The organism is Mesorhizobium sp. M0292, assembly GCF_040321695.1.
Taxonomy (GTDB): domain Bacteria; phylum Pseudomonadota; class Alphaproteobacteria; order Rhizobiales; family Rhizobiaceae; genus Mesorhizobium.
The window spans coordinates 341,198-392,518 of record NZ_JAMYSB010000005.1; the positions used below are offsets into that span (position 1 = coordinate 341,198).

Here is a 51,321-nt window from a genome sequence, read left to right on the forward strand (position 1 = left end):
GCGCGACATCGGCGCACCGAAAATCCTTGAGGTTCTGCGAGCCGTGGAAGCCCGTGGAGCGCTCGACGTAACCAAGCGCATCCGCCAGTCGATCGGCGCCGTGTTCCGCCTGGGCATAGCCACCGGGCGGGCCGACAACAACCCGGCAGCCGATCTGGTCGACGCGCTCAAGGTGCGGCCGAGAGTCAAACACATGGCCGCGCTCGATGCTGACGACATCGGCGAATTCCTGGGCAAGCTGAAGGGCTACGACGGCGAGCGGCAGACGCGTCTGAGCATTGAACTGATCATGCACACGATGCTGCGGACAAACGAGTTGCGTTTCGGCACCTGGTCCGAGATCAAGGGCGACCATTGGTTGATAAGTGGAGAGCGGATGAAGATGTCCCGCGACCACAAGGTTCCGCTCACCAAGCAGAGCCTGCGCCTTCTCGCCGAGTTGAAGACGATCGCGGGAGATTCGGAATGGATCGTGCCCGGCGTCGGCGGCGACAAGCCGATCAGTCAGAACACCATGATCTTCGCGCTCTATCGCCTCGGCTACCACAGCCGCCTGACGATCCACGGTTTCCGCTCTACGGCGTCGACCATCCTGAACGAGTCTGGACTGTGGACGGCCGATGCAATCGAGCGGCAGCTTGCCCACGTCCACGGCGACAAGGTTCGCTCGGCCTACAATAGGTCTGAATATTGGGCCGAGCGAGTGAGAATGATGACCTGGTGGAGCGACTACCTGACGGAACGAGAGTCGAACGACCTGTCGACGCTGCTTGGCTAAAGTCCGAGCTTGCTTCGGATGTCCGTTACAGCCTCTCCGCAAAGGACGTGATCGCCTTGAAGTGTGCAGTGTCGGCGAGGCGAACCTCGTAGGCACCGGGCTTTCGAGAGCCCACCTTCTCAATGGTCGCCCAATCCAGTTCATAAATCGAAACCTGAAAGTTAGGCAGCGGGATGACGCCAAGCACGATCGCGTTAGCGCTCGCCTCATGCGGCACAACAAAGTAGCCGCCGCGCTCGCCGATGAGGGCGCTTACATGAAAGCGGTAGTGGGCGCCGCGAATGATCGCGTAAAGGTTGATCTTGCTCGCCTTCGCCAGTTCGTCGCCATCTTCGGGGAAGGAGGGATGCCCACCGCCGATCTGGATGAAGCCGGCGACGACATTCACCGCGCCGCCCGCCACGACGTTATGGTTTTTGCGCTGAGTTTCAGAGAACTCGGGCGACTTGCCCGTGACCAGCCAGCCTTCATCGACCTTGAGTATCTGAGCCAGTGCGTGCTGCGGCTGCCGGCGCGGCAAGGTCTCGCCAGCGAACCATTTGCGGACGGTCTCATTTGCAACATGGACATCGTGCATCGCCAGTTGCTCGACAAACCAACCTAGTCGGCCGAAGTTCAGCGGCGGCACGTCAGGGTGTCCGTCACAAGCCTGCTCCAGGCGTCGTCCAAACTCAGGGTGCGCTATTTCTTTCAATGGTTTCTCCTTCTTCAAATGTGCTCTTTCGGTCCTCGCTCCCAAAAGTCTCTGTCCGCCGACATCTGAGTCGAGAAATGTGCACATTTAAAGTGAAAGTCAAGTGCGCAGCGTGAAATTCCTGATAATCCGATCCTGAGTCGCGTCTCTCTCGTTTAGAATAGTTAACGCTCGCTCATCGTAAGTGCCCTCGGCAATGATAGGATAAATGAGAACTTGCTCAGTTTGTCCTGGTCGCGGCAAGCGCATGTTGGCCTGCAACCAAAGCTCAAGTGAGAATGTGAGCCCATACCAAGCCGCGAGATGGCCACCGTACTGTAGATTGGTGCCATGTCCAATCGATGCCGGATGCGCTAGACCTAGCCGAATTCTGTTTTTATTCCAATCGGTTACGAAATCCTTCGACTCGTTCGCCACGACGGCGTGAGGATAACGTTTTCTAATAGCGTCCTTGTCGAACTTGAAACCGTAGAAAACTAGAAGGTTTTCACCCTGCGACGACTCAATTAGCTCGTCTAGTGCGTCCATTTTCGCGTCGTGGATGTGCACGACGGATCGGTCTTCTTTGTACATATGACCGTTGGCGAACTGCAGGAGCTTGTTCGCCAGCACGCCGTTTGACACCGCTTCGACATCGTGAGGTTCACTGTAAAGTGTTTTTTCAAATTCACGATAATCTCGCATTGCCCGTTCAGGCAGACGCACTTTCATGGGGACGAATTGCGCGTCGTCGCAGATTTTCTCCTGCGGGATCGTGACCAAGATGTCGCGCAGCAGGTCGAGGATTTCTTCCTCGGCGTTGGCCTTGGGCTCGATCGTCTTGCTGTATTCGTTCCTGTCGAACCACTTCGCTTCGAAGGCACTCTTGTCGCGGCCGAGCCGCTGCCCCTGATCGAGCAGATACGCCTGGCCCCACAGGTCGATAAGTCCCTTCGGAGCCGGCGTGCCGGTCAACTCGATGACGCGGCTAATCTTTCGCCGGGCAGTCGTCATGATTCCGAAGCGAGTCTGATTTCCGCCTGCCCGCACCTTGTAGACAATCTTGCCTTCCGCCGTGACGGTCTTCACCTTGGTCGGCTTGGTGCGCGCCTCACCGCTTTTCATGCGTGAGGATTCGTCGATCACGACGCAATCCCAATACCAGTTGTTGACCGTGCGGATGTGCTGCGCGAGCCAGGGCAGGTTCTCAAAATTGATGGTGGTGATTTCGGCCCGACGTTTGATCGCGGCGGCGCGTTCTTCCGGCTCGCCCACAGCCACGGCGTAGGAGAGCGCGCGTGTGTGCTGCCATGCTTCGATCTCGTCGGGCCACGTGTTGGCCGCGACAAAGCGGGGAGCGATCACGAGGACGTGGTGGACCTCGAAGCGGCTCAGCAGGTCGTAGAGCCCGTCCAGCGTGGCGCCGGTCTTGCCGCTACCCATGCCGCTGATGATGAGCTTTGCGGGATCGCCCTTGACGATCCGAGAGATGATGCGCTGCGCGTTGCGCAGATCGGAGCGAGGGCGAACGATGGCGTTCATACGAGCGGCATCTGGTCTTTCAGGAAGGCGATCGTGTCCTCGGCCGTGTAGAAGACATGCACCTTCACGCCGACTTCGGCGTAGCGCTCAAATTCTTCCTTTTGGCCCGCCGATAGCTTGCCGTCGCGCGAGGGCGTCTTGCCCTTACGCTTCATCTCGATCAGGAACAGGTGGCCGTAGCCTGCGAACAGGCGATCGGGGCAACTTTTACGGCCGATGTACTGCATTTTGCGGACCATCCAGCCATGGTTTTCGGCCCAGGCCACGGCGTCCAGTTCTTCGTTCTGCTCGATGCGGCGCGGCGTGAAGTCGAAGTCGTCCAGTACCCTCATGCTGTCGCCTCACGGCCGGCGATCACCGCTTCCATATGGCGGATACGAATTCTGCACCCGTTCAGCTTGTGGTGCCAGAAATCCGGGCCGTAGCGGTTCATCCTGTCGGCAAGAGTCGCTTCCCATTTGCGCAGGGATGCAATTCGCCGCCGCAGTTCATCAGTAGGCTGGTATTTGGCGTCGCTCATGCCGCCGTGCTCCACAGTGCGTAGAAAATGAATCGGTTGGCCTTGGTGATGCGGATCGGCTTTCGCGGTGCCACCTTCGGGCCATAGTAGCCAAGGTCGCTCAAGATGCTCTCGGTCTCGGCGATGTAGCGGGCGTAATCCACGTCCTCTGGAAACTCATCCGGCAGCCTCATGCACTCAACAGCGCCGTCAGATTTCGGGATTTTCTTGAAATTGCCCGTCGAGGCGTGCGCCTCGGCTTCCAGAATGGGCTCACCATCCACGCCCCAATAATAGCGAACGGTTTTGCCCAAATAGTCGCCCCGCCAGGTCGCACCCTTGGCGGCCTTGATCACGGTGACAAACTGCGTCATGTCGCGGCAGGCACGGATCGTTTCTTCAACTGGTGTGCCATCCTTGATGAGCGCCAGCGCCGCGTCAGAGCAGATCGTCATTTGCGGGTTTTTCATCAACTGCCCGCGCACCGGATCAAAGTCCGATTTGTGCGTATTCCAAGGATTGCCGATCGGCCCTTTTCGCTTGTGCCCGCCATCCGGCTTGATGGCGAAATAGGCGTTCACCGACGCGTTGTAGATCGATTTGTATTCGCCGAACTCAAGGTCGAATCCGGTGTCGATTTCCCACTGCGCACAGACTTCTTGGAGCCGGCTCGGGTTGAGGCGGTCCTTCGCGATGCCGGCGAACATCTCGCGCGGGCAGCGGAACAGCACACCATCGGTGTTGCCACTGACGACGGCGATGTCTGCTTCCAAGGCGCGTTCGATCAGCATGAGGACTGCCAACTGGCAGGTGAGCGTTACGGATAGCAGCAGGTGTGGCGCATAGAGGATGCTGTAGCGGCTGCCGAGCTTCCCATAGACGCCGTTCAACTGAATCTTGCCGCCCTTGTCTCTGACCTGACATTCGAGCAATTCCTTTTCCAGTGCCGCTTTGCGGTCTGGATCGTTGACGCCTTTCAACTCATCGGTGATCGCCTTGGCGCGCTTCTTGGCAACAATGCGATCGTCTCGAATCGCTCGATAGGCGGTCAGAAACTCAGGGCCGAGCGCGGGCGGGTAGAGGCCCAACATGAGGATCGCGGCGGGATACTGTGAGGCAACGTCGGCGTCGATGAGCACGTTCGACTCATCGGAATGGGTCGCTCGGTTGCTCTCGGTGCTGTGAATGCCGCCGATGCCGAAGCTGTATGTCTCGCTGCCGAGCTTGATCGTGGCGCCGTCGCCATCCATCCACGCCGGGGCGATCGTCTTGCCTTCCGGGCCAACGGTGAACACGCTCTCGCGCACGCGGGCGAGCAGGTCTTGGAGGGCTGGCGTTTTGAACTGCACCCACGCCGGCACGGGATATTGGAACGTGGTGCCAGGCTTCGTCGGGTTCTTGAAGACCTTGCTGCCACTGATCTGCTCGACGCGCTTCTTGACGATCGCCTCACCGATCTGAGCGTCAGACTTCGACATAAAGTTCGTGTCGTGCCGAGCACTCAGGGCGCGCCGCAATTCAAGCGGCTCGGCCAGTGTTTTCCAGAGGTTTTCGGTAGCGTCGAGATCGGTGTGCAGACAATAGTTTCCGACAATCTCCATCTGCTCGGGCGTCAACACCAGGTCGGGCGGAAAAGGCAAGTCCTGCAACTGCTTGCCATGCATCCGGCCGTTCAGCGTCTTGAGGCTGGCAACGGCGTTCGGCTGCGGCTCGATCAGGTCGATGTGCTTCTGCTTGAGATCGTAAGGGATGCGGATGCCGAGAAGGTCTTCAACCTCCCACCACGGCACCCTGCCCTTGATGATGCTGTCCGACGCCGCTTTCAACTTCTCGTTGGTCACTTCCTCGCCGAGCGAATACCAGAGCATCGGCAAGTCGTATGAGAGGCTGTTGAAGCCCACGGTCGTGTGCCGCAGGAGCACGTTGCGCACGTAGTCGCGGTCGTAGGTTGGCTTGCGGCTGCTGTACTCGACGCCGACGCGCTTGCCGTCTTCCTGCCGCTTAAAACCGACGTAGAAGAAGCCGTGGTAGCACTCGATATCGGTAAAGATCGTGCTCAAACCAGCAAGTCCTTATCCTGGGTCGGTGGCACGACTTCCCAACGATAACCTGCCCTTGTCGGCCCCCACCCGAGCCCTGAGTTGAGGATCGTGAGCACGTCGTCTTCTGTGAGGATACCTGCCTCGGCGAGGCGGCCGACCATCAGCCGCAAGGCGACGGCCTGTGCCTGCGGATGCTCGACATCGAGCGCGTTGCGCAACGCATCCGCGAGCGTCATGCCGGGATCGATGGTGTAGTCGTCGTCGGGGCAAGTGCGATATTTCGTGCTCATCTGCGGATCACACCAGCAACTCATCGAAGGACGGCGGCTGAGCGCATTCCTGCTTTGCGATGTCGCCGTAGAGGACCGCCTGAAACAGCGCGATCCGGTCATCCTTGACCATGAGATTTAGACGCTTGCAGACGTGCGTAGCGGCGCGGTGCCGGCGCGCGAAATCAGAGTTGGCGGTCACGATCAGGTTGATGTCATCACGGCGCCACGACATGAATTCGTTCGCGGCCATCTGATAGTGCTCGGTGCCTTCCCACCGAAAGCCAGCTTCTGCGAGCAGGCTGACGATGCGCGACACGCTGTCTTCCCGGCCGCTTGGCATTTCCACCAAGTAGTCTTCGTCCGTGTCGGTTGGCGCAGGATTGCAGGTCACGCGGGAGCCGCAGGGCTCGACCAGGCAAGAGGCCGCAAGAAGATCGTCATAGAGCACCGTGTCGGCGAATGGGCATCGTTTCATGAGAGTTTCCCGTTAAACGTGAAAGAGACGGCGGCCGAAGCCGCCGCCAGTTGCCGGGATCAGGTCAACAGATCGTCGTCGTCGGACTTGGACGACTTCGAGCTAGAGCCTGTGTTGGACGGGCCGTCATCGAAGCTGTCGTCAGCTTCCAGCGTGTCGAAGTCGTCGTCATCCACGTAGATGCCGCCGCCGCCGAGCCGTTCACCCACCTGCCGCGAGCGGATAGATTCCACCGAGCAGGTGATGCGCGGCGTGCCGCCGTTTTCGGTGCCGTACCAGGAAATGATCACATCGGAGTAGGTTCCGTTGTAGACCACATCCAGGATTTCGCTGACTTCGATGATGCGCTTGTTCCTGTCACGCATCTGCGGACGCTTCAAGCCGCCGCCCGGCCCCTTGGCGCTAACGACGAGGTTGCCCGCGTAGCCTTTGTAGATTTCGCCGGCTTCATTCTTGAACCGATCGCCCTTCTTAAACGACAGGTTGTCGGGCTTGTCGTCCCACAGCGTCTTCCACCAGTCCTCGGAACGCTTGAATTCACGCCCGGCAGCCTTCATCGCGGAGATGCAGGCGGCCTTGTTGCTGGCGAAATCCGGCGAGTCGGTTTCCAGGATGAAGTTGGCACCGTGCTTCGGCTTCGCGTTCGGGTCTTTGTTCTTCTTCGGCAGAGACGCGGTATGCAGCGACTCGGCAAAAGAAGTCCGAACGTTTGTCAGCGTGACCGTTCGGCCCGTCTTGTCTTTCTCATTTACTTTGCCCATGGCACTCAGTTCCTTCGGTATCTCGGTTGCTTGGTTTCTCAGGGGTCTAGGTCGTCGAAATCATCTTCCCACCGGACCAGTGCCGGGCGTTGATGATCTTCTGGCACCAGTTTTGGCTTGCCTGGTGGACGGTCCAGAATCTTTTGCAGGTCGGCCCATGTGTCGGGGTGCCCTGCCTTTTTCCTGCCCGGCTTGACGAGCCTTTCGATCTCGCCAATGCCGATGAGTTCGCGCGGCTTGTAAGCCTTGTCGCCGAGGGCGGCTGTCAGAAGCGCCTCGGCCTTTTTCGTGTCCTTGAAGCGCCGGTCGCCCAAGTCGCCTTCGACTGCCTTGGAGCCCGGATCGGGCTTGCCGTTGAGCGCCGCGAGCAAAGACTCTTCGTGCAATTCGGCCAGGCGTGCGCGGATATCGGATGCATTTTGCACGACGAGCCAACGGCGAGCGCCGACGAGATTTTGCCCTTCGTAGCCGGGAAGTTTGAATGTCGGGCAGGCGTCGGCGGCCATCTCCATCAGCCAGCGGTCGCGCGGTGCACAGCCGCCTGGTGCTTGTCGCACTTCGCACCAGCGGCAGGCTTTGTGGCTCGGCTTGAACTCGACATCGCCGGCAACGATTTTGGCGTAGACAGCCTTCATTTCCTCGCCGAATGCGAGCAATTCGTCGAGCGTGATGTCCCAATATTTCATGCCGCCAGCGCGCGGCTGGTCGATGTTGAGTACGATCCTCTCGACGCGCGGGCGGCCGAGGAAGTGCCACATTCCGAGCCCGTAAAGGCGCAACTGTTTGTTGCCTATTGCGTCGACAGAGACGCCGGCCCCGTATTTCAAATCGGAAATGTAGAGGGTATCGAGTTCGATGATGTCGATGCTCAGCCAGCCGGTGTCGCAGGTGCCGAACTGGTCGGGTAGCCACGGCGTCAGATCGACCTTGATCTCGACATGAGGGTTGCTGGTGTGCTCGCGGACCCAATCGATGCCGGGCTGCAAGTGGCCGGCCATCTCGTCGTCAACGACATAGGTGAAGCCGTCAGCGCTGATCGTGGCGCCGACGAAGCTCTGCGGATCGAGACCGAACGCCAGACACATCTCGCGGACTTCATGCGCAACGGTGCCTTCGGCGGACCACTCCGAAGCGTCACGGTCGACGATCTCGCCGTCACCGCGCAGCTTGTCGATCAGAGCCACCGACGCAGTGCAGGTGCTCCAACGATCGCAGCCAGACGGCGAGAGACGGGCATGTGCGGTCACGCGAAAACTTCCATCACGATCTCCCACAGGTCCGCGTCGCTCATGACGGCGTGGCGCACGAAATCGTTGTCTGGCTTCCGGCCGATCGGGCAGAGGACGCGGACGGGAATGTTGCGATGCTCGCCCTTCAGCATCAGCGTCGCGGTGGGCTGGTTCACGAAGGTCTCGTGGATCATCCCGGCAGGCAGCCGGTAGCTTTCGCCTGCCGGCACCACTTGCGCGTGATAGGGCGTCAGTCGCACCGGATCGCCGAGCGGAACTAGAACGGTGTCCTGGCCCTCGCGCGCCTGTGGCGTATAAACGTCATGCGTTACAGGCTGCGCCTTCGCCGGATATGCCTGGTAGGTCGCGTTGACCATCGCTCCGCGCAGCACGAAGCTGTAGAAATCGAAGCGATGGTCGTGAAGCTGCGTGGCCACATTCTGGCGCGGGATCGCGGTATGACCCCACACATTGACCCGCTTGTTGTCAGGCAGGTCGATCTGAATGAAGCCGTTACCGTGGACCCGGATGCCCGAGCCCTGCGCACGCAGTTCATCGAAGGTGATCATCACAACGCTTTCCAAATGAGCGACAACCAGATCGGCATGGCCAAGGCAATGATCAGCCACGGCGCCACCCGATCAATCCACGCGCGCGGGTCGGGAATGTGATCCGAGCCGACCGTTGGCTTGTAGTAGCTCGGCCGCCTCACGGCCGATTCTCCATGTCGCCATCGGCCGTAAACGGCCCGACGAAGCTGACTTCGGGGTGGCCCCACTGCCTGCCGGTGGCCTTGTCAAAAAGACCGTTCGGCGTCGAGAACTGATGGGGCGTCTCGACCAGTATCTCGGTCGTGAATTTGCCCGCATCGTTTTTGACGATCAGGTGGCGGTAGGGTGGGAAGCCGGCGAGCATCACCGACCTGCCAGGGCGCCGAACTGATATTTCAACTGATCGAACGGGATGCCCGAGAGATCAGCCTTCTTGCTGCAGACGAGCTTCTGCCGATCGGATTCGGCCGTAGCACAGGCGGCACGGATCAGCCGCTTGCGCTGACCTCGTGTCATGCCATTCGAGTAGACGCGAGGCTTTCTCGCAGGTGTGCGAAAGCCACGACCACCGCGCATCAGTGCCAAGGCGGCCTTGCGAGCCATGAAGGCGCCGCTACCCTGGCCGAGCGGATTGCCCAAGCTCTCGCCAATCTCGCGAGCCATGATCTTTCCGAAGATCGACTTGCCAAAAATGGATTTGTCGAAAACCACCGATTTTCCGAAAACGTTCACTGCTGTCTCCTTCTGTTTGAGGCGCTTGAGAAGCGAGCGGGAGGCCGCAGGGGGTCGGCCATCATCCGAGGGCTTGGGAGGGATTGCCTCGGAGCCCGCTCGCTACTGAAGCGCCTCCCGGCAGCGCGCCGGGAGGGCCTGCAACAGGCGGCTGGATCAGAGGTCCAGGTCGTCGTCAGCCTTCTTCGCTGCCGGCTCGGTCAGAGCGCCCTTCGCCTTGAGGCCGGCGAGGTTTTTCTTGAACAGGTCGATCGCGTCTTCCTTGATGTTGGCGACATCCGGCTTGGCGTCGGCGGGCAGATCGGCCCTCTTGATCTTCTCGTGGTTCAGCAGCGCGACGACCTTCACCTTGCGCGCGTCGCGTTCCTCGGGCCGGTCGATCTCGCTGAGATATTCCGCGATCGAGTCCTTGATGCCCTCGTAGGGGTTCGTGCGATTTTCAGGGTCGGTCGAAATCTGACCCTTGCCGGCGTCGGCACCCTTCGCTTCGTCCTTCTTGGCCTCATCCTTCTTCGGCTCACTGGCCTTGCCCTTGCCGCTGGCGGCGACGGCGGCCGTAACCTTCTCGACGGCATCGGTGCGGAGGGAGAGCAGGTCTTTGGTAGCGCCCAACAGGGCTTCGGTCATTGCGGTGTTGGCTTTCAGGGCCGCCGTGTGTTCGGCGAGTGCAGCTTCAAGGCTCATGGTGTCTCCTAGACGGGTTGAATATCACGCTAAACGTGAATGCACCCACTTAAAGCACGTCCAAAATCACGTTTCAAGCCCTATGTGCAATAATTTCACGTTTAACTTGATTTTGGATCGCTGCACGTCTAAGGTCGATGAAATCCAACCAATAGGGGACACGATGGAACTCCACACCATTAACCCGGAGCCCAACAAGATCGGGCGCCCGAACAAGTGCGACACCGACCTTCTCTACGATACGCCGCTCTACAAGGTCCTGGTGGCCAAGTTGCCCACCGAGTTCCTGAAAGGTGGGCGAATCGACACCCTGGCGCTCTGTAAAGGCACAGGCAACGCGCGCTTCACCGTCTATCGCTGGTTCAAGGAACAGCGCCTGTCGCCAAAGGCCGCGAAAAGCCTGCGTGGTTTGTCGGATGCGACGAAGGAGCCCGAGAAGAAGGGCGCACTCACCAAAGACGACCTGATTCCCTTCCTCGACATCTGATTCCCGCAGGGGAAGGCGTAAAATGGCAAGTGCTCCCACGCTCGACAGCGTGCTTGATTCCGTCCGTCCGCTTATTGAGGCCGGCGCGTCGCTCCATTGGCTAGTGCCGTTCGAGAAACGGCCTATCGAAACGGCCTGGACCAAAGCTCCCGTGCAAACGGAAGCCTCGCTGCGCGCGAGCTACCGCAACAACGCCAACATCGGTATCCGGCTCGGTGAGCCGTCGAAGACCGAGGCAGGCTACCTTCACGTTCTCGACCTGGACATTCGCAAACCGGAATTCGCTGCCGAGGCATGGGGCGTCGTCCTATCGCTTTGGCCTGGCGCGCGCTCGCTGCCATCGGTCATCAGCGGTTCGGGCGGCGAGAGCCGTCACCTGTACTTCCTTACCGATCAGCCTTTGCGCAAGAAGACCCTCGCTCAGTCGACGGGCTTCGAGAAGCTGTGGGACGATCGGCAGCAGAAGTTCGTCGTCAAGCGCGACTGGATGATCGACCTGTTCGGCACTGGCGTCCAAGTCGTGCTGCCGCCCTCGATCCACCCTGACACCAAACTGCCCTATCGTTGGGAACGGCCGCTCGATCTCGACATGATCGGTTTCGGTGTCGGCCCGATCATCCCCGCCGCGACCATCGAGACCTGGAACGTTCAAAGCTCCGTCGTTGAGGCAGGCGACGAGGAAGACGAGCTATTCGATCTTTTCCGCTCGGAACCGATGGACCTGGACGCCGCGCAGATCAGCGACATCCTCAAGCACATCCCCAATGACGGCGGCGGCGCCCACTACGACGACTATGTTCAGGTCGGCATGGCGCTGCACCACCAGTTCCAAGGCACCAACCAGGGCTTCGAGCGGTGGTGCGATTGGGCGAGGCAGTCCGAGAAATTCGATGCGAAGAACGCGGCCGTTCGCTGGCGATCGTTCAGTCAGGACTCGAAGAATCCCGTCCGCATGGCGACGCTGATCCAGATATCGCAAACCAACAAGCTCAAGGCCGACTTCGACTTCGATATCGACGATGGCTTCAGCGCGCCGGCCCTCATCCCTGCCAAGGGTGACACCGATCTCTCCGATTTGCTCAGCGTCAGTGCGACCGATCTTTCTGATTTGCTCGGTGATGCTCCCGCCCGCCCTGCCGCGAAAGCGGCAATAAACGACACTGTTGATCCTGACTGGCTGAGCAAATTGCATCGCAACGAGGAAGGCGAGCTAAAGAGCACCCTGCCCAACGTTGCGCTGATCGTCGACAACGATTCTCGGGTGCGTTCAAGCGCCGCCTACAACGAATTTGCTCAGGAAGTGGTGCTTAAGCTGCCGCCGAGGCGCATCAAAAAGAGGCGCGAGTCCTCGCACGATCCGGTCAACCTTGTGGGCCGCCTGTGGGAGGTCAACGACACTCTGAACGGCGACAACTGGACGGACGACCACGATGCCGCTATCCGCTCGCTGATTGAGAGCAAAACGCAGTTGACGGGGTATGGCATCAAGGTCTCCGACCGCGATCTCAAGGCCGCCATCGGCATGTCGGCGCAGAAGCGCCGCTTTCACCCGATCAAAGACCTGCTCTCGTCCGTGACATGGGATGGCATCTGCAGAGCGGAAACCCTGTTCATTGACTACCTCGGCTGCATCGACAACGACTACAACCGCCAGGCGTCCCTGATGATGCTGGTAGGCGCCGTGGCTCGAGTCTTCCGGCCCGGCCACAAGTTCGATTTCGTGCCCATCCTCGAAGGCGTCCAAGGCAAGGGCAAATCCACCTTCATCGAAATCCTTGCCTTGCACTGGTATAACGAACTCACAGGCGACATCAGCGACCCGAAGCAGATGGTCGAACTGATGCAGGGCTCATGGATACTCGAACTCGGTGAGCTTTCTTCCATGGCGCGTGCCGAGGTCAACGACCTAAAGGCGTTCGTCAGCCGCAAGGAAGACAAGGTGCGCTTGGCATGGGAGAAGCGAGCCAGGGACTTCCCTCGGCAGTGCATCTTCATCGGCTCGACGAACGACCGAGAGTACCTGCGAGATATGACGGGCGGCCGGCGCTTTTGGCCAATCGTTTGTATGCTTGAAGGCCAGATCGACAACCCGAAACTGCGCCGCGAGGTCATGCAGATTTGGGCCGAAGCCGTTGCCATCTACCACGCCATGTCAGCCAAGCACGGGACCGCAGAACTCCCGCTGCATCTGACCGACGCCGCCGCAGCCACGGCCGTAGTGATGCAGGAGAGCCGCCGCGTTGAGACCAGTGAGGAAATGCTTGCCGGGCAAATCCACGCCTGGTTGGAGCAGCCGATCGGCACCAGCGACGACTTCGACGACCTGGACCCGGATGCTCCTAAGAGCTACCGCGATGAGACCTGTATTGCGCAGATTTGGCAGGAAATGTTGGGCCGCGACGGCTCCGTTCCTCACACCGAAGCCATGAAGATCGGGAAGGCCATGCTGATCGTCGGCTGGCCTCGCACCGAAGGCCCCGTGACCGCGCGAAAAATCAACGACAAATACGGCAAATGCCGCGTCTACATCAGACCCGGAGTTGCGTTCTAATAGATCATCGTTTCCTGAGTAACTGACCCGCTTCGGCGGGTTTTTCTTTGAAGATCGACAGGGAACGATGATCGCCTGTATTCAACTTGAGAAAGTGCGACGTATCTCATTTCCCCGCCGCGCTCACCCTTCTCACACCCTCCCACCCTGTTTCCATATAGTTTAAACTGGCGGCACCACCACGGTGGCTAGGCGGATGCCGGGTTTCTGCTGTTACCTTCTTCTTATAACTATTCTATTTTAGGGTGAGAAGGGTGAGAAGGTGAGAGAGTATTGATTTCATTGGACTTTTTTGCTCACCTAGCCTTCGAACAGGGTGAGACCAGGTGAGAAGCTGTTTCACTGCGCCAAAATCAACCACAATCGGGTTAATCATGAGCAATGCTCACATTCAAACTCGTTTCGTTGTGCAGAATTTCAAATCTCGCGTGAATCGCGCTCAGTGCCTCCCGCCACCCGGCGACCCGTCGAGGAAGGACCCAAAGCCATCATGTCATTGATTTCATTGCGTTTTTCGGTCTAGCGGCAACGCGGACACAATCGATCATGCATCCTATCGCATGTGCTAACCAATTGAATTCATTATGCAAATGTGTTCAATCGCCTTCCATGCGTCATGCATAGGGCAGCGCTGCAGCGTGTCAACGTGATGAATTCATTAGATAAAGACCGATTGAACCTATCGCATTTGCTACATGCGACCATGCCACGGTCAGCCCGGCCTAGCTGCCACGGGCAAAGGCGCTGCAGTGGATAGGACCTAGACCGGCGACGGGCTGCCCGAGACCTGCAGCACGGCAGCGCCTGGCAACATCGACCACGGCAGCGCCTGGCAGCACATCGAGCACGGCAGCCCCTGGCAGCACATCGAGCACGGCAGCGCCTTTGAATGCGTCCTGTTAATCAGCAGGGCGGCAGCACGGCAGCGCCTGGTAGCACATCGAGCACGGCAGCACGGCAGCGCCTGGTAGCACATCGAGCATGGCAGCACGGCAGCGCCTGGTAGCATCGAGCACGGCAGCGCCTAGCACGCTGGCAAGCCCGAGCGGCGACGGCATGGCCATGGAAGGAATCCCGCGTGCGCACGTGAGACCGGCAGCGCCTGCCGCAAAATAGCGTTTGACTCGTTGGCTAGTTTCACGTTTAATGTGAAAGTCACTAGGAAACGGGATTAGAGCAAATGGCACGCAAGGCACGTCGCACCATCGAACGGAACCGGCAGCGGCGCCTTGCCATGCTCGGCAATGTCGCCATTGGCGCCGCAATGCTGATAGGCGCGGCAGGCTTCATGGCATGGGCGGCAGCCTTCGGCGCCATGCTCTAATCGACTTCACAAGCAAACAGGACAAATCGCTATGGCCACTCCTATCAACACGACAAACGACATAGACGCGGCGCGCGAGTTCACGGGCTCAATGCGCGAGATGGTAGACCTTGCCGCCGCGTTGCTCGCAGACGGCAGCATTGAAAGCTATTCCTTCAACAGCAATTCGAAGCGTGTCCGCGTCATGGGAGTCCGCCTGCCCGGTGGCGCATGGGGCTATCTGGCGCCGGAAGCGCCTTTGCAATTCGATGCTGCCCGCAAGCCGCACCGCGACGGGCTGCCCGCTACCATAGTCGAGAAAATGAACGCGGTTTTCTACGCACGCCGCACCGCTGGTTTGAACGTGCAGTTTGTTCGCTCGACTGACGGGCAGATTGATGAATGGTCTTTTGCAAACGCGGAACAGCGCGACTCGTTCGTTGCCTCGCTCATTCGCCAGAATATTCGCTTCGCCATTTCCCACTAGGAGTCGAGATCATGAGCACAATTCAGGAAAAAATTAAGCTTGCGCGCGAATTCGGCAGCATGATGCAAGCTGAGCTTTCGCCGCGCCAATTCCGCGCCATGTGCGACGCAAACAAAGCCGAGCCGGAAGACTCTGGCATTTGCCATTCGCACGACTATGTCGACGCAAACATGGTTATGCTTGCCGCGTTTCAAGAAACATTCGGCCGCGAGCCGTTCTTTCTGAACAATCCAAAAGACACGATTGATTTAGAAGTTTGGAACGACGCGTGGGCGATTGCCAAAGCGGCCGATTTCTTCGCTTAGATCATAGTTTCACTTTCAACGGGAGATTCACCAATGCTTGCAAAGCTAGCCGCTGCCATGGTTGCCACGTTCGCGGGCAGCGTGGCGCTTGCCTATTCTATCCCTGCCGAGCCCGAGACGGCGCCGCGCTTCGAAGTGCGAGTCGCGACATATGACGGGCAGCTTTTCATTGCGGGCAGCGGCGACGATTGCCGCTCAGCTTGGCAAGGCGCGAAAGTGCCAAAAGGCTGGCAATCGATCGAATGCGTCGACGCCACGGCGCCGCGCGGCTTCACCTTCAAATTTCACTTTTAACGGGACAATCACCATGGAACGCGAACACGCGAAAAACCTTGTCGCACTGGCACGCCACGCATGGCTAAACGGCTTTGTGATAACGGCCGATGTTTACATGCGGCAGGCGCTACGTTGCGCAAACCGGCTGCAGGATAGCAGCGCCAAAGCGCAGATTTTCACCATTCGAAACAAGATGCGGCCGCACGTCGCGGCAGCGCTCAGCCCGTCGCCGGCAGGAGTCTAGACCATGTTTTCACTCTACCAGTTGAAGCGCGAAAGCGTGCTTTTCGGCTTCCGTCTCAAGATCGGCCTTTATGTCGATTGCGAAAGGAAAGAGGCACATTTCAGCATGTCGGTCGACGGCCGCATTGCGCCTAAAACCTGGAATGATCCGCGCTGGTTTGAAGTCGATAGCCCGAGCAAAGCCGAAACCTGGTTTCGCGGAATCGACATGGATTCCATTGCTGAGCGGCTTTGGCTTGAAAAGCGCGCCGCTGCCGCTGCCGCCTAAATCCCGAGATCACACAAGGAGTCATGAAAATGGAAAATATGCTTTTGAACGGTTTTCGCTTCTATCGCCAAAGCACGCGACTCGGCGCCGCTGCCGCACTGGCAAAAGCCCGGCAATGTGTCGCCGCGTATCATGACGCAATCGCGCAAGGCTATAGCGAAGCAAAGGCGGCAAGGTCTCACTTGCGGCATCCGGTTGAGTCATATCCTGCCGTCTATTGGCAGCCGCGCGACCTGGACTCGCGTTCCTATGCGCGACGGGCTGAGCGGCTGGCATTCGTCCAGGATATCAGCGGCGCCGGCTTGCGCCACATTGGCAACGTTGAAGCCGATACGCCACGCGGCCGCATTTGGTCAAACCGCGAGTCGTGCGGCTGGTATACCGACGTCGACCAAAGCGCGACCATTTACGGAGTCGTCTATCAATTGCCCGGCCGCGACGGCACGGCGCGATTTGTTGCCGGCTATGCCAGCGCGGACGATTGCGACTCGCGGCCGACTCTCGACTTCGGCACGATCTATTCCGAAGATATGCGCGGCGACCGATACAACGAAAGCGCGGTCGACCTGGACGCTGCCCGAGACGCTGCCCGCGCGGCCGATAGCCTGGCGCAACACGCGGCCGAAGCTGAGCGGGAATATAACGCGGCATGGCAAGCCGGCAGCCAATTTGCCGAGCGTGCCGAGACCATAGCAGCCAATCGCAAAGCAGCGCTTGAATTGTTAGCCGAGCGGCGCCGCGCTGCCGTGGCAGGCAAAGGCGAAGCATTCAAGGCGATTTGCGGCGCCATTCGCGACAAGGTGGCGGCTTGCGTTGCCGAGATCGCTGAAGCCCGAGCCGAGCGCGACAAGCTCAAGGCCGGCGACGGTTTGGACGAATGGCTGCCCGGCTTCTCGACATATGACAAGCGGCTTCAATCGGCATTCAACGAAGGCGCTAACCATAACGTTTTTTCCATTTGACTCCCCGCCTAGTTTCACGTTTAATGTGAAAGTCACTTATGAAGGGGTCCAGGAAATGAGCCGTCACAACCGCAAGCCGAGCCGGGCAGCCATTCGCAAGCGTCGCGAGACGCTGCAGAAGATTGCGCTTTATCTCGGCGTAGCGGTTGTGCTGCCCGCTTCCGCCTTTCTCGCCTTCATTGTTGGCAGTGTGTTCTAGTTTCACGTTTTGCGTTCAAATCAACAAAAGGAGTCATAGCATGAAATACGAATCCCCCTTCCGGCGCGGCGACTTCGCGAACACGCCACGCGGCCGAATCCGTCGCGACACGCGGCGCAATGCAATCGCTGCCAAGCGCTATTGGCTGGAGTCTTGATCATGCGTACCCCTGACCAAATCGTTTCGGCCGAAGTTCACTATTGCGTGTCGTTTCTTATCTCGACACTTGCCGGTAGCGGCCATCGGCCAGCCGTTAGGCCTGACCTTGCCGACCTATGCGAGCAAGCCGCCGAGCTTTGCTATCCGATTCCTGATTGGGAAGAAGCAGCAACGCAGGCCGGCTGGACCGAAACGGCTACTCTCGGCGCCTTTGCTCACACGGACGGAAGCGCGTTTTCAATCGGCGGGAAAACTGACACGAAATGGGAATTGTTGTGCGCAACCTGCGAGATCGAGCCCTATGACCGCGAAGTGTTCGAGCATTGGATCGTGTCAGACTGGCTTGCCGACAAGCTGGAGGCGAAAGGCGAAAAGGTCGACCGTGATATCGGCGGCATGATCGTTTGGGCTCGCACGACTAGCGGGCAAGGCATAGCCAGCGACTCCGTGATTGAGACAATTGCAGCCGAGTTGAACGCTCAACACAGTTAACCGCTTTTTGGTTAATCATAGTTTCACTTTTAAAGGGGAAGTCACGCCATGCCAAACTATCAGGACAATGCGCCGCAAGGTTACATGGGCGATTGGTCACGCGGCGCGCCGCTTGGCCGCGCGTCACACAAGCCCGAGACCGAAACGGCCGAAGCTTTGGAAGGCAGCGCGCAACTAATGGAAGCTTACGCAAACCGGGCTGAGCGCAGGAAAGAGGATCGGCCGGCAGACGGTTTCAAGGCCTCATGTTGGCAGGCTGCGGCGGCCGATTTTCGAAATCGCGCGGCTGAGTATCGCGCGCGAATTCCAGCGGCAAAGGCAATGAAGGCATATGCGCCGAAGGTAACGCTGCAACGCGTGCGCCTGGACTCAGGCGGCTATGATCACTGCGGCACCTATTGGGGAATTGGTTCGCCGCTCTATTGGGCAGCGACCGACGACGGGCAGCTCGATGAAACCTTCCGGGCTGCCACGCGTGACGCTGCAAAAGCGCATGTCCGCGAAACCATTCCGGCCGCAACGTTCTATGGAGATTCCCCAATGATTCACACATTCAAGCGCGCGGACCTGGACGCGTTCAAGTCGACTTGGCCATGCCACGGGCTGCCCGACTCGCTCAATTCGCTAACGTTCGAATTCGGCAGCAATGGCGATTTGATCGATATTGAAGCCAAAGCCCGAAACGGCCGCTTGCTCGACTCGGCTGAATTCGACGGCGCCGCGATGGTCGCGCTTGCCGAAGATGCGGGCAAGCTTGCGGCGATTGCGCAAGAAGGCTTTTCAGCCGCTGAAAACGGCCGCAAATGGTGGCACAATCCCTATCTTTCCGGCAGTAAGGAATCCTATTCGTGGGATACTGGGCACGGCTATAGCCGTAAAAGCGTGCGCCGCGCATGACGATTCTAGCAATCGGCAGCGGCGCCGGAATCCCGCATCAATATCTAACTCGGCACGTTGGCATTTTCGGCGCCACGGGCTCGGGCAAGTCGACCACGCTAGGCGCTATAGCTGAGCGGGCGCCTTGCCCGGTTTTGATCCTGGACGCGAAAGGCGATTTGGCTTCACTCGGGCAGCATCTCATGCGGCCGGCAATGCGCGTCGACGCCATGGGCGCCGATTTGATCGCACGCGCGCTAGACCTGAGCGAAGCGCAAGCCGGCGCCTTGCAAATCGCCTTTGCATGGGCGGAAGATTCCGGCCGAGCCGTCGCCACGTTGGCAGATTTGCGCGCCTTGCTTAACCAGGCGCTGCAGCACGATCTAACGGCCGCTTATGGCTTGATTTCTCCCGTTTCCGTCGCGGCCGTCCAGCGCGCGCTATTGCGCCTAGAACGCGGCGCGCCATGGGTCTTTCAAGACTCGCGCCATGATCCGCGCGACACGCAAGGAATCACGGTTTACGCGGCTGCCGAGCTAACGCGGCTGCCCGGCCTTTATGGCGCCTTTGTAGCTCATACGCTGGAAACGCTATATTCCGGGCTCGGCGAAGTCGGCGACGTGGCAGCGCCTGGACTCATGGTCCTAATCGACGAGTCGCACCTTGTGTTTGACGGCGCCACGGCTGCCGTAACGCGTCGCATCGAGCAAATCACGCGACTCATTCGATCGAAAGGAGTCGGGCTGATCTATGTCACGCAATCCCCTTCGGACCTGCCACACATTATCGCCGGGCAGCTTGCCACGCGGATTCAGCACGCATTGCGCGCGTCGACGCCATATCACCACAAAGCCTTGAAAGCGGCAGCCGAGACAATGCCCGGCAATATCAGCCCGGCAAGCATTCTCGGGCTGGCAACCGGGCAAGCCATTGTAAGCGTGCCGGATGCAAGCGGCGCGCCGCTACCAGGTCGAGTCGTTGCCGTCACGCGCGGCCGGCTGCCGATGCATTCGGTCGACTTGCCAGCGCCTAGCCTGCCACGGCAGCGCCTGGACGCGGGCAGCACGGCAGCGCCTAAACCTAAGCCCGAGCCCGTGGCGCGGCCGTGGTGGCATTGGCCGGCCGTTCTAGGCGCCGTCCTATGGGGACTCGTGGCGCTAGGATATGTGCCACATTAAGCTTTGAAGCCCGGCCGCCAGCCGGGCTTTTCTTTTGTCCGCGCGGCATGGCGTCAAATATAAATGCCGAGCGCTAAACACATGTCGCGAATCTCATTCGGATTTTCGATGCTAACGTTTTCAAATGAGAATGCCGCGCCGCGTTTCAATAGCAGTCCGCTAAATGGCGTCGCGCCGTTATAGCCTCCGAAGCCATTTTTCGCGTTGACCCTGCCGCAAACAAACTCCCCTGAACCTTTCTGGATTGAAAACACTAGTTCGAACCTGGCGCTTTCAGGGTCTTTTAATCTGCCGCGCACGCTGCTTTGAACCGCTTCCAGCCTATCCCCTGTAACGGGCAGCGCGGCCGGCTTGGCGCCTGCCGAGACGCAAAGCGAAATGCTTACGGCCGCGCCGAGTGTCGCCATGGTTGGCCATGTTTTGCGCATGGTTGCTAATCTCCCGTGCCGTTCCCATTGCCTGGCAATCTACGGCCGCACGTTCAACGGCACAAGTCGACCGCTGCCGAGCCGGTTAACGGCTGAGCGGCAGCGCCTGGACGGCTGAAAACGCGGCCGGCTGCTCAGTGTAATGTTATAACAAAACAGCTAGGAATTTCGTCCTGATCGACGATTCTACCGCGCGATTCACCCCTCGCCGGCCGGCGACCTGGCACCGCACCCCTCGCCCGGCCGGCAACTGTCGCCGCACCCCTCGGAGAAATAGACCTCGGAGAAATAGACCGACTCGGCCCCGGAGAAATACACACGGAATCCCCTCGGAGAAATCAGTCTGAGCGCTTCAGGATCGGAACAGTTTTTGACTCGCAATCGTAGCCGCCAGTGGTCGCGGTCTCGATGATCCGGCCGCCTTCGCGCAGCACGACATTCGACCAGGTGCGCTGCGTCAGCGCGGCCTCGAACGCGGCCTTAGCCACCACGAAGTTGTTCATCTCCCCTATCCGCTCGATCGTCTCGCCAGTCGCGGCGAGGGTTTCAATCAGGTAGCTGTAGTCGTAGATTTTCCGCGTGCCCATGACGATCCTCGATCGGAGTTTCGCCCCACCTGGATTTACACAAGCATGTTCCGCATTCGTTCTCAACCACCCTCGGAGAATTAGGGCACAGAGAAAATCGAAGCGCCTGATTATTTCACTTGACCGGCAGCACACATTCACGTTAAAAGTGAAATAGAACCAAGAGACGGAGATAGGCCATGGGCCAGTGGGGACAACCAATCGCATGCGAAGGCGTGACCTTCCTACCGCACCACAATACCGGCACCAACGCTTTCACGCCGATCGGCCCCGGCTCGAAAGTCGATCATGTGCAGGTGGTAGGCACTCGGTGCCCGAAGTGTGACATCCCTATTGACTTCGATTGGATCGAGTATGTAACGCGCGAAATCGCGGATCCTCTGCCGCGTCGCGAGCAGACCGGCGAAGTCATCGTCACTCTCACCTGCCACGGTGAGACCTGGCGCGTGTCAAACAAGCGTGGAAGGCTTCCCAAGGCATGACAACGGTTCTCACATTGTTGTCCGTCGCTGCGATCGGCCTGTACGCCTACATCGGCTTCGTGACCATCAGTCGCGTGCCACAAGCCAGCCCAATCGAAGACATCGCGGTCTTGATCCAGCGGCTGCTATACGAGTCCGAGAAGACGCGGAGAGCATTATGAACCGATACATCGTATGGAACGAAGATGAGACGGAAGGCTTCGTCACCCTCGACCAGCAATTGGCCAATGAGTCGCGCAAGGGAATCGATGCCAACTGTCGTCGCCCCGATGGAAGTCTGTCCCATATCGCGACATCATTTGCAGTGCTCACGGAAGATCAAATCTGCACCATCGAAGTCGTCCCGACCTACGCCGATACCGTGGCGCCCTACGCTGCCGCCCTGCGTATGATCCGTGAGGCAGTAGAAGAACTATTTGGGCCTGCCGCCAACCTGGAAAGCGAGGAAGCGGTTTTGCTTCGCGGCCCTGAGCCGCATCACGACGCCGAGGCGATCATTGCAGCGTTGCAGAACGTGGCCGATGTAGCGTGGATAAAACGGTGACAAAGCCACAACGCCCACTGCAGGAGCGCATCAACGACGCGGAAGATCGCGGCAGCCGCCACCTGGCCGACGCCAACGAGGCCGCTGAAAAGGGGCAGAAGGAGAAGGCTGAAAAGCTCTACGACAAGGGGCAGTTTTGGCTGGATCGAGCGAACAAGTTGCGAGGGTGGAACTGATGACCGATCGAAAGCGGCCTGACCGTCTCAAGCCGATCGTCGCAGTGGGCACCAACCTGAAGAAGGTGCCGCCACATCTCCTGCTGACACGGCTCTACCGCTTCACCCATGGCGGCGAGACCCATGTGTTGACCAACGACCGTGCCACCGTGCAGTTCATCAGGCGGCTTCAGGCCGCAGCGTATAGCTTTGATGGCAACGAGGAAAATATCCCGACCATTGAAGTCGAAATTCTAAGTATCCAAAAGTTGACTAAGCTGAACGTCGTCGAGATTTTCAAAGCTGGACTGGAAAGCATTGTGCTCGATACAGAGCGCAGGAAGGTTGAGCCCTTCACTCAGTTGGCACGCTACAAGCGATACCGGATCGGCTTCGAGCGGAAGCCAAGAGCACCGAAGAAAAGGAAACAGAAATGACACTTCCCGACTATTCGACCTACTCCGACGACGCGCTGGCGGTCGCGGCTGGCCTGGTCAAGCTCGATCTTAATGCCGGCTACGGAAGAATTCCGGCACAAGAACTGACTCGTATTGAGCCGCTTTTTGAGCGCATCGCCGCGATCCGCGCCGAACAGAAAAGGAGACCGAAATGAGGCGCACACTTGAAAACGGCGAAACAATTTATCGCGCGTTCAGTCCCGCCAATTGCACCGGATACGTGGCCACGCACATTGCCTTCGATGGGGAGGACATGCGAGCCATGAAGAACCTTTTCGAGCGTCATCCATCGGAATTCCGGGCGGCTTTGACACAACTGGAAATGCGGTTCCCAGAGAACCGGGTCGGGGGGAGATCACCTGAGATCATGGAAAGCCGTCTCGCCACAGCGGAAGAACTGAGCCCTGGCGATCAAGTAAGCGTGAATCAGGACGGCAAACTGCAAAAGGCGGTGCCCGGTCAGCCCTATCTCGGCACCTTGCCGCCCAACACAATTGTTCGACACGGATTCGTCCAAGTGCCGCACGCTTGGATGCACGAGTGGGGTGCCGACTCTCGTCAGCGGATCAAGACGGCGGCCGACCGCGTTGCCAATTGTGAGCGCGATTGCCGCCCGGAAAATTGTCGTTGCGATCGCGGGACAGCGTGACCGATCTGCCCGACCACCTGAAATTTGGCTACGAGCACCGCGTCGAGTGCGACGCGCACCGCGCTAGGTTGATCGCCGATGGCATGAAGCCCGGCAGCATCGAACTGTATTTCGCAGTGTCGGCCGCCTACGTCGACGCGCACAAGAACGATCCGACATTCCGCGAGCGGCAGGCAGCCTGGCGCGAGAAGAACACGACGATGGTCATCAACGTCCTGACCGTCGAGGAAATTGACTACCTGGTCGAACGGCTGAGCGGCGCCAATGATCCGCTCGGAATCTCGGCCACGGAGAAATTGATCCGTATGAGGGGAGACACGAGATGAAATACCGAGACCACCGCGCTAACGGCCACACCAAGTTTGTCGCCTTCACGCTCTCGATCAATCCCCACCTGTTCCTCGGAGCGGCAGCGGTGATCGGCGTAGCCATTGGCGTGTGCCTTGGCTGACCACACTGCATTTTCTGTTTTCACACTTTCACTTTTAAATTGACATTCATCATTAAACGTGTGAGTTGAGATCAACGAAGGGAGGCGGGACATGAGCGTGGAAGTAGCCGCAGTCGCACTGATCCTCGGCATCATTTTGCTCAACGTCCTGATCCCCCTCGCTGTCTGCAAGATCGCGGAGAAATGGAATGGCTGATCGGGAAAAGCTCGCCAAGCGCATCCGCGCACTGGCCGCCATGACAGTCGAGAACGGCTGCACGGAAGACGAAGCGATCACGGCCGCCAAGAAGCTCGCCGAGATGCTGGCCGAGCACAACATGACGGTCGACGAGGCGATGATGCGAGAGCAGCCATTTGCCGAGCACAAGGAATATCGCGAAGACGCTATCGGCGAGCGGCTGTGGAAACCGTCCGAGGCAATCGCCCACCTGACGGGCGCCCGATACTGGCGCTCCCCGGCCGGCGTTTGGCCGGTGTCGATCAGCTTCTTCGGTTTCGATCATGAGGTCGACGTCGCCAAGTTCATGCTCGCGATCTGCACCAGGGCAATGGTGGACGGGCAAAGCCGCGTCGATCGTCAATACGCCTTGGTCAACTCAGCCCGACGCCGCTCTCACGTCATAGCCTATCTCGACGGTATGGCAGACACGCTGCAGCGACGCATCCGTGCGCTCAAGCCAGCGGCGCCCACCGGCACCGGCTTGGTCGTGCTGCACGGCGCGCTGATCGACGCTGCCCTCAAGGAGCGCGGGATCGAGACGAAGAAGATGCGCCAGCGCGACAGCCGCGACTTCGATCCATCCTACGCGGCCGGCGTCCTCGCTGCCGAACGCGTCGCCCTGAACAAAGGTCTCACCGCAGAACGCGACTCGCGTCTCCTGCTTTCCTGAAACGGAGCCACCATGCGCAAGCTTCTGATTGCCGCCCTGTTGACGTGCATACCGATGGCCGCCACCGCCAAGGAAACCGCCTACCTGATTGACGGCGACATGGGCGGCGAACTGCTTCGCTACTATGCAAAGGCTGAGATCATGCGCGGTTCAAAGGTCATCGTCGATGGCGTCTGCCTGTCGGCCTGCGCGATGTATCTGCGCCAAGATTGGAAGCTCGACATCTGCTACACGCCGAGCGCCACCTTCGGCTTTCACAAGCCCTACCAGGTGCTCGACAACGGTACGATCCTCACAGGCATCGGAGCAATCACCACGGCCGACGCCGGCTGGCGCACCGAGTTCTTCGACAAGATGCCGTTGGCCATCAAGGCGATGCTCACCGGCAAGCAGATTCCCGAGCCCTCTGCCGGCGATCCGACCGACCGTTTCGTTTTCATCAAAGCGCGCGATCTCAGCGGTGCCGTGAAACCATGCGCCAAGGATTGGGCGGCCAAGTATCGGCTGATCGACGTGCGCGATGTCTACATCACGGATGGCAAGTGATGGGCGCCGATGTCGAAGTCAGCATCAAGCCTATGCGCCTCAGCGACGGCCGCTGCGACTACTTCGTCAGCTTCAAGCACGGCGATCGCGAGGCAACGCCGCACGTCTTTCGGGAACGATTCAAGGCTGAGTATCACGTTGCCTTCTACCGTTGGCTGTTTGGCCAAGGCGAGAAGCCATACATCTTGGATTTCAAAGACGATGAGTGGCCTGCCCGCGAGTACACGGCAGATGAACAGCGCGCATTCGCATCTATGGGCGATCTGACCTGCGCCAAGCTCGCAGATGCGTTCGCCTGCTTTTGGAATGCTGCAATCGGTGACGCACATAATCGTCAGGACTCGACTGCATTCGCTGTCGTTGGATCGATGGCCGAGGGATTTGCAGCCATCGAGCGCCGGCTTCGCGAACATGGAGAGCCAGCGTGACCGCGATCGTCGCACTGGTCGACAACGGCCGCGCCTGGATGGGCGGTGATAGCGCTGCCAATTACGATGATGCGATTGAAGCGTGGAGCAATCCGAAGGTCTTTCGGGCCGGTGAATACCTGGTCGGCTTCACGGGCTCTTTCCGGCTTGGCCAGTTGCTGCAACACGGCAGCCATTTCACGCCGCTACCGCCCGGCCACGACATCATGGCCCATATGGTCACGGTCGTGACGGCAGACCTGAAAAAGCTCGTGGGCAAAAGCGCGCCAGACGAATTGCTGATCGTCCATAGCGGTCGCCTGTTCAAGATCGGCTCGGACTACGCTGTCGGCGAGTATCCGGCATATGCAGCGGTGGGCAGCGGGAAGGCGTGGGCGCTCGGCAACTTGTTCGGAAGCACCGGAGAGCCGACCGAACGCATCCTGCGCGCCCTTGGTGCCGCCCAGGCCAACTGCGGCAGCGTCCGCGCACCATTCTACGTCAAGGTGGCAGGAGCCACGCACAAAGGGAGACTAGCATGAAGGAACTTCTGGAATTCTACGTGTCCGGTTTTTGCACCTGGGCCGGATTGACCATCGGCCTGGCCATTGTCTGCGGCAGCCTGCGCAACACGATCGTGTTCGCCCTGAATGTGTGGCGCTCATGATCTGTACAGCGCACTACCCGTCGACCATCAACTTCGAACGAGAGAACCGTAACATGCATTTCATTCTCGACTGCGACGGCGTGCTGCTCGACTGGACGCGCGGCTTCCGTCATTGGGTCTTCGCCCACCATGGCATCAAGCCGAGCGCGCAGGGACCGAAGTCCTGGTCGCTGTTCAACTGGCTCGGGCTGCCCGAGGCGCGCTGCTTTGAACTGATCAACCAGTTCAACGCCTGCCAGGCGTTCGGCGAACTGCATCCGATTGCCGGCGCCAAGGACGCGATCCTCAAGCTCAAGGCTGCCGGGCACAAGCTGACCGTGCTAACAAGCTGCTCGGCCGATCCGCTCACCCTGCTGCGGCGGAAGGAAAACCTCGATCGCGAGTTCGACGGAGCCTTTGCGCGCGTCATCTGTCTGGCACTGCGTGAGAGCAAGGCTGACTGGCTGCAGGTGCTCAAGGGCGGCATTTGGGTCGAGGACAACTACAAGAACGCCATGATGGGCGTCGAGGCCGGGCACAAGACGCTCATGCTCCGACATCTAGACAACCGCGACGACGAGAAGACCACGGATTCCCGCATCACCTGGGTTGACGATTGGCGTCCCATAGTTTCACTTTTTAGTTGATTATCACCTTACAACGTGCGACGAGTTGCCTATGTGTAAATGTCCGACCTGTGGCCGTGAGGCCGCCGAAATGCCGATCGAGGCGATTGCAGAAGTTGCGCTTCCTCATGTCCTTCGCACCGTCGCCAACGCCTTGGTCAAGCAGCATCCGAACAGTGTGACGGCTGACGATCTGATTGATGACATCTATCGCGGATCGCGGCTGCCCGCGAGCGCTAGGCAGGCGCTGCGCGTCCAGATGAGCAGGCTGCGCGACAAGCTGGCGATCAGCGGCTGGACAGTGAGCAATGAGAACCACGGGAGAGGGCGCAAGGCCGAATACCGCCTCGAACGCCGCCAAAACAATCACGTTTAACGTGCAATCCAAGGAGACGATCTTGCCTACCACCGACAACACCTTTTTCCATCCCGGCCTGAGCGCACTTGAACTGGAAGCATTCGACGGGCTCCGCGCCGCGCAGAAGCTGGCCCACGAGACCGCAACCAACGCCGGCTGGTATACCGATCGCGAAACCGGGCAGCCAATCGAGCGCAACTTCGGCGAAGTGGTCGCCCTGATGCACTCGGAATTGTCCGAGGCGCTGGAAGCTCACCGCAAGAACAAGGCTCGTGACGACAAGCTGCCCCACCGTGCAGCAATCGAAGTCGAGTTCAGCGACGGTATTCTTCGCATCCTCGACACCGCTGCCGCTACGCAGATTGATGTGGCGTCGGCGATGATCCCCTGCCTACGGCACATGACGCTCTACGGCGATCTGCCGAAGCGGCTGCCCGGCGTCGATCAGTGCGCGGTGAACTTCGCCAACGCAATTATTCGCATTCTCGAAAGTTCGGCGACGCGCGGCTACCACCAGGGCGGCTCCGTCATCGACAAGAATGCCTTCAACAGGACTCGCGCAGACCACCAGCTTGCGAACCGCGCGGCTGAAGGCGGGAAGCGCTACTGATGGGCCGCCTCCGCACCATCCTGCGCAACGCTCAGAGTTACGGCGAACTTCTGCGCGCTCTGCGCCCCGTCCTCGTGGCCTACGCGTGGCACTGCGCCTGGGTGGCACTGCTGACCCTCATCTTCGGTTTCGAGCGCGCCTGCCTCGCCTGGCTCGTCCTCTGCTCTGCCGGCCGCGACGCCTCGATCGCCTACGGGCTGATCAACCAGAGGCAGTTCTGACTTCCACCAGCAAAAGGAGACATCGACATGAAGAAGAAGGTTTTCGCAATGTCAGCAGCAGTGCTGGCGTACCTCGCCCTCGCCGGCTGCGCCAACCACGGCTATCGCGAAGGTGGCGGCCACAACCTCTACGGCACCCACGGTGCCGGCAACCGCGACTATGCGCGCAACTGCGGCATGGCCATGGACGAACTCGAAATGTGCGGCGGCTACATCTCGCCGAGATCGTTCTGACCATGGGCGAGACATTCGATTTTTCAGCCGCGCTTTGCCGCATGAAAATTCATGGGGCAAAGGTCAGGCGCCAAGCCTGGAAGCCAAATAAGTATGTCTGGCTCAAACCAGCCAGTGAGGAAAGCATGTCCTATCCCGAACTGGTTTACATCGACGGCAGTGGGCGCAAGGCTCCATGGGGCGTGACCCGTTGCGATCTGCTTGAAGCGGATTGGGAGATCGCCCCGTGACCGAGAAATCTCTTTCAGTGCTCGTCGAGGAAGCCAAGGCTCGCGTCGCCGCGATGTCGCCGGCCGAGCGGGATGCCATGTGGCAGGCCCAACGGGAAAGTTGGGTTCGCGGCGAGATGGCCATGGGTGAGACGGCTACGCTTATGCCGCCCATGACCACAAACATGGTCAAACCCCTCGACCTGTCGATGCTTCTGCGAAGCGCCTTCTTAACCGGGCGAGGTCTCAAAGAGGGCGACAAGCTCAGCGATGCCGACCATGCTGCCTGGACAGGATATGATCCATCGCCGCTAAGGGTTTTTCAGCGCATTGAAGCTGCCCTGCAATCGCGCGCTGCCGATCCATGGCAGCCGGTCGCCCCGGAAGGCTGGTTCCTATACAGCGCCGCGAACGAGCACACCCGCATCATCTACAACGGCGACAAGCACGAGCCGCTGCCTCACGCGGAAGGCCCGTGGCGTGTTGCCTTCCAGCGCCTGCCACACGGCGGCCGGCTGACTGACGCCCGAGGCAGGACCTTCCGCGAGGCGTGGGACAATGCCTGCGCGGCCGTTGCGAGTGAGACTGCCTGACCTAGGGCTCCAATCTACCCACTGCCAACATCAACAAGAGGAAGAAAAAACATGACTCGCACCAACATCGCAGCGTTCACCGCGACGAACTATGAAGGCCACTACCCACCCTATATTTCGATCAACAAGGAGGATGGTCTTGTTGAGATCATGATCCGATCGCCCGAAAAGAACGGCGTGGAAGGGACCCTTGCAGCAATTAAACTTAGCGAAGATGAGTTCGCCGGCCTTGACCTCGTAAGAGTTCCACCAGTGACGAGGGACACACAGCGTTCAGAATTCGCTTTGGTGCCACAGGGTGGCCCGGTTGCCCTGGGCGAATGCCCGGAAGGGCTGTTCCTGTTTGGCGACACCTTGGCGGTGATGACTGAGTACGCCACAGATGCTAGCGTTCGCCAGCGAGATGCTTACATTGTAGACAGCGGCGAATACTTTTGGGGTGGCACATCTCAAGCCGCAGACCGAGCAAAGCTGATCGTGCAGCCGCTCACCCATGTATCGGTGAAACCATGAGCACCACTGATACAGCGAAAGGAGGGTGCGCCCTCGCTCCCGCTCCTACCGTATTGGTAGGGGCGCCGGCACAGATCTTCAAGCCCTGCGAGAAACACCCCGAACGATACTGCAACTGCGAGGGCTATTATCCAGCGTGTCGTGATGCCGCCGGATCGACCACAGGAAAAAAGCTATGAGCGACACTTGGACCGATATTAACGGAAAGCAATCCGATGGGTCGGCTGTTTTCGCTCTGCGGTCATCGAAGACAGGAGCTTCCAGAGCCACGGCCATGAGCGTCACACTGTGCCAGGCGGCGAAAATACTGATCATCCAAGCCATGCAGTTGAAAGACTTTGGCCATGAAGGGTCCGACGGCGACTTCCGGACGAATGCCAGTAAGACCGCACTTCTCGAAAATTGCGCCGAAAAAGCCGCCCGTGCTGTTCTCGCCCTCGTCACTCCAGTCGATCACCCTGAAGCGGTGGGGGTGAAGATCAAGCCGCTGGAGTGGAACGAAGATGGTTGGTTGGACGGGCGCGCCGTCAAATGGCTAGCCGTTAGTTTCGGCTACTCATGGATCATCAGAAACGATGACCACGCTTTTTTGTGCTGTGGCTGTCGTTACGCCTCTCTCGATCGCGCCAAAGCCGCCGCGCAATCCGACTTCGAAACCCGCATCCGTTCCGCCATCCAGCCCTCAGATGAGGCGGGGGTGGCGTGGGGCGATAGCGGGCCGATACCCGGTCAGTCGTTCGGCGACGAGTTCGATGCGCAGCCTCAACCGGTGGCTCCCTTGCGATTGCATTTTGACAGGGAAACATTGAAGCGAAAGATTGAGGCGGACGGCGAGGAAGGCGAGATTGGAGCAGGGTATGAAATGTTCCCTAGCCCTGCCCTTGAGGCGGGGGTGGTGGAACAGCCGGGGTTTACCTACTACGAATGCCCCGAATGCGGCTTCGATGTCATCCACAGAGCCGACTACGAATGCCGCTCGACTGCCTGCCCGATTTGCGCAGGTGACAGCGGCCACGATGTAGGAATGAACAGCCGCACCGCGCGCGTCACCGATAAGCCAGAAGGCAAAGACGCCCGCGCCGCTCTCTCCATCCCTGCAACGGCAGAAGCGCTGTCGAAAGACACGTCACGTTTCAAGGCGCTTTCATCAGCCGATGACGACACCACTCCTACATCGGAGGATGGTAAGCCGTGAGGTTTCAGAAGCAACGATATAACACAGCCGATCCTGACCTCGGCGACTGCTTCCGGACCTCCATCGCAGTGATCCTTGAACTGGATCGAGACGACATACCTTTGTTCCAGGCCAGCGATGGGCCGGGACAGTCTGCATCAGCGGCCGAATGGCTGCGCGAGCGCGGTTTTGACATCAGGGAGACTTGGTTCGAAGCGGCATCTCCCGCCGAAGCTTTCGGTACGATGCACAAATGGCTGGGCGACGAGTACCCCTACATACTCTACGGCGCGACAAGCCGGAACACGTGCCACGCCGTCGTGGGATGTGGCGCCGAAATGGTTTGGGACCCTTCGCACTATGACGCAACGATAGTGGGTCCGATGCCCGGCTGCGTCTTTTACGGTGGTGCCGCTGTCTGGCGTAACCGGGGACCCGGTGTAGAAACATGAGAAACAATCACTTTTAAAGGGAAATGCACGCATGACAATTAAGGCTACCAACCCGAAGGACGCGGTAGGAATCCGCAAATGGCGCCAGTTCGCCACCATCCCCTTCACTGTCATCTGTGAGATCGGCGTTGCCATGATGGAGGGCGCGCTGAAATACGGCCGCCACAACTACCGCGTGGCCGGCGTCCGAGCCTCCGTCTACAAGGATGCCGCGATAGGGCACATCATGTGCTGGTGGGAAGGCGAAGACCTCGATCCCGACACCAAGCTCTCGCACATCACCAAAGCCATCGCTTCTCTCGTCGTGCTGCGCGACGCCATGATCCAGAAGAAGCTGAACGACGATCGTCCGCCGAAGGGCAACCTGGACGAAGTGCGCGCCAACTTGCAGTCGGTCGTCGACGCAATGTTCGAGAAGTACCCCGAGCCGAAGGACGCCTTCACCGAGCTTGGCGTGCGCAATGGCCAGGGCGTCAGCGCAGTTTTTGTCAACACCGAGATGTCGCCAGAGGCCATGGCCGCCATTGCCGGCGCCGCGTCGAAGGGCGCTCGATTTGTGCCAGGGGGAGCCTGATGCGCCGGCGCCTCACGCCATACAGGGAAATGGCATATCACTTCCTGGTTCGTCGCTATGGCAAGTCGGTCGACTGGAATTGCAGCTACGCCGAGATCGCCGAAGTAACCAAGGTGCCTATAGTCAGGGTGCGAGCGATCTGCGTCCGCAAGGGCTATCCAGTCTCGCATGACGCGCAGATGCCCGTCGCTTACATGCCTGTGGACAAATATTTCGCACTTCCCTTCTCAATCGTCCGCAATTTGTATTGACGGACATAATTTCACGTTTATAGTGACATTCACCAAATCGGAGACGGCAATGCCCTACCCCAACAACACGGAGGATCGCGACTTGGCGGACGATATCACGGACACCAGCCAGACGGTCGCTGCCGGCCAGTTGCGCGCTTTCATCGAGCGCATCGAGCGGCTGGAAGAAGAAAAGAAGACCATCGCCGACGACATCAAAGAAATCTACTCCGAGGCAAAGGGCACCGGCTTTGATACCAAGGCCATGCGCGAGATCATTCGCCTTCGCAAGAAGGACCAAGCCGAGCGCCAGGAGGCCGAGACGATCCTGGACCTCTACAAGGCCGCGTTGGGTATGGTCTGATGCAGCGCCGTTCATTCCTCGCTCTGCTCGGCCTCGGTGTTCCCGCTGCGGCTCTCGCGAAAACCGCGATGCCCTCGGCGCCAGTTGCTGAGCCTCCTGTGATGAGGCAACTGCGTGAAGTGCGAGCTTATCGCGCGATAGATGCCGAAGTCGGGACCATTATGGCCGGCATCCTTTCCAGCCGCGACGGCAAGTTCGAGATCAATCTCAACGATGGCGTGATGCGCCTCGGCTGACCACCGCCAAATCAAATCAACGGAGACACCATCATGAAGCTCGGCGAACTGCGCGCGGCGATACGCAAGACGAAGGAAACGCCATTCGTCAACATCTACCCCTTCCCCGGCACCGACAAGGGATTCCGTTTCGCCTTGCAGAAGACACCGCTGCTGGCCGAACTCGAACGCGTCTACCCCGGTGGCAAGGCGATCGAGACCGGCCTGGACTTCAACGTTGACACAGGCAAACTGTGCTGCCCCACCTATGACGACGCCATTGGGCTGTCAGTGGAAGAAAAGGCGGCGGCATTTGCGGGCTCGGCCGTAGAGCCTGGCAGTGCAGCGGACGATGACGATCTGCTCGGCGATGCGCCGGCCTCGGCGCCGGACTCTGGCGATCTCGACGACCTGCTGGTGTAACCATGACCGACGCCGAACTCGGTCTCAAGCTCGTCACCGCGCTGCGCGCCATTTCCAACTCGCGAGATGTTCGTGGCGCCCCGGTCAAGGGCAAGCTGACAAGCCTCGTGCTGAACATCGGCTCGGACGACCAGTGGCAGGCGATCGCGCAGTTCTGGCTGACCAATGACTGGAACGTCAAGGTTGGCAACGACCCGGTGGCCTGCATCGTGGATGTGCTGACGGCTCAGGTCGATCTGTCCGAGCCCTACGATCCGAAGAAGCGCCTGGCGACGTATGCCAAGCCCGTGCTGCCGGCGTCAGAAGTCATGGTCGCGGGCAAGGCTTCCGTCCAGCCGCAGGCAGCGGCATCAGCCGGCGATCTCGAAGACCTGCTCGTGTGATGCTGCGCTACTCCTACGAGTGGATCGAGGGCGCCTGCGACGACGATGGCGAGCAGCATTGGACTGATCAACTCTATGCCATTTTCGACGGCAAAGTTGGTCTGGCCGATGAGCAGGCAATTGCCTGGGCATATTCGCGGGACGGAGCAGAGCAGATCGTCGCGGCGCTCAATGGGATCGAGGAACAACGTCAGCGCGCCGCGATCGTTTGGCAACTTGCGAAGCGCCGGGATCAGTTCGACCTGAGCGATTTGCTCAGCTAAAGATTTCACTTCTAACGGGATAATCACCTGATGGGCGGCACAGTCACACTTCATGAAGGCGACAATCGCGTCAGTCTGCGCCGCCTCATTGACCAGGGCGTCCGCGTCCACTCCGTCGTCTGCGACCCTCCCTACAATCTCGAAAGCATCACCAAGCGCTTCGGTAAGAAAGGCTCGGCCGCCGCACGCACCGAAGGCAATGACGGCAGTTTCGCGCGCCTGTCCAAGGGCTTCATGGGACACGCCTGGGACGCCACCGGCATCGAGCGCGACCCCGAATTCTGGAAGCTGGTCTACGAAATCCTGTTGCCAGGCGGCTACGTCTTCGCCTTCTCTGGCGCGCGCACCGGCCACTGGCAGGCGTGTGCAATGGAGATGGCAGGTTTCATCATGCACCCGATGCACGGATGGGTGTACGGCAGCGGCTGGCCGAAGCCGACCTACATCAAGGGAATCCCTGAATGGGAAGGATGGGCCTACGGCACGCAGTCCCAAAAGCCGGCGCTCGAACCGATCTATCTCGGCCAGCGGCCGTTCAGCGAAAAGGGTGGCGTCGCCAACGTTCTCAAGCATGGCGTCGGTGCGTTCAATATCCACGGCTGCAAGGTCGGAGATGGGGCTGAGAGCCGCGACCGCAGTTCAGACCCTTCAATGGATCGCCGCTACAACGATCGCGGCGCAACGGACTTCGCAGCCCTGCCAGGTTCTGCCCGTGGCGGTTCGCCTGACGGCCGCAGCCCGTCCAATCTGATCCTCGACGGTTCGAAGTCCGTCGTCGACCTGTTCCCCTTCGGCAGCAGCGGCAAGCCTGGTGTCATGCGCAAGGGAACGAATGACGGTGCAGCCTACGGCGCCGAGAGCCGCACCCCTGGCACACCGATGAGCGGCTATGGCGACGAGGGCTCAAACGCTCGCTTCTTCCACCAGTTCGCGCCGAGCGCGGAAGACTACCAATGGGCGATCGACGCGGGCGAGATTTCCGAAGATCGCGGTGATGCCATTGTCTACTGCGCCAAGGCCACGAAAGCCGATCGGGCGGGCAGCGAGCATCCAACCGTCAAGCCGATCGACGGCCTGCTGCGCTACCTGGTTCGTCACATCACGCCACCCGGTGGGGTTGTGCTCGATCCATTTGCAGGCTCTGGCACGACCGCCGAGGCCGCTCGCCGCGAAGGTTTTGATTGCATCCTGATGGAAGCCGAGCCAGATTACGTACAATTTGTACGAGGACGGTTCCAAATGTACGACATCTCTGCTATAGGAATATATTCCAACGTGAAGACGCTGGAGAATCAATCACTTAAGCAACCGCTAATAGAAAGGAAGTTCACATATGCCGATATGTCTCTTGTTGACATCTTAGGAGATTCCGTGTTGTCGACACATGACACGCCTCATCAGCCCGTCGCGCAGCCCAGGTCAGACTCAAGCACTGACCTGACAGCATTGTTGTTTTAACGCTTGTCGTCTCAGGGAAAAAAGGAAATGGCATTTCGTAAACTCACTTTCGTGGGTATTGACAGTAGTGGCGAGTACCCAAAGCCTATGCCGTGGCATCCGCAACGCACGGATGACTACGCAGCAGACTGCCAGCTTGGCAGGTCTTACTTCCAAGAACTGTTTGAATTCATGCAGAAGGAAGCAAATACCGCATTCCTGTCGCGCGTATTGAGCGCCCAGGTGGCCGGTGGCCGGTGGGATGCCGTCGAGATCGGTTTCAGCCAGGCAATGAGCGAAAAACTCCTGGTTGCCTAGTTCTACTTAGACGCGAATAGGGCTCACCATTGACCCGATGAGGGCGTGTCAGGTGAGCCCTTTTATTTACCAAGGTTAATGAGAGCTTAGAACCATTCGGTGAAGCGCGCGCGCTGCCCGATCGTCGGGTGGTAGATAAAGCACTCGACTGCCTGTCGATTGACGTAGGCATTGCGATCGTGCCAGCCATCCGGCGCCGAGGGCGATCGAACGTATTCAATGTTCAGATGATGACCTTCGATATTCGGCGTGCCGCTGATGTGCGCAGTCATGCCGTTGTGATCCTTCTCCCGAAGGAACTCGATCTCGCCCCTGGTCTTGCGTATCTTGTGGTGGACGTGATGCAGCAGCCAGTAGAGGTTCAGGCATTCGGAAATGTGCTCCCTCGCCTCCTTCACCATGACGCCGTAGAGCTTTTCTTCCTTGGCACCGTCACCATGGGTGAGCCCGAACAGGTTGCGCTCGAACCGATAGTATTTCCGGTGCGCCTCGGACAAATTGTATTCGGTGGCTCGGACTCGAGGGTTGCCGCGCAGCCGGCCGGCGACCGCCTGGCTGAGAGCCCAGCCCATCAACCAGTCGTGGTTCGACATACAGTGGATCAAGTCGACGTCGGCCAGCAGCGAGGCTTCTGTTATGGCGATGTCGAGCGCGGCGCCGGCATCCTTGAAGCCTTGGAAGATCGTTCCGTCGCTATCCTGGTAGGTGCCGCTTGTGGTGCTGGTTCTCGGGCCGTCGACATGCAGGATGTCGTTGCCCATCACGAACAGGATGCGACCGATGCCCCACGGCTTCGCCATGCGCAGCAGAGCCCTGGTGCCCTCGATCACGCGATGGCGCGCGACCTCGCGATTGTAGACGTGGCCGGTCTCGGATTGCACGCAGAGCTTCAGGAAGTGAACGTCTGCCAGGTCCACGACGAGCAGGTGTTCGCCTGTCGGGTCTTCCCTCGGCGGCAGCGCGCCCAAGCTTGTTGGAATTTCTCGGACGGTCTCGCGCACCAGGTCGTTGATGCAGACCGCCTGACCTGTCCTCGGATTCTTCACGAACAGCGAATAGCCGCTGCCACTGTCGTCTTTGACGATCTTCCAGAAGTGGGAGAGGTTGCGAGGGTCTTCGATCCCACCTGCGGCAGCCGCTGCGAGAATTGCTGCGTCGTCCGTGAGATCGTCCCTAGCCGCTTGGGCGCCCAACATCCCGCGCTCCTTCGCGCGCTTCAGGCGGTTTTTGAATGTCTTGAGATCGAGGCCGGTTGCCTTGGCAGCGAGGCAGGTTGCCTCGGCGACATCGTGCGCCTTTGCGTGCAACAAGAATGCATCTGCGGCTGCCTGTGCCAAGTCGTCGGAAAGTGATGGTGTGGGCAAATGCTATGCTCCAACTGCTGCGGCGTCGATCAGAGATGTCCCTTGATCGACGCCCAAATGAGCCCGAGGATCGCGAGAGTGATGGCGCCAGCGGCAACCATCAGGCCCTGCTTCTTGATCGTCTCGGAGGATTCGCGGGTGCTGCGCAGGAACAGCATGTCGGCCTGCGCTTCGAGAGGCTTGGTCAGGTCAAGTCCGAGCGTCAGGAAGGTCTCCTTGACGGCTTCGCGTGCTGCCTGACGGGCGATCTCGTGTATCTGCGCTTCGGTCATGGCTTCGGCTCGCGGGCGGCTTGGGTTTTTCGATACCAGGCGGCACATTTGATGATCTGTTTGTTGGCGCCGCCGAGGGCAACGTCGCCCTTCCAGGTTGCGACATTGATCCCGTCTTTGACCTGCACACCGCTGTGCCACAGGGTGTCGCAGATGGCGGGCCAATCCGGCATCCGGCGTGCTTCCTGGACGCGCTTCTCAGCGGCAGCCAGTGCGACCTTCACCTGATCCGCCTTGGCCTTGTCGGCGTAGGCGGTGTTGAGGCGAAAGCTATTTGTTGCGCAGCCGGTCGTAGAGAGACTGACCAACAGTGCAATCCTCAGTGACCGGCAGAGCCTGGATCGATGCGAGATCATCGGCGGCTTCCTTTTTTTCATTTGCGGTGAGTGCGAGTTGCCCTTCGAGGGCGATGCGATCGGCGCGCTCGGCGTCGGCTTGTTTCGCCGCGTCGGCGGCCTGCTTTTCGCTCCACGCGTTGATGCGACGTGTCTCGACCAGTTCGGCATTGAGCGCGGCAAGCTCGGCGCCGGCCACCAGTTGCGTGACGGCCTTGTTAACGGCGGTGCGGATGGCCGAGCCCCGGTCGAAATAGAGCCAGATGCCGGCGACCAGGAACACGAACAGGGGCAGCTTGATGGTGAACATCAAGACTGGCAGCACCCACTTGCGGAAGAAGGTGGTGACGATGAGCCAAGTCATCGCAGCACCATGAAAAGGCAGTAGGCTGCAACGACGATGGCACCTGCAGCGATGCCGCCGATCGCATAGCGGTGGTCGTGAAGGAATTGCTCCACGTTCAAGATGATGAATCCCTTGAGGTCCATCACTTCACCTTGTCGAGGCCCGAGACGCAAAGCTCGGCCTCCCCGATGCGCTGCGCGTCGCCGTTCTCGCGGCGATTGACCAGTCCCTGGACAACTTTGCGGTTTTTACCCTTGCCGGCTTTGTTGAACGCGGTCTGCGCGATACATGCCGTGAAGTATTCGTGTTTGGTGACGAAGCGCGCGGTGCTGGAGTTCTTTGCCGCCACGACGCCAAAGTTGTAGGCGCCCGAGAGCATGGATGCCTGCACCGAGACGGGCGCGATCGCATAGTCCTTCACGCCATCGACCAGGGGCAGGTAATAGTCCCTGACGAGGCGAACCTTCAGGATCGCCAGACACTGCTCGGCGGTGAAGCTCATGCCGGCCGTAACGGGCTTGCCGTTGATCAGCGTGTCGCCGTAGCAGATGTCGTATTTCTTGGCGAAGGTGTCCCAGTGAGCATGGCTGACCAGTCCTTCCCAAGGCTTGATGAGCACCTTCGCGGCCAGGTCCACGGCAGGCGGCGTCAGCCCTTTGTCGATCGCCGCGTGGATCGCGGCGACGGCCGGGTCAGGACGGCTGGCAACGTAGGCAGTCCAACCGCTGGAAGCTGCGGCAAGGACAGCGGCTGCGACTGCGGCCTTGCCGCGTCCAGTCGCCTTAATCTTGTTGATCGGCATCGCGGTCTCCCGAGAGTTGGCGTTGAACGACGACGCGCGCGGGCATAGCCAGGCCGGTGAAAACACCTGTCAGCGCGACGAAGATGATGGGTGAGACCGGCAGGTAGCCGCCGAGCAGCGGCCAGATGGTTTCACCTATGCAAAGCAGCCAACAGATGAAGCCGAGCAGGTTCAGATGCAGGCTGTAGGAATGCCTGAGCACCTTTCCTGTATTTGAAACGAGCTTCACGATTTGCCGTCCTTGATGGAATGCCATTTGGCGAGTTGCAGTGCGCAGTGGTTCGGTTCAATCAACCGCGACATCAGCAGGCAAAACCTGCACTGGACGCCGCTGCGCTCGGCGATCCGGGCACACAGCGTCTGCTCGACGCGGCCACCAAGCAGCCGGTTCAGCAGTCCTGAGATGCGATAGAAGCTCATGTCTGCCGGCTGCCTTTGGTGATGCCGGATACTAATCGCACGTTTTAAAGGGATTATCAAGTTAAACGTGATTTTCATTTGAGGCAGTCGACATCTTTGCCTCGGAGGTCTATGGACGCGCCTCCAGTGTAGTTTTGATCTAAGTTTAGGAGTCGCTAATAATGGGCCTAGCCGAGACAGTGCAGGACAACATCGCCGACGTGCTGTTCAATTTAAGCCCGGCGATGGTGAAGCCCACTGCCCTTTTGACTGCTCTTGAACTGGACAGCCTGCAAAAGACCGAGCTTGCGATGAAGCTTGAGGAAGCGTTTTCCATTCGCGTCGACGACGAGGCTCTGTATGCTTGCGAGACCGTCCAGGATGTTATTGATCTTGTTGAACAAAGCGCCAATCACACGCCGTAACGCGCCCGAGTCGCTTCAAAGATCGACGTGACCTGAGCCTGGGTCAGCGCCACTCCTTCGTAGATGGCGAGGGCGCCGAGGCGCGATCCACTACCCGCGATAGAGGCAGCGTTGCCACCTGCCATAACTTCGGGCGTATAAGAGGCATTGCTCACGCTCGGAGAAGTCACAGCGGCATTGAAAGCGGTGTAAGTGCTGTTTATTCCCATGAAGCTGGCGGTGGCACCGCCATTTTCGTTGATCGAGAAAGAGTACATGCCCCACACGCTACGGGTGAAAGTCGGCCCGGTAGTGAAGTTGCCAGCAGCGGCATTGGCGCGATTAACCAGGTAGGTCATGCCGCCGCCCGAGCCGAGACCAACAAGCACGCCGATCTGCGCGAACGCCGTCGAGCCCGTGCCAAACGCAACCAGCGCGCCTGATGCTGGCGCCCATCCCCACATAATGTAGGTTGCTAGAACACCGTCCTTGTGAAGGTTCTGCATCCAGGCCGGGGTCGCGGTGGACATGCGGAAGTAGTCGGCGCCATCGCTGGAGAAATACTCGCTCGAACGGCCATTCGCGGTGCCTGTGAAGGTGGGGTCGGATGCTTCAGCGGCACTGGTCTGTCCAACGTTGAACACCAAGCCGCCACCGGAGATGTCGTTAAAAACCTGACCACTGCCCGGATAGCTGCCGGTAGCACCAGGATCGAGGCACAGTTTCAGGTTCGTGGTGAGGCCGAGAAGATCGAGCCGCTGGAAGAAGTTGAGCTTCTTAATCTCTGTCCAGACGCCCGCTACCTTGACGTATTGCTGTTTGATCGGCGTCCACACGCCGGCCACTTTGACATAGTCACCAATCGGCTCTTTCCAGACGCCGCCGTTCTTTACCGCCAGCATCGATTACACCTGATACCAGACGTCACCGTCGGCACCGCCGGAGGGTGCTGAGGCCGAGACCGTCAAAGCGCGGTTAGCGTTCGTGCCAATGCCCAACTGCGAGGCCAGGCTGGCGAGCGTGATAGGCCGGCTATAGTTGTCGCCAGTGCCATCAGAGCTTGTTCTGCCGAGGACACAGGCGATGGTTGTGGCAGCAGCCGGAAAGGTCGTTCTAAACAACCGTGTGGTGATGTCGCCAGAAACGTCACGCTGCGCAATGGTACTGGCGGTTGCTGCCGCGCTATCAGGCAGGGCACCCGCGAGCTTGGCGCTGTCGACTGCTTGGGCGGTTGAACCAAGCTTGCCCGACACCGTTGTCGTCAAGTCCGTGATCTGCTTCTGCAACTTGCCCATCGCAGACAGGACCGTGTCAGTCGCAGTGATCGCGGTGCCGGTTGCTGTCGACAACCCCGTCAGTACGGTGCCGATCACCGTGGAGGCGAAGTTCGAGATATCAGCCGCAACAATCGCAAGCGCGGTCTTCAGGGAAGCAGCGGAGATCGCACCAGTCTGACCAGCGACCGACAACACCGAGTCGGTGGGCGTCAACAGTTCTTTCCAATCGGCCAGCGTCGTGGGCGAATTGGACGACAAGGCAAAGGACTTGTTCAAGTCCGAACGGATCGCGATATCACCCTTTTGAGCGGTGAGCGCCAGCATCGCAGCCTGGTTTGCTGCCGTGAAGACATCGGTGATCGCAATCGCCGGCAGCACGTTTGTATCGAGCAGGCCGCTACCATCGAGCACAGGCACATTGCCGGCAGCCGTTCCCGTGTTCTTCGCCGCAGCGGTGCCAAGCGTCGGCTTGCCGCTCAGATCGTTGTACGCGCCGGTCGATGCGACAGTGGCCAAGTCTTCGGCCAGCTTCGCGCTGTCGGCCATATTTTTGGCCTGCGTGCGAATGTCGGCCGGCGAGATTTCGCCTGTGTTGTTGTCGGGGAAGTTGGTGTCAGCGTCAGCGTTAAGCTGCGCACGAGTGCGTGCAACCATTTTGATTAATCCTGCGAGATGTCGAGTTCACCGATCGGGAAGTCCAGCGTGTCGCCATTGTTGATGGCGATCGGCACGATGTCGTCCCACGAGAGAAGATTGCCTGCGGTGGCCGCGTCAAAGATGCCGACGTGGGTGATGGTCCCGAAATTCCCACCGGCCGCTGTGAAGCTCACAACACCCGTGTTGGAAACGAGGCCGCCCGAGGCGGCAGACGTCATCGGGATCGCCTGTCGCGCGTAGCCGCTGCCACTCACTTCTGTGCCGCCGCCTGCATCCGTAGGCGCTGCGGTGTAGAGCGCCAGATACACTGTCGCAGGCGGCGAGAACGCCTGTCCCCGGAAGAACACGTCGAGAATTTTGTTTTCGAGATAGTCTGAAAATCCAGCCATGGTTTTGATCCTTGAGAGTTATCGGAAGCCAGCGTCGAAGCCGGAAGTGAAACCGCGTGCCGAGATCGCCCGCAGCGAGCCGACGCCGGCAAACGATGCCGAGCGCCTAATCTTCTTGGTGTAGTTGGCCGATAGGCTGCCGGTGCCTGTAAAGGTGAGGGCAGAGATGCGCCTGACCGTGTAGCCAGCAGCCACGCCGCCCGCGCCCATGAACAGGGCGTTGCGAGTAAGCCTGGGGCGTTTCGAGCCGGCAGCGCTCATGCTACCTACGCCGACCATGGTGGCGCTGGTGAAGAAGCGCGTGATCAACTTGGCCATAAGCTCGAAGGCTTGCAGCGACTCGTTGCTGTCCTTCTCGGCGACAACTGAAACCAGGACGCGCTTTTGCCCCGGCACGTCGGTCAATGGCACAACCTTCGTTGTCCCTGTGATGCCGGCATAGGTCTGCAGCGGTGTGCCGTCGAGCTTGCTGACGATGACCTTCGAAGTCTGCCCCGCCTCGCCAGCAACGTTGGCATCAGTCCATTTGAGCGCCTGCGTGGATTCCAAAATGCGGTTGCGGTTCGCCCAGGTGACGGTCAGTTCAGTGGCCGCGTTTGCGTCGACATCTCCGAAACCAACCCCGTTGACCTTCACGTCGGCTGGTCGGTTCGGGAGATAGGGACGATCGCTCAGCGTCACATTGATCTGCGGCGCGTCCTCAAGCTCCAACTGACCGGCCGTGGTCCTGGTCAATAGCCAGTAGCTGGCATCTTCGAACGCCGAGCGCACAGTCTGATCGACGACCAGCGCGGATGCCGGAATGACAAAGGCTCTGGTGCCGATCGGCCAGGTGCGCGGGATCGTATCGAGCATACCGCGATTGAGATGATAGCCATCCTCATCCACGGCCTGCACCGTGGCAATCTCGGTGTACTCGTCTGGCCCGGTGCCAATCAGCACGAAGTCACCTGCAACGGGCTCGGAGCCCCGCAGGCCGGGCAGCGTCGCCAAGACGCTCTCAGCCTCGGCGGGCAGCGCTGTGAGGAAGGCCCAGGTGCCGTTATATGGGCTCGTGCCCAATGCCTCCTGCGACGGCGTACCGTTTACGTCGGTGACATTCGAGACTAGGTCGAAGTTCACATCGTCGTCGCTGTCCGCACCCACGGTGACGGCGCTGAGCACTTCGGGATAGACAAGCTCGGACGGATCGTTGAGGCCAAGGACAGCCGCCGCCATGAAGGCCGGCGCGGTGCCGAACTGATAATAGGTGGCCGGCGACGGCGGGATCGAGGGATTGACCCAACCGGAGTCGCCTGGCGTCAGATAGCTCGCCGAATCGAGGCCGAAGATGTCCTCATAAAGCGACAGTTCGACCGTGTTCTCGCCCTTCGTGACTTCCGATACGCGGAAGACGATCTGGTCGATGTTGCGCTCAGGCCACGACAGGATCACCACGTCGCTGCTGACGGTCTTGTAGAACTCGCGCGTGACAGTCGCGGTGCAGGTGGCGATCGGATTGACCATGGTCGCGAGATCGCGATCCGCAACCTTGATGGCCAGCGCTTCATGCGGGATGCCGTAATAGTTCTGCCCGCTGGAAACGACACCGCCCTCGGCCGCCACGCCGGCCAGGTCCTGGCTGGTGACAGACGCCTCCTTGCCGGTCTCAGCGTTGGTGTAGGTGACGACAACTTCATTCGAGATGTCGCCCCACGTCTTGCGTTTGAAGGACGACAGTTTGGCGTTGCTCGGATCGATGACCGGCAGCGTGTCGATGTCGTAGTCGCCTCGAAGCAGCTTGAGCGTGTGCAGGCCGGTTGACGGATCAACGAACGCGGCACCGCGAATATGGGTGAGGATTTCACCGATGAACTTGCCGACTTCGGTTTGCCGCATCCAGGTCATATTCAAGCACATGCCCTCGTCGTAGAGGGTCTGCGCGGCAGCCTCGAAAGCCGGCTTGTTGATCGCGGACGGAAGCTCGCCCATGCCCCAATCGGTGTTGGTGAGGCATTCGTAGATCATGTGCGCGCCGTTGGAGGCGAACTGCTGGTTGCCGTTCGAGTCGTCTGGGATGCGGATCATCGCAATGGCGGGGTTGAGGCCGACAGACGGCCTGCGCACCCGCGCCACAAGCGGTCGCGAATAGGGATTGTTGGCGCCGAGATAGAAGCCCGCCGCGTTGTTGCCAGGGCTGCCCATCAGGGCGGCCAGGATGCCGCTTGACCACCACGAGGGGTTACTCGGTTCGGCCGCAGCCTTGGTGCCGGTGAGGAAGAAGCTCGACAGACCCCGGAAGCCTGGGCAGGTCGCACTGGTCAGCCCGAGCTTCTTGGCCAGTGTCTCAGGCATCACCTGGTCAGGCTTGCCCGGCAACCACCAGAGCAGGCCCTTCACGCCACCTTCCTTCTTGAGGCCGCCGAACAGGTTCGTCTTGTTGATCGAAAACACGCCTTGGTCGGCTGCCGCGCCGCGCCAAAACTCCTTGTCGCCATACTTCACCGCGACAAGTTGCAACCCTTCGCCATAGGCGCAGATGCCCACGTGCAGGGACATCGTGTATTCGTGGATTTCAATCTTGCCTTCGGATTTACTGCCCATTGCCAGCGCCCCTGGCCTTGATCATTTCGACGGCTCGATCAATCTGCGCGTCGAAACCGAGCCCCTTCAGATCTGAAGCTTTGGCTCCATTCTTGATGAACGCCGCGAAATCCACGCCGGCCGCATCCAAATGCTTCTTGATGCCCTTGACGCAGTAGAGGACGCGGAGGTCTGCAACGGTGATGTGCTGATCGTCGCTCACGCCTTGATCTTCCGCGTGGTGGTCGCCTTGTCGCCGAACCAGATGATGTTGACGCCCGTCACCCACGTCTCCCCGAAGATCACGGGAATCGGACGACCGCCCTCGGCCGTAGGATTGTCCATGTCGGTCACTTCTTCACCCTTCGAAGCTTTGGGTTTCGGCGTCAGCAGATAGCCGAGCACCTGCAGCCCGACGCCGATAAGGAGGTTGATCAGCAGGGGGATAAGGAAGAACGGCATGGCCCACTATTCGCACGTTTCACATGGATTGTCACGTAAAAGGTGATTTTAATAGAACTGGTTCTTCTGCGAAAGAGGATTTTCCAGCGGGATGAAGGGCTGGCCGCCATAGTTGTGGATGTTGCTGCCTCCCGCCACGCTGTCGGTGTGCAATGCGCAGCCCGACATCTGGCGATTGCAGCCACGGATGACGGATAGGGACGTGCCCTCGGCCAAGCCCCTAGCGATGCCACGGACCATAACTTCCAGGCCATCCGCACGAACGAATGAAATCGTCCGAAGCTCTTTGCGGCCGTTGTCCGAATTAGCCCATTCGAGCAGGCCGCCGACATAGCGGTTTTCATTGGCCAGTGCACTGCTGAGCGTGATCTTGTTGCGCGTGACCGACACAACCGACCTGACAACGGTGGCGGCGCTTTTGCTGGCGCGGCACTGCGGCCCGAACAGGACGTGGGGACAACCGATCTGGTAGTTGCGACGCAGGCCAGGTTGCTTGATCTTGGTGGAGACCGGCACGCAGGAAAGCAGTTGCTCGTTGGTGTCGTTGTAGGCACCGGAAACGATGCGGCCCATCCAGGATGCCGGGAAATTCTCGCCCGTCACTTCGTCGCCGATGTGGCCTTCGAAGATCGTGAGGTTCACGACCTGCGACGGCGGATAGGCCAGGAACATCGTGTCCATATCGGGGTGGCCAAGGGCCATGGTCACGGTGATGTCCGACTTGTCCAGCGTGCCGTCGTGCGAGATGTCGCTGTTCTTGATCGGCCACGGGATGAAGTCGACGTCGACCGGGTCGCCTTCCGCGTTCAGGATCGAGCGCGTGATGACGCTTTCGCCGTTATTGAAGGCGTATGGACCGAGCGGCACGTCATCATTCAGATTGGCGCCCTGGATCAGGTAGAGCTTGACCGGCTGCCCGGTGTAGCGGCTGGATTCCCTGGTTTTGAAGGTCATTTTCTTTTCCTATAGGCTCGGCGGGATTCCGAAAACGTAATAGCGGACGCCCTTGATCTGGTTGTTGTAGAAGGATGCGCCGCCAATGTAGGTGTAGGCGTTGTTGCCGCCTGACCAGAGATCGAGATGGGTCTCGTCGATGATGTTGGCCCATGTCGACCAGCCAGTGGTCTTGCCAGAGTTCGACCCTGCGTCGATGCCTACCGCATGCGAACCCCACATTGCAAATGGCTCGCTGTAGTCGCTCGTCACCGAGGTGTCTGTGTAGATATTCCCCATCTTGGGGAACAGCAGGAGCCCGTTGGGGTTTGGTATGACAAGGCTCCGCTTGCGCTCGCCCTTGAATCTTGGCGCCGACATGGTGTCGGGCATGTCGGTGGAGTTGTAATTCAGGAAGCCCTCGGCCAGCAGCGGGATGTAGCTGAGGCGAGTGTCGACCATGATGTCGTCGAGATTCGGCGCCACGTCGGACGAGCCGGGCCGCTTGACCTGGACGTAGTCGCCGATGCCATCGTTGCCCATCAGGAGTATCTTCTTCCCTCCGGAGGTCGGCGCTGCGCCAGAATTGGCACAGATCATGTAGCGTATGACAATGGAGAAATCGGCCGTGCTGGTGATCGTGACCGTGTTGCCGGATACGACATAGGTGAAGCCGCACTCTTGATTAAGATTCGCATTGTCGATGAACGGAGGACTCCAGAACTGGAACTTCTCGGTTGCTGTGGAGCCTGTTCTCCTGACGATGAAGTCCATGTAAGTCGTGTTGGGCAGAGTGAAGCGCGTCGTGATCACCTGCGTCGCTCCAGCGGCGACAGTGACCTCGCCTGCCGCCAGGATCTTCGCAGGGATGTAGTCCTCGTGGAGCAGGAAGCGCTTATAGTCGGAGTTGTAGACATCGTAGCCGGGGAGGGCCACGCGGGCGATGCCACCCGAGCCCTTGTCGATGCGCACAACCTCCTGGCCGGACACGGGCGTCCCCGAGTAGTCGGGAATGGCTGTGTCGTAGGCAGGCAGGGCATACACCGTGATCAGGAAGCGCGAGGCCACAGCTCCCGCTGCGTTGGACACCTGGACGCTGAATGATGGGCGATTATGCTGACCGAGGTCCGATCCGGTGGCGTAGGTCTTCATCCACTCGTTGACACGATAGTTGGTCACGAACGAGTATATCTGTCCGCTGCCGGAGACCTGAGATGCCGAGATGTCCAGGTGCGGACCTTGAAAGGTATTCTTGGCGGTGTAGTCCACCACCCCTCGCCCCTCGCACATGGGAACATACGACAGGCCGTACTTGTTGGCGAAGTAGCTCGGGAAGTAGTACCATCTCTGCCACTTGGCACCGCCGCTGCCGTGCCAGCTTTCTATCATCACCTCGCAGGTGTACGAGTTGGTTCCTGCTGGCAGGAAGAATCTGTCGGGGAACGGGAAGGTCGTGCCGCCATCCGGGTAGGCCACGAAGTCCGGCTCCACGACGATGATGTCCAGAATGAAGCCGACTTTGCTGCCTGGCTGCTCGGAATTAAAGGCGAATTTGCCAGTATCGCTATTCGGGGTCGTCAGGGGATCGTCGGCGTTGTTCTTCATGATCTTGACAAAGCCGCCAGAGGCGTCCGCGCCCATTACAAAATTCGGCATCAGGGCACCTTGATCGAGATGAAACCGTTATCGAGGTCGATGACCATAGTGCCTGCGGCGTTCTGCATCTTGCCTGCCGTGATGTTTCCGAGGTTGGCGTTGATCGCCGAAAGAGATGCCACGTTCAGCATGGTCGCGGTGATCGAGCCGGCGATAAGGATGTTGGTGCGAAACGACGCGATGTCGGCCTGCGCGGCAGTGATAGAGCCTGTCTTGATGTTCGGCCCGTCAATGACTGTGCGGCCATAGTCGGCCACGAGATCGGCGCCGCCCTTATAGGCAGCGAGCACAATGCGATCGGCCTGGAACGCAGTAGCAACCGTCGCCGTGGCGGCCAGCGTCGTGCTGCCCTTTACATAGTAGACGTAGAGCGTTCCGGTGGACCACGTGGCGTTGCTGGCAGTGATGTTGAAGGTGGCAATGTTGCCATCGTCGCCGATGTACTTGATTGTTCCAGCGGTCCACGAGACCTTGTTCGTCGTCGGGCTGTTGTGCTCGAACTGCATCCCTTCGAGCGTAATGCCACGCTGGCCGAACACCGCCTTCTCAGCGGAGACGGAACCCACTGACAGCATCTGGCCGTCCATGTAGGTGCCGCCACCAGCGATCCAGTTCGCTAGGTTGGTGCCTGAACTGATGAAGATTTGGCCCGGCAAGATTTTGGTGGTGCCGCCGTTGATACCAACGCCAGGGTCATCCAGCCGATAGGTGCCATTGACCATGATTGATCCGGTCATGGTGGTGCCGGCCATCAGTTTGGCTGCGCTCACGTCGATGATCTTGGCGTTGCTGATGATCGCGTTGGCGATCTGCGCCGTGCCTGTTATTACGGCCGCATTGGCGACAAGCTGGTTGGCGCCGATCGTCTGCGCGAGGATCAGCCCGCCATCGGTGAAGGCGTTGCCCAACACAGCCTGGTAGTCGGTGCCGCCCTTGTACAGACCGAGGATGACGGAGTCGGCCGCGTAGAGTGCCACGAGCGAAGTGAACGTGGTTATATGGTCTTCGCCGGGAGTGAAGCAGACGTAGACGGTGCCCGCAGTCCAATCCACCTGCCCGGTCGGCAGCGCCTGCACGGTCGGCACGTCGCCGGCAACGCCGTAGCTGATGCTGCCTGCCGTCCAGGTGAGCCTGTTGCCCGTGTCCTGGCCCGGCTTGAAGGTCACACCATTCAGCGCAACCTTGATCTCACCACGGATTTTGCCAGTTGCGGCGTTGGTCTCGGTCGACCATGGCGATTTGTTGTCCGAGGTATCGACAGCACGAATCCAGAAATAGAGATGCGTTTCCATGTCGAGGCCGGCGCGCACGAAATTATTCGCCAAAGTGGTGTGCGACGGCGTTGCGCTGTCGAGCGGTGTGACGTTGAACGCGCTTTCGTAAATCTCGTAGCGGGCAAGATCGGCTTCGACGTTGGCGGTCCAACTGATCCAGATCGACTCGAGGCCGGCCTTCGATGAGATGCCGATTGGCATGGCTGGCGGAATGGTATCGCGTGCCGTGGTGTGCGTTACCACGTCGCAATAGAGAGATGCGTTGCCGCTCTTGTCCACCGCGCGGATTTTCGCGCTGTAGGAGACGTTCGGCTTGGCCGGCGTGGTGTAGGTTTCGGCGGACGTTTGGAAGCCGACCCAAGGCCCGTCGCCCTCCTTCACCTGAAGATCGTAATTCAGGAAGTCGTCTTCGCTGTTGAAGTCCCATGTGATGCTCAGCACGGTGGCGCCGTCCACGACGACGGACTCGAGCGTCAGACCCGATGGCACAGCAGGTGCATCGTGATCGAACATCGCCGCGAGTTCTTCCGGGCTCACCGAACCGAGGCTGCCCGCCGCCGCGCCAGCGATCAGCAGGTTGATCTTTTCCCTGACGCTAAGGCCGGCTTCGCCGTTCTCGATTGGTGCGATTGACACTGGCATCGCTCAGTCCTCCCAAACCGAGCCGTCTTGCCATTGGCCAGTATCGCGCCAGTGGCCAGTCGCCAGAATCCAGTTGTTCCCGAAGCTTTCCTCGGCTGCCAGGTTGGCGAGCGTGGTGAATGACATGGCGATGTTGGCCACGCCGTTCGTTACCCACTGGATCGTCATCGCGTCCGACGCGAAGCGAGCCACGAACATCCAGGAAATGAGTTCGATCTGATCTGCGGTCGCACCGATGGGCGTCTCTGTCGCAATCAGCGTGTCGCCGCTGTCAGTCGTCCAGCCGCTGATTTCATGCGGGATCAGGTTGCCGTCGAGCGTGCGGATCAGGATCGCCTTGTAGGCAGGATCGCTGTGATATGCGTCGTAGAAATCGGTGCCCGCGAAGCGGATGTTTGAGCCCGACATGCCCTTGATCGCGGGAAAGTCCTGAGCCCACGTCGGGACGTAGATTTCGCCGGCTCGCCCTCTGGCCCGAACGAACACGTCGAGCATCGCCATCGCATCAGCGTGCGACATGGCCATGTAGGTGGCAGTCAGCGTGCGCGAGATCAGCGGAACCGGCGTGTAGGTCTTGGTGACGCCCCGGCCGTAGTCGACCTTCTCGAACGGCAGATTGAAGGCGATCGTCGGCTGCTGCACGAAGTTCGGTTTGCGCAGCAGCACATAGCGGCCGTAAAACAGCGCGGCCGGGCCGAACACCTGCGTGGTCTCGCCTTCGGGACCGTCGTCGAACGGCAGCGGATCGGTGATGCGAACGACAGTGCCGGGCTCGACATCGAGCTTGATGGCATGAGTTGCAACCGACGCGGTGTAAACCGACAGCGTGTTTGTCGTTTGGAGCGACGCTGGAACGAGCGGCAGCAGCGTTGCGCCTTGGCCTACGGCGCCCACGACGCCGGCCGTAAGCACGACCTGGTTGCCGGAAACGAAGTCGACTGTGATCTTGCGGGACTTACGGCCACTGAGCAGCACGCATGACATGCTATTCGTCAACCAGGCGGGGATACGATCGACATTGAGAACCGTTCCGCCATTGGCCACGGTGTCGATCAGGATTGCGCTGTCCGCCGAGAAGTCGCCGATCTCAACCTTGCCGTCTCGCGCCCGATGAAGCGCATCGGAGAATGTGCGCAGGCGGTCGCCGTCGAGCAGGATTGCGGCTTCAATCGCGCGGCGCGGCTGGACGCGTTCAGACCGACGCTGTTCACTGCCGTCGCGGGAAGTGAAAACGTCGGTCTTGAACTCGTAGGTGTCCCGCACACCGTTTTGCCAGTTGGGGACGATGGGAAGAAATACGGCCATGCCAAACTTTCACGTCTTTAAGTGAAAATACCGTCTAACGTGATTTTTTGCAACGGCTAACCGCCAGTGAGTGCCTGGGAAAGTTTCTGCGAGTTGCGCGTCATGTAGTTCATGATGACGCGTTGGCCGGCCACGTCCGCGAGCGCGGCTTCGAGCACGTCCACAACATCGAACACATTGACGATTTTGGTGTTGGAAGCCTGGCCGCGACCGCCGTTCTTGACATGGCGCGGATCGTCTTCGGTCAACATTTCCTCGCCCTTGAGGCCGATGATCGGCACTTCGTTCGACTTCAAGCCGACGATGCCGCCAGAGTGGTGATATTCCGCATTGGCGAACACCGCAGGATTAAAGGCTCGTGCGCCCGACGCCGAGGGGCTTCCGACAATGCCGCCCTCATGGAACAGCGATGCGATCCAGCCGCCAATGCTGCCGCCGATGCCACCGCTACCGCCCGCGCCGGCACCGCCCGAAAGAGCATTGAACAGCGCCTGCTTGACGATCGCCTTGCCGATCTCGATCAGGAAGTCGGCGATGCCCTGCAGCAGCGAGTTGAAGAACGCCTGTGCGGCGTTCTCACCAGTTGCAAGCGCCTGCGCGAAAGCACTGAATGCGTTGCCGCCAATGTCGGCCAGTTCCTCGTTGATCTGCTGAGCCTGCGGCAGGAACTGCTTGTCGAGCTTCTGCAGTGTCTGCCCGATGCCCTCCTGGATGGCTTGCAGTTTCGCGATTTCCTGATCCGCACCAGAGCCGCCGATCGCCTGCCAAAAGGCAATGG

Annotated in this window: 81 protein-coding genes (2 of these 81 only partly in view); 46 read left to right on the forward strand and 35 right to left on the reverse strand. The window is 59.6% G+C overall.

Annotated features, from left to right (window positions below):
* Nucleotides 1-778, forward strand: partial view of a tyrosine-type recombinase/integrase gene (locus tag NKI96_RS10560; RefSeq protein ID WP_352804292.1) — the 3' portion only. Its footprint begins 455 nt before the window's first position; 778 of the gene's 1,233 nt are visible here — the last part of the coding sequence; its start codon lies beyond the left edge, outside the window; the stop codon is at nt 776-778.
* A 25-nt stretch (nt 779-803) separates the two neighbouring features.
* On the opposite strand, the gene NKI96_RS10565 is transcribed toward NKI96_RS10560, so the two are convergent.
* The 13 genes from NKI96_RS10565 to NKI96_RS10625 all read right to left on the reverse strand — a co-directional run bounded on the left by NKI96_RS10565 (nt 804) and on the right by NKI96_RS10625 (nt 10,238).
* A complete protein-coding gene (locus NKI96_RS10565) occupies nt 804-1,490 on the reverse strand; it encodes a hypothetical protein (protein WP_352804036.1) in 687 nt (228 codons plus the stop codon).
* Between the two features lie 81 nt (nt 1,491-1,571).
* Complete coding sequence (locus NKI96_RS10570; protein ID WP_352804039.1) at nt 1,572-2,993, reverse strand: SNF2-related protein; 1,422 nt, start codon at nt 2,991-2,993, stop codon at nt 1,572-1,574.
* Nucleotides 2,990-3,325 carry a PDDEXK family nuclease gene (locus NKI96_RS10575; RefSeq protein WP_352804042.1) on the reverse strand — a complete coding sequence of 112 codons (336 nt, stop codon included), beginning with the start codon at nt 3,323-3,325 and terminating at the stop codon, nt 2,990-2,992. The genes NKI96_RS10570 and NKI96_RS10575 overlap by 4 nt, the downstream gene beginning before the upstream one ends.
* Nucleotides 3,322-3,513, reverse strand: coding sequence for a hypothetical protein (locus tag NKI96_RS10580; protein ID WP_352804045.1), 192 nt, complete (start codon nt 3,511-3,513; stop codon nt 3,322-3,324). Before NKI96_RS10580 ends, NKI96_RS10575 begins: the two co-directional genes overlap by 4 nt.
* Nucleotides 3,510-5,552, reverse strand: coding sequence for a hypothetical protein (locus NKI96_RS10585; RefSeq protein ID WP_352804048.1), 2,043 nt, complete (start codon nt 5,550-5,552; stop codon nt 3,510-3,512). The genes NKI96_RS10580 and NKI96_RS10585 overlap by 4 nt, the downstream gene beginning before the upstream one ends.
* Entirely contained in the window at nt 5,549-5,824 is a 276-nt protein-coding gene (locus NKI96_RS10590) for a hypothetical protein (protein WP_352804051.1), read from the reverse strand. The genes NKI96_RS10585 and NKI96_RS10590 overlap by 4 nt, the downstream gene beginning before the upstream one ends.
* Nucleotides 5,825-5,831: 7 nt before the next feature.
* Nucleotides 5,832-6,281, reverse strand: coding sequence for a hypothetical protein (locus NKI96_RS10595; RefSeq protein WP_352804054.1), 450 nt, complete (start codon nt 6,279-6,281; stop codon nt 5,832-5,834).
* 59 nt (nt 6,282-6,340) lie between these two features.
* On the reverse strand, nt 6,341-7,042 hold the full coding sequence (locus NKI96_RS10600) for an ssDNA-binding protein (protein WP_352804057.1): 702 nt from the start codon (nt 7,040-7,042) through the stop codon (nt 6,341-6,343).
* A 38-nt stretch (nt 7,043-7,080) separates the two neighbouring features.
* Nucleotides 7,081-8,289, reverse strand: a complete 1,209-nt coding sequence (locus NKI96_RS10605; protein WP_352804059.1) for a DUF2800 domain-containing protein — start codon at nt 8,287-8,289, stop codon at nt 7,081-7,083.
* A complete protein-coding gene (locus NKI96_RS10610) occupies nt 8,286-8,840 on the reverse strand; it encodes a hypothetical protein (protein ID WP_352804062.1) in 555 nt (184 codons plus the stop codon). The genes NKI96_RS10605 and NKI96_RS10610 overlap by 4 nt, the downstream gene beginning before the upstream one ends.
* Nucleotides 8,841-8,979: 139 nt before the next feature.
* Nucleotides 8,980-9,186, reverse strand: a complete 207-nt coding sequence (locus NKI96_RS10615) for a hypothetical protein (RefSeq protein WP_352804065.1) — start codon at nt 9,184-9,186, stop codon at nt 8,980-8,982.
* A complete protein-coding gene (locus NKI96_RS10620) occupies nt 9,186-9,554 on the reverse strand; it encodes a hypothetical protein (RefSeq protein WP_352804067.1) in 369 nt (122 codons plus the stop codon). Before NKI96_RS10620 ends, NKI96_RS10615 begins: the two co-directional genes overlap by 1 nt.
* Before the next feature lie 156 nt (nt 9,555-9,710).
* Nucleotides 9,711-10,238, reverse strand: a complete 528-nt coding sequence (locus NKI96_RS10625; protein ID WP_352804070.1) for a hypothetical protein — start codon at nt 10,236-10,238, stop codon at nt 9,711-9,713.
* Nucleotides 10,239-10,401: 163 nt separating this feature from the next.
* Here NKI96_RS10625 and NKI96_RS10630 point away from each other — a divergent pair, with 163 nt between their 5' ends.
* A complete protein-coding gene (locus NKI96_RS10630) occupies nt 10,402-10,725 on the forward strand; it encodes a hypothetical protein (RefSeq protein ID WP_352804071.1) in 324 nt (107 codons plus the stop codon).
* A gap of 22 nt (nt 10,726-10,747) precedes the next feature.
* The gene (locus tag NKI96_RS10635; RefSeq protein ID WP_352804074.1) at nt 10,748-13,276 is read left to right on the forward strand and encodes a VapE domain-containing protein; all 2,529 of its coding nucleotides are present in this window, start codon (nt 10,748-10,750) and stop codon (nt 13,274-13,276) included.
* 899 nt (nt 13,277-14,175) lie between these two features.
* Here NKI96_RS10635 and NKI96_RS10640 read toward each other — a convergent pair.
* A complete protein-coding gene (locus NKI96_RS10640; protein ID WP_352804077.1) occupies nt 14,176-14,340 on the reverse strand; it encodes a hypothetical protein in 165 nt (54 codons plus the stop codon).
* A gap of 116 nt (nt 14,341-14,456) precedes the next feature.
* On the opposite strand from NKI96_RS10640, the gene NKI96_RS10645 reads away from it, so the two are divergent.
* From NKI96_RS10645 to NKI96_RS10695, 11 genes are all read left to right on the forward strand, one after another.
* Nucleotides 14,457-14,600, forward strand: coding sequence for a hypothetical protein (locus tag NKI96_RS10645; RefSeq protein WP_352804080.1), 144 nt, complete (start codon nt 14,457-14,459; stop codon nt 14,598-14,600).
* Between the two features lie 31 nt (nt 14,601-14,631).
* On the forward strand, nt 14,632-15,066 hold the full coding sequence (locus NKI96_RS10650; RefSeq protein WP_352804083.1) for a hypothetical protein: 435 nt from the start codon (nt 14,632-14,634) through the stop codon (nt 15,064-15,066).
* Nucleotides 15,067-15,077: 11 nt separating this feature from the next.
* Nucleotides 15,078-15,371 (forward strand): hypothetical protein, encoded by a 294-nt coding sequence (locus NKI96_RS10655; RefSeq protein WP_352804086.1) that lies wholly within the window; start codon nt 15,078-15,080, stop codon nt 15,369-15,371.
* Between the two features lie 33 nt (nt 15,372-15,404).
* Nucleotides 15,405-15,665, forward strand: a complete 261-nt coding sequence (locus NKI96_RS10660) for a hypothetical protein (protein WP_352804089.1) — start codon at nt 15,405-15,407, stop codon at nt 15,663-15,665.
* Nucleotides 15,666-15,678: 13 nt separating this feature from the next.
* A complete protein-coding gene (locus NKI96_RS10665) occupies nt 15,679-15,891 on the forward strand; it encodes a hypothetical protein (protein ID WP_352804092.1) in 213 nt (70 codons plus the stop codon).
* 36 nt (nt 15,892-15,927) lie between these two features.
* Entirely contained in the window at nt 15,928-16,158 is a 231-nt protein-coding gene (locus tag NKI96_RS10670) for a hypothetical protein (RefSeq protein WP_352804095.1), read from the forward strand.
* A gap of 29 nt (nt 16,159-16,187) precedes the next feature.
* Nucleotides 16,188-17,120, forward strand: coding sequence for a hypothetical protein (locus NKI96_RS10675; RefSeq protein WP_352804098.1), 933 nt, complete (start codon nt 16,188-16,190; stop codon nt 17,118-17,120).
* A gap of 55 nt (nt 17,121-17,175) precedes the next feature.
* Complete coding sequence (locus NKI96_RS10680; protein ID WP_352804101.1) at nt 17,176-17,319, forward strand: hypothetical protein; 144 nt, start codon at nt 17,176-17,178, stop codon at nt 17,317-17,319.
* A 159-nt stretch (nt 17,320-17,478) separates the two neighbouring features.
* Entirely contained in the window at nt 17,479-17,970 is a 492-nt protein-coding gene (locus tag NKI96_RS10685; protein WP_352804104.1) for a hypothetical protein, read from the forward strand.
* 48 nt (nt 17,971-18,018) lie between these two features.
* Nucleotides 18,019-18,867, forward strand: coding sequence for a hypothetical protein (locus tag NKI96_RS10690; protein WP_352804107.1), 849 nt, complete (start codon nt 18,019-18,021; stop codon nt 18,865-18,867).
* Complete coding sequence (locus tag NKI96_RS10695) at nt 18,864-20,024, forward strand: helicase HerA-like domain-containing protein (protein ID WP_352804110.1); 1,161 nt, start codon at nt 18,864-18,866, stop codon at nt 20,022-20,024. Before NKI96_RS10690 ends, NKI96_RS10695 begins: the two co-directional genes overlap by 4 nt.
* 53 nt (nt 20,025-20,077) lie before the next feature.
* On the opposite strand, the gene NKI96_RS10700 is transcribed toward NKI96_RS10695, so the two are convergent.
* Nucleotides 20,078-20,452: a hypothetical protein gene (locus NKI96_RS10700; RefSeq protein WP_352804113.1), complete on the reverse strand. Its 375-nt coding sequence runs from the start codon at nt 20,450-20,452 to the stop codon at nt 20,078-20,080.
* 338 nt (nt 20,453-20,790) lie between these two features.
* Complete coding sequence (locus tag NKI96_RS10705; RefSeq protein ID WP_352804115.1) at nt 20,791-21,039, reverse strand: hypothetical protein; 249 nt, start codon at nt 21,037-21,039, stop codon at nt 20,791-20,793.
* Between the two features lie 179 nt (nt 21,040-21,218).
* Between NKI96_RS10705 and NKI96_RS10710 the strand changes: the two genes are divergently transcribed.
* From NKI96_RS10710 to NKI96_RS10860, 31 genes are all read left to right on the forward strand, one after another.
* Entirely contained in the window at nt 21,219-21,521 is a 303-nt protein-coding gene (locus NKI96_RS10710) for a hypothetical protein (RefSeq protein WP_352804118.1), read from the forward strand.
* 157 nt (nt 21,522-21,678) lie between these two features.
* Complete coding sequence (locus NKI96_RS10715; RefSeq protein ID WP_352804121.1) at nt 21,679-22,065, forward strand: hypothetical protein; 387 nt, start codon at nt 21,679-21,681, stop codon at nt 22,063-22,065.
* On the forward strand, nt 22,050-22,241 hold the full coding sequence (locus NKI96_RS10720) for a hypothetical protein (RefSeq protein ID WP_352804123.1): 192 nt from the start codon (nt 22,050-22,052) through the stop codon (nt 22,239-22,241). The genes NKI96_RS10715 and NKI96_RS10720 overlap by 16 nt, the downstream gene beginning before the upstream one ends.
* Nucleotides 22,241-22,657, forward strand: a complete 417-nt coding sequence (locus NKI96_RS10725; protein WP_352804125.1) for a hypothetical protein — start codon at nt 22,241-22,243, stop codon at nt 22,655-22,657. Before NKI96_RS10720 ends, NKI96_RS10725 begins: the two co-directional genes overlap by 1 nt.
* On the forward strand, nt 22,654-22,833 hold the full coding sequence (locus NKI96_RS10730; protein ID WP_352804128.1) for a hypothetical protein: 180 nt from the start codon (nt 22,654-22,656) through the stop codon (nt 22,831-22,833). The genes NKI96_RS10725 and NKI96_RS10730 overlap by 4 nt, the downstream gene beginning before the upstream one ends.
* Nucleotides 22,830-23,327 carry a hypothetical protein gene (locus NKI96_RS10735; protein ID WP_352804131.1) on the forward strand — a complete coding sequence of 166 codons (498 nt, stop codon included), beginning with the start codon at nt 22,830-22,832 and terminating at the stop codon, nt 23,325-23,327. The genes NKI96_RS10730 and NKI96_RS10735 overlap by 4 nt, the downstream gene beginning before the upstream one ends.
* Complete coding sequence (locus NKI96_RS10740) at nt 23,324-23,653, forward strand: hypothetical protein (protein ID WP_352804134.1); 330 nt, start codon at nt 23,324-23,326, stop codon at nt 23,651-23,653. Before NKI96_RS10735 ends, NKI96_RS10740 begins: the two co-directional genes overlap by 4 nt.
* Complete coding sequence (locus NKI96_RS10745; protein ID WP_352804137.1) at nt 23,650-23,778, forward strand: hypothetical protein; 129 nt, start codon at nt 23,650-23,652, stop codon at nt 23,776-23,778. Before NKI96_RS10740 ends, NKI96_RS10745 begins: the two co-directional genes overlap by 4 nt.
* A 188-nt stretch (nt 23,779-23,966) precedes the next feature.
* Nucleotides 23,967-24,668 carry a DUF2786 domain-containing protein gene (locus tag NKI96_RS10750; RefSeq protein WP_352804139.1) on the forward strand — a complete coding sequence of 234 codons (702 nt, stop codon included), beginning with the start codon at nt 23,967-23,969 and terminating at the stop codon, nt 24,666-24,668.
* Between the two features lie 12 nt (nt 24,669-24,680).
* On the forward strand, nt 24,681-25,214 hold the full coding sequence (locus NKI96_RS10755) for a hypothetical protein (RefSeq protein ID WP_352804142.1): 534 nt from the start codon (nt 24,681-24,683) through the stop codon (nt 25,212-25,214).
* Nucleotides 25,214-25,642 (forward strand): hypothetical protein, encoded by a 429-nt coding sequence (locus NKI96_RS10760; RefSeq protein ID WP_352804145.1) that lies wholly within the window; start codon nt 25,214-25,216, stop codon nt 25,640-25,642. Before NKI96_RS10755 ends, NKI96_RS10760 begins: the two co-directional genes overlap by 1 nt.
* Nucleotides 25,639-26,163 (forward strand): hypothetical protein, encoded by a 525-nt coding sequence (locus NKI96_RS10765; protein WP_352804147.1) that lies wholly within the window; start codon nt 25,639-25,641, stop codon nt 26,161-26,163. The genes NKI96_RS10760 and NKI96_RS10765 overlap by 4 nt, the downstream gene beginning before the upstream one ends.
* On the forward strand, nt 26,160-26,288 hold the full coding sequence (locus tag NKI96_RS10770) for a hypothetical protein (RefSeq protein WP_352804150.1): 129 nt from the start codon (nt 26,160-26,162) through the stop codon (nt 26,286-26,288). The genes NKI96_RS10765 and NKI96_RS10770 overlap by 4 nt, the downstream gene beginning before the upstream one ends.
* An 80-nt stretch (nt 26,289-26,368) precedes the next feature.
* The gene (locus NKI96_RS10775; protein ID WP_352804153.1) at nt 26,369-26,914 is read left to right on the forward strand and encodes an HAD family hydrolase; all 546 of its coding nucleotides are present in this window, start codon (nt 26,369-26,371) and stop codon (nt 26,912-26,914) included.
* Nucleotides 26,915-26,984: 70 nt separating this feature from the next.
* The gene (locus NKI96_RS10780; protein WP_352804156.1) at nt 26,985-27,269 is read left to right on the forward strand and encodes a hypothetical protein; all 285 of its coding nucleotides are present in this window, start codon (nt 26,985-26,987) and stop codon (nt 27,267-27,269) included.
* A 22-nt stretch (nt 27,270-27,291) separates the two neighbouring features.
* Entirely contained in the window at nt 27,292-27,861 is a 570-nt protein-coding gene (locus tag NKI96_RS10785; protein WP_352804159.1) for a nucleoside triphosphate pyrophosphohydrolase family protein, read from the forward strand.
* On the forward strand, nt 27,861-28,082 hold the full coding sequence (locus NKI96_RS10790; RefSeq protein WP_352804162.1) for a hypothetical protein: 222 nt from the start codon (nt 27,861-27,863) through the stop codon (nt 28,080-28,082). The genes NKI96_RS10785 and NKI96_RS10790 overlap by 1 nt, the downstream gene beginning before the upstream one ends.
* Before the next feature lie 27 nt (nt 28,083-28,109).
* Nucleotides 28,110-28,316, forward strand: a complete 207-nt coding sequence (locus NKI96_RS10795; RefSeq protein WP_352804165.1) for a hypothetical protein — start codon at nt 28,110-28,112, stop codon at nt 28,314-28,316.
* A gap of 2 nt (nt 28,317-28,318) precedes the next feature.
* Nucleotides 28,319-28,546 (forward strand): Thoeris anti-defense Tad2 family protein, encoded by a 228-nt coding sequence (locus tag NKI96_RS10800; RefSeq protein ID WP_352804168.1) that lies wholly within the window; start codon nt 28,319-28,321, stop codon nt 28,544-28,546.
* Nucleotides 28,543-29,118 (forward strand): hypothetical protein, encoded by a 576-nt coding sequence (locus NKI96_RS10805; protein WP_352804171.1) that lies wholly within the window; start codon nt 28,543-28,545, stop codon nt 29,116-29,118. Before NKI96_RS10800 ends, NKI96_RS10805 begins: the two co-directional genes overlap by 4 nt.
* Before the next feature lie 51 nt (nt 29,119-29,169).
* Nucleotides 29,170-29,631 (forward strand): hypothetical protein, encoded by a 462-nt coding sequence (locus NKI96_RS10810; RefSeq protein ID WP_352804174.1) that lies wholly within the window; start codon nt 29,170-29,172, stop codon nt 29,629-29,631.
* A 274-nt stretch (nt 29,632-29,905) separates the two neighbouring features.
* Nucleotides 29,906-30,826: a hypothetical protein gene (locus NKI96_RS10815; protein ID WP_352804177.1), complete on the forward strand. Its 921-nt coding sequence runs from the start codon at nt 29,906-29,908 to the stop codon at nt 30,824-30,826.
* A gap of 462 nt (nt 30,827-31,288) precedes the next feature.
* On the forward strand, nt 31,289-31,831 hold the full coding sequence (locus NKI96_RS10820) for a dATP/dGTP diphosphohydrolase domain-containing protein (protein WP_352804179.1): 543 nt from the start codon (nt 31,289-31,291) through the stop codon (nt 31,829-31,831).
* Nucleotides 31,831-32,082, forward strand: coding sequence for a hypothetical protein (locus NKI96_RS10825; RefSeq protein WP_352804182.1), 252 nt, complete (start codon nt 31,831-31,833; stop codon nt 32,080-32,082). The genes NKI96_RS10820 and NKI96_RS10825 overlap by 1 nt, the downstream gene beginning before the upstream one ends.
* An 82-nt stretch (nt 32,083-32,164) precedes the next feature.
* Complete coding sequence (locus NKI96_RS10830; protein WP_352804295.1) at nt 32,165-32,425, forward strand: DUF2312 domain-containing protein; 261 nt, start codon at nt 32,165-32,167, stop codon at nt 32,423-32,425.
* Complete coding sequence (locus tag NKI96_RS10835) at nt 32,425-32,661, forward strand: hypothetical protein (RefSeq protein WP_352804184.1); 237 nt, start codon at nt 32,425-32,427, stop codon at nt 32,659-32,661. Before NKI96_RS10830 ends, NKI96_RS10835 begins: the two co-directional genes overlap by 1 nt.
* Nucleotides 32,662-32,694: 33 nt before the next feature.
* Nucleotides 32,695-33,063: a hypothetical protein gene (locus tag NKI96_RS10840; protein WP_352804187.1), complete on the forward strand. Its 369-nt coding sequence runs from the start codon at nt 32,695-32,697 to the stop codon at nt 33,061-33,063.
* A 2-nt stretch (nt 33,064-33,065) separates the two neighbouring features.
* Nucleotides 33,066-33,446 carry a hypothetical protein gene (locus NKI96_RS10845; protein ID WP_352804190.1) on the forward strand — a complete coding sequence of 127 codons (381 nt, stop codon included), beginning with the start codon at nt 33,066-33,068 and terminating at the stop codon, nt 33,444-33,446.
* Nucleotides 33,443-33,709, forward strand: a complete 267-nt coding sequence (locus NKI96_RS10850) for a hypothetical protein (RefSeq protein WP_352804193.1) — start codon at nt 33,443-33,445, stop codon at nt 33,707-33,709. The genes NKI96_RS10845 and NKI96_RS10850 overlap by 4 nt, the downstream gene beginning before the upstream one ends.
* Nucleotides 33,710-33,739: 30 nt before the next feature.
* Entirely contained in the window at nt 33,740-35,167 is a 1,428-nt protein-coding gene (locus tag NKI96_RS10855; RefSeq protein ID WP_352804195.1) for a DNA methyltransferase, read from the forward strand.
* A gap of 27 nt (nt 35,168-35,194) precedes the next feature.
* A complete protein-coding gene (locus NKI96_RS10860) occupies nt 35,195-35,464 on the forward strand; it encodes a hypothetical protein (RefSeq protein WP_352804198.1) in 270 nt (89 codons plus the stop codon).
* A gap of 86 nt (nt 35,465-35,550) precedes the next feature.
* On the opposite strand, the gene NKI96_RS10865 is transcribed toward NKI96_RS10860, so the two are convergent.
* The 8 genes from NKI96_RS10865 to NKI96_RS10900 are packed head-to-tail and all read right to left on the reverse strand — an operon-like array spanning nt 35,551 to nt 39,003.
* A complete protein-coding gene (locus NKI96_RS10865) occupies nt 35,551-36,801 on the reverse strand; it encodes a hypothetical protein (protein WP_352804200.1) in 1,251 nt (416 codons plus the stop codon).
* Nucleotides 36,802-36,857: 56 nt separating this feature from the next.
* The gene (locus NKI96_RS10870) at nt 36,858-37,100 is read right to left on the reverse strand and encodes a hypothetical protein (protein WP_352804203.1); all 243 of its coding nucleotides are present in this window, start codon (nt 37,098-37,100) and stop codon (nt 36,858-36,860) included.
* Nucleotides 37,097-37,408 carry a hypothetical protein gene (locus tag NKI96_RS10875; protein WP_352804206.1) on the reverse strand — a complete coding sequence of 104 codons (312 nt, stop codon included), beginning with the start codon at nt 37,406-37,408 and terminating at the stop codon, nt 37,097-37,099. Before NKI96_RS10875 ends, NKI96_RS10870 begins: the two co-directional genes overlap by 4 nt.
* A complete protein-coding gene (locus NKI96_RS10880; RefSeq protein ID WP_352804209.1) occupies nt 37,371-37,745 on the reverse strand; it encodes a hypothetical protein in 375 nt (124 codons plus the stop codon). Before NKI96_RS10880 ends, NKI96_RS10875 begins: the two co-directional genes overlap by 38 nt.
* Nucleotides 37,746-37,795: 50 nt before the next feature.
* Complete coding sequence (locus NKI96_RS10885; protein ID WP_352804211.1) at nt 37,796-37,924, reverse strand: hypothetical protein; 129 nt, start codon at nt 37,922-37,924, stop codon at nt 37,796-37,798.
* Nucleotides 37,924-38,583, reverse strand: coding sequence for a glycoside hydrolase family protein (locus NKI96_RS10890; protein ID WP_352804214.1), 660 nt, complete (start codon nt 38,581-38,583; stop codon nt 37,924-37,926). Before NKI96_RS10890 ends, NKI96_RS10885 begins: the two co-directional genes overlap by 1 nt.
* Nucleotides 38,564-38,812 carry a DUF7940 domain-containing protein gene (locus NKI96_RS10895; RefSeq protein ID WP_352804217.1) on the reverse strand — a complete coding sequence of 83 codons (249 nt, stop codon included), beginning with the start codon at nt 38,810-38,812 and terminating at the stop codon, nt 38,564-38,566. Before NKI96_RS10895 ends, NKI96_RS10890 begins: the two co-directional genes overlap by 20 nt.
* Nucleotides 38,809-39,003, reverse strand: coding sequence for a hypothetical protein (locus tag NKI96_RS10900; protein ID WP_352804220.1), 195 nt, complete (start codon nt 39,001-39,003; stop codon nt 38,809-38,811). Before NKI96_RS10900 ends, NKI96_RS10895 begins: the two co-directional genes overlap by 4 nt.
* A 161-nt stretch (nt 39,004-39,164) precedes the next feature.
* On the opposite strand from NKI96_RS10900, the gene NKI96_RS10905 reads away from it, so the two are divergent.
* Entirely contained in the window at nt 39,165-39,407 is a 243-nt protein-coding gene (locus tag NKI96_RS10905) for an acyl carrier protein (RefSeq protein WP_352804223.1), read from the forward strand.
* Here NKI96_RS10905 and NKI96_RS10910 read toward each other — a convergent pair.
* The 11 genes from NKI96_RS10910 to NKI96_RS10960 form a co-directional block, all read right to left on the reverse strand.
* The gene (locus NKI96_RS10910) at nt 39,395-40,288 is read right to left on the reverse strand and encodes a hypothetical protein (protein WP_352804226.1); all 894 of its coding nucleotides are present in this window, start codon (nt 40,286-40,288) and stop codon (nt 39,395-39,397) included. The two genes, NKI96_RS10905 and NKI96_RS10910, sit on opposite strands and share 13 nt — an antisense overlap.
* A gap of 3 nt (nt 40,289-40,291) precedes the next feature.
* Complete coding sequence (locus tag NKI96_RS10915) at nt 40,292-41,317, reverse strand: hypothetical protein (RefSeq protein WP_352804229.1); 1,026 nt, start codon at nt 41,315-41,317, stop codon at nt 40,292-40,294.
* Between the two features lie 5 nt (nt 41,318-41,322).
* The gene (locus tag NKI96_RS10920) at nt 41,323-41,709 is read right to left on the reverse strand and encodes a phage tail fiber protein (RefSeq protein ID WP_352804231.1); all 387 of its coding nucleotides are present in this window, start codon (nt 41,707-41,709) and stop codon (nt 41,323-41,325) included.
* An 18-nt stretch (nt 41,710-41,727) separates the two neighbouring features.
* The gene (locus NKI96_RS10925; protein ID WP_352804234.1) at nt 41,728-44,292 is read right to left on the reverse strand and encodes a phage tail protein; all 2,565 of its coding nucleotides are present in this window, start codon (nt 44,290-44,292) and stop codon (nt 41,728-41,730) included.
* Nucleotides 44,282-44,494 (reverse strand): hypothetical protein, encoded by a 213-nt coding sequence (locus NKI96_RS10930; protein WP_352804237.1) that lies wholly within the window; start codon nt 44,492-44,494, stop codon nt 44,282-44,284. Before NKI96_RS10930 ends, NKI96_RS10925 begins: the two co-directional genes overlap by 11 nt.
* Nucleotides 44,491-44,733, reverse strand: coding sequence for a hypothetical protein (locus tag NKI96_RS10935; protein ID WP_352804240.1), 243 nt, complete (start codon nt 44,731-44,733; stop codon nt 44,491-44,493). The genes NKI96_RS10930 and NKI96_RS10935 overlap by 4 nt, the downstream gene beginning before the upstream one ends.
* A gap of 48 nt (nt 44,734-44,781) precedes the next feature.
* Nucleotides 44,782-45,687, reverse strand: coding sequence for a phage BR0599 family protein (locus NKI96_RS10940; RefSeq protein WP_352804243.1), 906 nt, complete (start codon nt 45,685-45,687; stop codon nt 44,782-44,784).
* Nucleotides 45,688-45,696: 9 nt separating this feature from the next.
* Nucleotides 45,697-47,322, reverse strand: coding sequence for a hypothetical protein (locus NKI96_RS10945; RefSeq protein WP_352804245.1), 1,626 nt, complete (start codon nt 47,320-47,322; stop codon nt 45,697-45,699).
* Nucleotides 47,322-49,133 (reverse strand): phage tail protein, encoded by a 1,812-nt coding sequence (locus NKI96_RS10950; RefSeq protein ID WP_352804248.1) that lies wholly within the window; start codon nt 49,131-49,133, stop codon nt 47,322-47,324. Before NKI96_RS10950 ends, NKI96_RS10945 begins: the two co-directional genes overlap by 1 nt.
* A 108-nt stretch (nt 49,134-49,241) precedes the next feature.
* Nucleotides 49,242-50,543 carry a hypothetical protein gene (locus tag NKI96_RS10955; RefSeq protein ID WP_352804251.1) on the reverse strand — a complete coding sequence of 434 codons (1,302 nt, stop codon included), beginning with the start codon at nt 50,541-50,543 and terminating at the stop codon, nt 49,242-49,244.
* Nucleotides 50,544-50,599: 56 nt separating this feature from the next.
* On the reverse strand, nt 50,600-51,321 hold the 3' portion of the coding sequence (locus tag NKI96_RS10960) for a phage tail length tape measure family protein (protein WP_352804254.1). 3,070 nt of this gene lie beyond the right edge of the window; 722 of the gene's 3,792 nt are visible here — the last part of the coding sequence; the start codon falls outside the window, past its right edge — the gene reads right to left on this strand; the stop codon is at nt 50,600-50,602.

Excerpts from the sequence above, each read along its gene's own strand:
- NKI96_RS10570 (WP_352804039.1), bottom strand. The coding sequence starts at position 2,993 with ATGAACGCCATCGTTCGCCCTCGCTCCGATCTGCGCAACGCGCAGCGC.
- NKI96_RS10575 (WP_352804042.1), bottom strand. The coding sequence starts at position 3,325 with ATGAGGGTACTGGACGACTTCGACTTCACGCCGCGCCGCATCGAGCAG.
- NKI96_RS10580 (WP_352804045.1), bottom strand. The coding sequence starts at position 3,513 with ATGAGCGACGCCAAATACCAGCCTACTGATGAACTGCGGCGGCGAATT.
- NKI96_RS10590 (WP_352804051.1), bottom strand. The coding sequence starts at position 5,824 with ATGAGCACGAAATATCGCACTTGCCCCGACGACGACTACACCATCGAT.
- NKI96_RS10595 (WP_352804054.1), bottom strand. The coding sequence starts at position 6,281 with ATGAAACGATGCCCATTCGCCGACACGGTGCTCTATGACGATCTTCTT.
- NKI96_RS10600 (WP_352804057.1), bottom strand. The coding sequence starts at position 7,042 with ATGGGCAAAGTAAATGAGAAAGACAAGACGGGCCGAACGGTCACGCTG.
- NKI96_RS10610 (WP_352804062.1), bottom strand. The coding sequence starts at position 8,840 with ATGATCACCTTCGATGAACTGCGTGCGCAGGGCTCGGGCATCCGGGTC.
- NKI96_RS10615 (WP_352804065.1), bottom strand. The coding sequence starts at position 9,186 with ATGCTCGCCGGCTTCCCACCCTACCGCCACCTGATCGTCAAAAACGAT.
- NKI96_RS10625 (WP_352804070.1), bottom strand. The coding sequence starts at position 10,238 with ATGAGCCTTGAAGCTGCACTCGCCGAACACACGGCGGCCCTGAAAGCC.
- NKI96_RS10630 (WP_352804071.1), top strand. The coding sequence starts at position 10,402 with ATGGAACTCCACACCATTAACCCGGAGCCCAACAAGATCGGGCGCCCG.
- NKI96_RS10635 (WP_352804074.1), top strand. The coding sequence starts at position 10,748 with ATGGCAAGTGCTCCCACGCTCGACAGCGTGCTTGATTCCGTCCGTCCG.
- NKI96_RS10640 (WP_352804077.1), bottom strand. The coding sequence starts at position 14,340 with ATGGCCATGCCGTCGCCGCTCGGGCTTGCCAGCGTGCTAGGCGCTGCC.
- NKI96_RS10645 (WP_352804080.1), top strand. The coding sequence starts at position 14,457 with ATGGCACGCAAGGCACGTCGCACCATCGAACGGAACCGGCAGCGGCGC.
- NKI96_RS10650 (WP_352804083.1), top strand. The coding sequence starts at position 14,632 with ATGGCCACTCCTATCAACACGACAAACGACATAGACGCGGCGCGCGAG.
- NKI96_RS10655 (WP_352804086.1), top strand. The coding sequence starts at position 15,078 with ATGAGCACAATTCAGGAAAAAATTAAGCTTGCGCGCGAATTCGGCAGC.
- NKI96_RS10660 (WP_352804089.1), top strand. The coding sequence starts at position 15,405 with ATGCTTGCAAAGCTAGCCGCTGCCATGGTTGCCACGTTCGCGGGCAGC.
- NKI96_RS10665 (WP_352804092.1), top strand. The coding sequence starts at position 15,679 with ATGGAACGCGAACACGCGAAAAACCTTGTCGCACTGGCACGCCACGCA.
- NKI96_RS10675 (WP_352804098.1), top strand. The coding sequence starts at position 16,188 with ATGGAAAATATGCTTTTGAACGGTTTTCGCTTCTATCGCCAAAGCACG.
- NKI96_RS10680 (WP_352804101.1), top strand. The coding sequence starts at position 17,176 with ATGAGCCGTCACAACCGCAAGCCGAGCCGGGCAGCCATTCGCAAGCGT.
- NKI96_RS10685 (WP_352804104.1), top strand. The coding sequence starts at position 17,479 with ATGCGTACCCCTGACCAAATCGTTTCGGCCGAAGTTCACTATTGCGTG.
- NKI96_RS10690 (WP_352804107.1), top strand. The coding sequence starts at position 18,019 with ATGCCAAACTATCAGGACAATGCGCCGCAAGGTTACATGGGCGATTGG.
- NKI96_RS10695 (WP_352804110.1), top strand. The coding sequence starts at position 18,864 with ATGACGATTCTAGCAATCGGCAGCGGCGCCGGAATCCCGCATCAATAT.
- NKI96_RS10700 (WP_352804113.1), bottom strand. The coding sequence starts at position 20,452 with ATGCGCAAAACATGGCCAACCATGGCGACACTCGGCGCGGCCGTAAGC.
- NKI96_RS10705 (WP_352804115.1), bottom strand. The coding sequence starts at position 21,039 with ATGGGCACGCGGAAAATCTACGACTACAGCTACCTGATTGAAACCCTC.
- NKI96_RS10710 (WP_352804118.1), top strand. The coding sequence starts at position 21,219 with ATGGGCCAGTGGGGACAACCAATCGCATGCGAAGGCGTGACCTTCCTA.
- NKI96_RS10715 (WP_352804121.1), top strand. The coding sequence starts at position 21,679 with ATGAACCGATACATCGTATGGAACGAAGATGAGACGGAAGGCTTCGTC.
- NKI96_RS10725 (WP_352804125.1), top strand. The coding sequence starts at position 22,241 with ATGACCGATCGAAAGCGGCCTGACCGTCTCAAGCCGATCGTCGCAGTG.
- NKI96_RS10730 (WP_352804128.1), top strand. The coding sequence starts at position 22,654 with ATGACACTTCCCGACTATTCGACCTACTCCGACGACGCGCTGGCGGTC.
- NKI96_RS10735 (WP_352804131.1), top strand. The coding sequence starts at position 22,830 with ATGAGGCGCACACTTGAAAACGGCGAAACAATTTATCGCGCGTTCAGT.
- NKI96_RS10745 (WP_352804137.1), top strand. The coding sequence starts at position 23,650 with ATGAAATACCGAGACCACCGCGCTAACGGCCACACCAAGTTTGTCGCC.
- NKI96_RS10750 (WP_352804139.1), top strand. The coding sequence starts at position 23,967 with ATGGCTGATCGGGAAAAGCTCGCCAAGCGCATCCGCGCACTGGCCGCC.
- NKI96_RS10755 (WP_352804142.1), top strand. The coding sequence starts at position 24,681 with ATGCGCAAGCTTCTGATTGCCGCCCTGTTGACGTGCATACCGATGGCC.
- NKI96_RS10760 (WP_352804145.1), top strand. The coding sequence starts at position 25,214 with ATGGGCGCCGATGTCGAAGTCAGCATCAAGCCTATGCGCCTCAGCGAC.
- NKI96_RS10770 (WP_352804150.1), top strand. The coding sequence starts at position 26,160 with ATGAAGGAACTTCTGGAATTCTACGTGTCCGGTTTTTGCACCTGGGCC.
- NKI96_RS10780 (WP_352804156.1), top strand. The coding sequence starts at position 26,985 with ATGCCGATCGAGGCGATTGCAGAAGTTGCGCTTCCTCATGTCCTTCGC.
- NKI96_RS10790 (WP_352804162.1), top strand. The coding sequence starts at position 27,861 with ATGGGCCGCCTCCGCACCATCCTGCGCAACGCTCAGAGTTACGGCGAA.
- NKI96_RS10795 (WP_352804165.1), top strand. The coding sequence starts at position 28,110 with ATGAAGAAGAAGGTTTTCGCAATGTCAGCAGCAGTGCTGGCGTACCTC.
- NKI96_RS10800 (WP_352804168.1), top strand. The coding sequence starts at position 28,319 with ATGGGCGAGACATTCGATTTTTCAGCCGCGCTTTGCCGCATGAAAATT.
- NKI96_RS10810 (WP_352804174.1), top strand. The coding sequence starts at position 29,170 with ATGACTCGCACCAACATCGCAGCGTTCACCGCGACGAACTATGAAGGC.
- NKI96_RS10815 (WP_352804177.1), top strand. The coding sequence starts at position 29,906 with ATGAGCGTCACACTGTGCCAGGCGGCGAAAATACTGATCATCCAAGCC.
- NKI96_RS10820 (WP_352804179.1), top strand. The coding sequence starts at position 31,289 with ATGACAATTAAGGCTACCAACCCGAAGGACGCGGTAGGAATCCGCAAA.
- NKI96_RS10825 (WP_352804182.1), top strand. The coding sequence starts at position 31,831 with ATGCGCCGGCGCCTCACGCCATACAGGGAAATGGCATATCACTTCCTG.
- NKI96_RS10835 (WP_352804184.1), top strand. The coding sequence starts at position 32,425 with ATGCAGCGCCGTTCATTCCTCGCTCTGCTCGGCCTCGGTGTTCCCGCT.
- NKI96_RS10840 (WP_352804187.1), top strand. The coding sequence starts at position 32,695 with ATGAAGCTCGGCGAACTGCGCGCGGCGATACGCAAGACGAAGGAAACG.
- NKI96_RS10845 (WP_352804190.1), top strand. The coding sequence starts at position 33,066 with ATGACCGACGCCGAACTCGGTCTCAAGCTCGTCACCGCGCTGCGCGCC.
- NKI96_RS10855 (WP_352804195.1), top strand. The coding sequence starts at position 33,740 with ATGGGCGGCACAGTCACACTTCATGAAGGCGACAATCGCGTCAGTCTG.
- NKI96_RS10860 (WP_352804198.1), top strand. The coding sequence starts at position 35,195 with ATGGCATTTCGTAAACTCACTTTCGTGGGTATTGACAGTAGTGGCGAG.
- NKI96_RS10870 (WP_352804203.1), bottom strand. The coding sequence starts at position 37,100 with ATGACCGAAGCGCAGATACACGAGATCGCCCGTCAGGCAGCACGCGAA.
- NKI96_RS10880 (WP_352804209.1), bottom strand. The coding sequence starts at position 37,745 with ATGTTCACCATCAAGCTGCCCCTGTTCGTGTTCCTGGTCGCCGGCATC.
- NKI96_RS10885 (WP_352804211.1), bottom strand. The coding sequence starts at position 37,924 with ATGGACCTCAAGGGATTCATCATCTTGAACGTGGAGCAATTCCTTCAC.
- NKI96_RS10890 (WP_352804214.1), bottom strand. The coding sequence starts at position 38,583 with ATGCCGATCAACAAGATTAAGGCGACTGGACGCGGCAAGGCCGCAGTC.
- NKI96_RS10900 (WP_352804220.1), bottom strand. The coding sequence starts at position 39,003 with ATGAGCTTCTATCGCATCTCAGGACTGCTGAACCGGCTGCTTGGTGGC.
- NKI96_RS10905 (WP_352804223.1), top strand. The coding sequence starts at position 39,165 with ATGGGCCTAGCCGAGACAGTGCAGGACAACATCGCCGACGTGCTGTTC.
- NKI96_RS10910 (WP_352804226.1), bottom strand. The coding sequence starts at position 40,288 with ATGCTGGCGGTAAAGAACGGCGGCGTCTGGAAAGAGCCGATTGGTGAC.
- NKI96_RS10915 (WP_352804229.1), bottom strand. The coding sequence starts at position 41,317 with ATGGTTGCACGCACTCGTGCGCAGCTTAACGCTGACGCTGACACCAAC.
- NKI96_RS10920 (WP_352804231.1), bottom strand. The coding sequence starts at position 41,709 with ATGGCTGGATTTTCAGACTATCTCGAAAACAAAATTCTCGACGTGTTC.
- NKI96_RS10925 (WP_352804234.1), bottom strand. The coding sequence starts at position 44,292 with ATGGGCAGTAAATCCGAAGGCAAGATTGAAATCCACGAATACACGATG.
- NKI96_RS10935 (WP_352804240.1), bottom strand. The coding sequence starts at position 44,733 with ATGCCGTTCTTCCTTATCCCCCTGCTGATCAACCTCCTTATCGGCGTC.
- NKI96_RS10940 (WP_352804243.1), bottom strand. The coding sequence starts at position 45,687 with ATGACCTTCAAAACCAGGGAATCCAGCCGCTACACCGGGCAGCCGGTC.
- NKI96_RS10945 (WP_352804245.1), bottom strand. The coding sequence starts at position 47,322 with ATGCCGAATTTTGTAATGGGCGCGGACGCCTCTGGCGGCTTTGTCAAG.
- NKI96_RS10955 (WP_352804251.1), bottom strand. The coding sequence starts at position 50,543 with ATGGCCGTATTTCTTCCCATCGTCCCCAACTGGCAAAACGGTGTGCGG.